40 protein-coding genes and 1 pseudogene (2 of these 41 only partly in view) are annotated in these 57,671 nt (G+C 53.9%); 7 read left to right on the top strand and 34 right to left on the bottom strand.

Features of this window, described 5'->3' with window-relative positions; translation table 11 throughout:
• The 10 genes from Poly41_RS14675 to Poly41_RS14630 all read right to left on the bottom strand — a co-directional run.
• Positions 1-694, bottom strand: partial view of a transglutaminase domain-containing protein gene (locus tag Poly41_RS14675; RefSeq protein ID WP_197231346.1) — the 5' portion only. It extends 338 nt beyond the left edge of the window; the window shows 694 of its 1,032 coding nt (coding positions 1-694); it begins with the start codon at positions 692-694; the stop codon falls past the left edge of the window.
• An 87-nt stretch (positions 695-781) separates the two neighbouring features.
• On the bottom strand, positions 782-1,264 hold the full coding sequence (locus Poly41_RS14670) for a hypothetical protein (RefSeq protein WP_146527057.1): 483 nt from the start codon (positions 1,262-1,264) through the stop codon (positions 782-784).
• A 35-nt stretch (positions 1,265-1,299) separates the two neighbouring features.
• Complete coding sequence (locus Poly41_RS14665) at positions 1,300-5,265, bottom strand: protein kinase domain-containing protein (protein WP_146527055.1); 3,966 nt, start codon at positions 5,263-5,265, stop codon at positions 1,300-1,302.
• A complete protein-coding gene (locus tag Poly41_RS14660; protein ID WP_146527053.1) occupies positions 5,262-5,861 on the bottom strand; it encodes an RNA polymerase sigma factor in 600 nt (199 codons plus the stop codon). Before Poly41_RS14660 ends, Poly41_RS14665 begins: the two co-directional genes overlap by 4 nt.
• A 160-nt stretch (positions 5,862-6,021) precedes the next feature.
• Entirely contained in the window at positions 6,022-6,960 is a 939-nt protein-coding gene (locus Poly41_RS14655) for a hypothetical protein (protein WP_146527051.1), read from the bottom strand.
• 267 nt (positions 6,961-7,227) lie between these two features.
• The gene (locus tag Poly41_RS14650; protein WP_146527049.1) at positions 7,228-8,334 is read right to left on the bottom strand and encodes a hypothetical protein; all 1,107 of its coding nucleotides are present in this window, start codon (positions 8,332-8,334) and stop codon (positions 7,228-7,230) included.
• Between the two features lie 17 nt (positions 8,335-8,351).
• Positions 8,352-12,710, bottom strand: coding sequence for a protein kinase domain-containing protein (locus Poly41_RS34105; RefSeq protein ID WP_197231345.1), 4,359 nt, complete (start codon positions 12,708-12,710; stop codon positions 8,352-8,354).
• Positions 12,707-13,312 carry an RNA polymerase sigma factor gene (locus tag Poly41_RS14640; protein ID WP_146527047.1) on the bottom strand — a complete coding sequence of 202 codons (606 nt, stop codon included), beginning with the start codon at positions 13,310-13,312 and terminating at the stop codon, positions 12,707-12,709. The genes Poly41_RS34105 and Poly41_RS14640 overlap by 4 nt, the downstream gene beginning before the upstream one ends.
• 258 nt (positions 13,313-13,570) lie before the next feature.
• The gene (locus tag Poly41_RS14635) at positions 13,571-14,638 is read right to left on the bottom strand and encodes a hypothetical protein (RefSeq protein WP_146527045.1); all 1,068 of its coding nucleotides are present in this window, start codon (positions 14,636-14,638) and stop codon (positions 13,571-13,573) included.
• Positions 14,639-14,830: 192 nt separating this feature from the next.
• On the bottom strand, positions 14,831-15,430 hold the full coding sequence (locus tag Poly41_RS14630) for an RNA polymerase sigma factor (RefSeq protein ID WP_146527043.1): 600 nt from the start codon (positions 15,428-15,430) through the stop codon (positions 14,831-14,833).
• Between the two features lie 303 nt (positions 15,431-15,733).
• Here Poly41_RS14630 and Poly41_RS14625 point away from each other — a divergent pair, with 303 nt between their 5' ends.
• Together Poly41_RS14625 and Poly41_RS14620 are read left to right on the top strand one after the other, a co-directional pair.
• Positions 15,734-17,641, top strand: a complete 1,908-nt coding sequence (locus Poly41_RS14625) for a serine/threonine-protein kinase (protein WP_197231344.1) — start codon at positions 15,734-15,736, stop codon at positions 17,639-17,641.
• 18 nt (positions 17,642-17,659) lie between these two features.
• Positions 17,660-18,457 (top strand): RNA polymerase sigma factor, encoded by a 798-nt coding sequence (locus Poly41_RS14620; RefSeq protein WP_146527039.1) that lies wholly within the window; start codon positions 17,660-17,662, stop codon positions 18,455-18,457.
• A 37-nt stretch (positions 18,458-18,494) separates the two neighbouring features.
• Here Poly41_RS14620 and Poly41_RS35705 read toward each other — a convergent pair.
• From Poly41_RS35705 to Poly41_RS14605, 3 genes and pseudogenes are all read right to left on the bottom strand, one after another.
• Positions 18,495-18,608, bottom strand: a pseudogene (locus Poly41_RS35705) (hypothetical protein); the annotation flags it as partial.
• A 306-nt stretch (positions 18,609-18,914) separates the two neighbouring features.
• The gene (locus Poly41_RS14610) at positions 18,915-20,312 is read right to left on the bottom strand and encodes a LolA family protein (RefSeq protein WP_146527035.1); all 1,398 of its coding nucleotides are present in this window, start codon (positions 20,310-20,312) and stop codon (positions 18,915-18,917) included.
• Entirely contained in the window at positions 20,299-20,874 is a 576-nt protein-coding gene (locus tag Poly41_RS14605) for an RNA polymerase sigma factor (RefSeq protein ID WP_197231343.1), read from the bottom strand. Before Poly41_RS14605 ends, Poly41_RS14610 begins: the two co-directional genes overlap by 14 nt.
• Before the next feature lie 326 nt (positions 20,875-21,200).
• Here Poly41_RS14605 and Poly41_RS14600 point away from each other — a divergent pair, with 326 nt between their 5' ends.
• Complete coding sequence (locus tag Poly41_RS14600) at positions 21,201-23,156, top strand: ankyrin repeat domain-containing protein (RefSeq protein ID WP_146527031.1); 1,956 nt, start codon at positions 21,201-21,203, stop codon at positions 23,154-23,156.
• Between the two features lie 118 nt (positions 23,157-23,274).
• On the opposite strand, the gene Poly41_RS14595 is transcribed toward Poly41_RS14600, so the two are convergent.
• The 10 genes from Poly41_RS14595 to Poly41_RS14555 all read right to left on the bottom strand — a co-directional run bounded on the left by Poly41_RS14595 (position 23,275) and on the right by Poly41_RS14555 (position 38,952).
• Positions 23,275-24,999 carry an RNA polymerase sigma factor gene (locus Poly41_RS14595; RefSeq protein ID WP_197231342.1) on the bottom strand — a complete coding sequence of 575 codons (1,725 nt, stop codon included), beginning with the start codon at positions 24,997-24,999 and terminating at the stop codon, positions 23,275-23,277.
• Positions 24,996-26,531: a hypothetical protein gene (locus Poly41_RS34100; protein WP_197231341.1), complete on the bottom strand. Its 1,536-nt coding sequence runs from the start codon at positions 26,529-26,531 to the stop codon at positions 24,996-24,998. Before Poly41_RS34100 ends, Poly41_RS14595 begins: the two co-directional genes overlap by 4 nt.
• A gap of 235 nt (positions 26,532-26,766) precedes the next feature.
• Positions 26,767-28,227, bottom strand: coding sequence for a serine hydrolase (locus Poly41_RS14590; protein ID WP_197231340.1), 1,461 nt, complete (start codon positions 28,225-28,227; stop codon positions 26,767-26,769).
• 210 nt (positions 28,228-28,437) lie between these two features.
• Positions 28,438-30,876: a serine hydrolase domain-containing protein gene (locus tag Poly41_RS14585; RefSeq protein WP_146527025.1), complete on the bottom strand. Its 2,439-nt coding sequence runs from the start codon at positions 30,874-30,876 to the stop codon at positions 28,438-28,440.
• Entirely contained in the window at positions 30,866-31,429 is a 564-nt protein-coding gene (locus tag Poly41_RS14580; protein ID WP_231615658.1) for an RNA polymerase sigma factor, read from the bottom strand. Before Poly41_RS14580 ends, Poly41_RS14585 begins: the two co-directional genes overlap by 11 nt.
• 96 nt (positions 31,430-31,525) lie before the next feature.
• Positions 31,526-34,849 (bottom strand): protein kinase domain-containing protein, encoded by a 3,324-nt coding sequence (locus Poly41_RS14575; protein ID WP_146527174.1) that lies wholly within the window; start codon positions 34,847-34,849, stop codon positions 31,526-31,528.
• Positions 34,846-35,466, bottom strand: a complete 621-nt coding sequence (locus tag Poly41_RS14570; protein WP_197231339.1) for an RNA polymerase sigma factor — start codon at positions 35,464-35,466, stop codon at positions 34,846-34,848. Before Poly41_RS14570 ends, Poly41_RS14575 begins: the two co-directional genes overlap by 4 nt.
• Before the next feature lie 151 nt (positions 35,467-35,617).
• Positions 35,618-37,675, bottom strand: a complete 2,058-nt coding sequence (locus tag Poly41_RS14565) for a hypothetical protein (protein WP_146527021.1) — start codon at positions 37,673-37,675, stop codon at positions 35,618-35,620.
• Complete coding sequence (locus Poly41_RS14560) at positions 37,662-38,555, bottom strand: ABC transporter ATP-binding protein (RefSeq protein ID WP_146527019.1); 894 nt, start codon at positions 38,553-38,555, stop codon at positions 37,662-37,664. The genes Poly41_RS14565 and Poly41_RS14560 overlap by 14 nt, the downstream gene beginning before the upstream one ends.
• Complete coding sequence (locus Poly41_RS14555; protein WP_146527018.1) at positions 38,548-38,952, bottom strand: GntR family transcriptional regulator; 405 nt, start codon at positions 38,950-38,952, stop codon at positions 38,548-38,550. The genes Poly41_RS14560 and Poly41_RS14555 overlap by 8 nt, the downstream gene beginning before the upstream one ends.
• Positions 38,953-39,329: 377 nt before the next feature.
• Between Poly41_RS14555 and Poly41_RS14550 the strand changes: the two genes are divergently transcribed.
• From Poly41_RS14550 to Poly41_RS14535, 4 genes are all read left to right on the top strand, one after another.
• Positions 39,330-39,905, top strand: coding sequence for a hypothetical protein (locus Poly41_RS14550; RefSeq protein WP_146527016.1), 576 nt, complete (start codon positions 39,330-39,332; stop codon positions 39,903-39,905).
• 110 nt (positions 39,906-40,015) lie between these two features.
• A complete protein-coding gene (locus tag Poly41_RS14545) occupies positions 40,016-40,456 on the top strand; it encodes a hypothetical protein (RefSeq protein ID WP_146527014.1) in 441 nt (146 codons plus the stop codon).
• Positions 40,457-40,569: 113 nt separating this feature from the next.
• Positions 40,570-41,199 carry a hypothetical protein gene (locus Poly41_RS14540; protein ID WP_146527012.1) on the top strand — a complete coding sequence of 210 codons (630 nt, stop codon included), beginning with the start codon at positions 40,570-40,572 and terminating at the stop codon, positions 41,197-41,199.
• Positions 41,199-42,233 carry a hypothetical protein gene (locus Poly41_RS14535; protein WP_146527011.1) on the top strand — a complete coding sequence of 345 codons (1,035 nt, stop codon included), beginning with the start codon at positions 41,199-41,201 and terminating at the stop codon, positions 42,231-42,233. Before Poly41_RS14540 ends, Poly41_RS14535 begins: the two co-directional genes overlap by 1 nt.
• A gap of 132 nt (positions 42,234-42,365) precedes the next feature.
• On the opposite strand, the gene Poly41_RS34920 is transcribed toward Poly41_RS14535, so the two are convergent.
• The 11 genes from Poly41_RS34920 to Poly41_RS14480 form a co-directional block, all read right to left on the bottom strand.
• Positions 42,366-44,492: a formylglycine-generating enzyme family protein gene (locus Poly41_RS34920; protein ID WP_146527009.1), complete on the bottom strand. Its 2,127-nt coding sequence runs from the start codon at positions 44,490-44,492 to the stop codon at positions 42,366-42,368.
• Between the two features lie 57 nt (positions 44,493-44,549).
• Positions 44,550-45,143: a hypothetical protein gene (locus tag Poly41_RS14525; RefSeq protein WP_146527007.1), complete on the bottom strand. Its 594-nt coding sequence runs from the start codon at positions 45,141-45,143 to the stop codon at positions 44,550-44,552.
• A gap of 56 nt (positions 45,144-45,199) precedes the next feature.
• Positions 45,200-45,460 carry a hypothetical protein gene (locus Poly41_RS14520; RefSeq protein ID WP_146527005.1) on the bottom strand — a complete coding sequence of 87 codons (261 nt, stop codon included), beginning with the start codon at positions 45,458-45,460 and terminating at the stop codon, positions 45,200-45,202.
• A gap of 235 nt (positions 45,461-45,695) precedes the next feature.
• Positions 45,696-46,382 (bottom strand): hypothetical protein, encoded by a 687-nt coding sequence (locus tag Poly41_RS14515; protein WP_146527003.1) that lies wholly within the window; start codon positions 46,380-46,382, stop codon positions 45,696-45,698.
• A complete protein-coding gene (locus tag Poly41_RS14510; RefSeq protein ID WP_146527001.1) occupies positions 46,379-52,237 on the bottom strand; it encodes a protein kinase domain-containing protein in 5,859 nt (1,952 codons plus the stop codon). Before Poly41_RS14510 ends, Poly41_RS14515 begins: the two co-directional genes overlap by 4 nt.
• A 25-nt stretch (positions 52,238-52,262) precedes the next feature.
• Positions 52,263-52,865, bottom strand: a complete 603-nt coding sequence (locus Poly41_RS14505) for an RNA polymerase sigma factor (RefSeq protein ID WP_146526999.1) — start codon at positions 52,863-52,865, stop codon at positions 52,263-52,265.
• 233 nt (positions 52,866-53,098) lie between these two features.
• The gene (locus Poly41_RS14500) at positions 53,099-54,592 is read right to left on the bottom strand and encodes an alpha/beta hydrolase family protein (RefSeq protein WP_146526997.1); all 1,494 of its coding nucleotides are present in this window, start codon (positions 54,590-54,592) and stop codon (positions 53,099-53,101) included.
• 297 nt (positions 54,593-54,889) lie between these two features.
• A complete protein-coding gene (locus Poly41_RS14495) occupies positions 54,890-56,677 on the bottom strand; it encodes a transglutaminase-like domain-containing protein (protein ID WP_146526995.1) in 1,788 nt (595 codons plus the stop codon).
• A complete protein-coding gene (locus Poly41_RS14490) occupies positions 56,592-57,032 on the bottom strand; it encodes a PadR family transcriptional regulator (protein WP_146526993.1) in 441 nt (146 codons plus the stop codon). Before Poly41_RS14490 ends, Poly41_RS14495 begins: the two co-directional genes overlap by 86 nt.
• A gap of 229 nt (positions 57,033-57,261) precedes the next feature.
• Positions 57,262-57,597, bottom strand: coding sequence for an MmcQ/YjbR family DNA-binding protein (locus Poly41_RS14485; protein ID WP_146526991.1), 336 nt, complete (start codon positions 57,595-57,597; stop codon positions 57,262-57,264).
• Between the two features lie 6 nt (positions 57,598-57,603).
• A protein-coding gene (locus Poly41_RS14480; protein WP_146526989.1) for a phosrestin crosses the window boundary here: on the bottom strand, positions 57,604-57,671 show its end. The gene runs 322 nt beyond the window's last position; 68 of the gene's 390 nt are visible here — the last part of the coding sequence; its start codon lies beyond the right edge, outside the window — the gene reads right to left on this strand; its stop codon occupies positions 57,604-57,606.

The raw sequence follows: 57,671 nt of genomic DNA, 5'->3' as shown, positions 1-57,671 counted from the left end.
CAAAAGCCACGTCCTTGATATCAACCGGTAACATTGAGTCATCGAGTTGCGAAAAGTACGAGTTCGTCTGTTCCTTCCATTGCTCCCATTGCAGCGACATGACCATCTGCTGCGGATCGTTGCCTTTGTGGTAGGCAAAACGATCTCCAGGAAGAATGCGCGACTCGGGTGAGTAATGCATGTAGATCTGCTTTGCTCCTGGATCGAGCAATACCCACTGATTGTCCAGATAGACTTCCAGGAATACATGTCCCGACCATGACTTGAATGACCGTCCCTTCTTTAGATCCCAAATCCATGGAACGTCCATCGTCTTGACCCAGACGGTGGGTACGCCCGCAGCTTGCAAAAGGACGCCACACACGATCGCTTGGTCAGCACACCCACCATAGCAACCTTGCTCGACGACGGTGTCGTAGTTCCGCCACTCGTAGGCCTTCGTCCCGTCATAGCTCAAGTTTGCGTCCATCCACTCCAAGACGTTTTTGATCGTCGCCCGCGAATCGTTGCCCTTGAGCGCAGATGCTTGCTCCGCGATGGCGTGAGCGCTGCCCAGCGTATCGGAGATCGCCGTGTAAGCATCCGGATTGGAGTAGTCAATGGAGTTAACAGTTGGTTCTGACGCGACAAGAACCGCTAAATGAAGCTCAAGAGCCAGCGTTATCGTTGCAATCAATCGAAGGAACGATGTCATGGTATTTCCTGTGATAATTGTACTTGTTTTCAATAACCGGCAGCGGCAGCACATTCGGTTGAAGGTTACGTTTAGTAGTTTGCAGAATTACTTTTCTTCGGGGTTGTCGGTTTTTTCTGTTGCAAATTCACCAAGAATCACCTGCATCTTGACTGTCCCGCCGAGAGTTTGAAATCCATTCTTCTCGTAAAGTCCGGCGTGGAGGTGAAGACTTGACGTTTGGGCAGCTGACTCAGCAATTTGAAAAGAGTAACGCACGCCATCGCCGTCGGGTCTCCCGTACAGATTGACAGAAGCGATCTTCTCCTTCGCCGTGGCGATTGTCAGGTTCGCGCTGATGGCAGCCCCGTCTTTGTAAAGTTGACCGGCATTTGTAATTGCACTGGCATTTGCGAACACGTCGACTTCGATCATTCCGTCCGCCGTTTGCGTCTGGATGACCAACCCATCGGGGCACTGCTTTGACGAGCGAATTTCCAAATGCTTCGTATCAGCTTTCGCTTCCGAATAGGCGGCGAGCGTCAGCACAATTACAGCGGTAACGGTAGCGGGACTTACGAACTTCTTCATGACACACCTCTACGGAAAGGGTTGAGTGGTTGCGGCTAACGAAACGTTTTGGGAATAGGAGGGTCCGCGCCGCCAACAGATGCAGTGCCTGTATCGGGAGCTGTCGTAGACTTTCTTGGAACCGTTACAACTGGATAGAACCGTGACACATCAACGTAAATACTTCCGAGTGGTGTTGCGGCGTCTGTTTCGTATAACGCGGCTTTGTAGATGACGATGTGCAGGCGTCCCTTGCCGAACGGCTCTACGTGTCGCGCCTGCGACGTGAAGTCGACGAGTTTGTTTGTGACCACGCGGACATCATCAAGCACTTGCCTAACATTGTGCCCTCGCTGCCGCTGTTGCTCCGCCCATGCCGAAAATACTTCACTCTTCGTTGACGTGTTGAGGTGGACGAGCGGCTGATCGATTGAAATCGTCATAGATTCGATCGCGTTCCGGATCGTATGTTTGTTGGCGGACAGCTTCCATGGGTCGGCTGGGGCAGTTCGTTCGCCCAGACGCTTCGCCAAACGTCTCGCTTGCAGTGGTGTTAGAATCTTGGATAATTCCGCATCGAATTGCCGATCAATCCAATATCGAATCCAACACGATTTTCGAGCCGGGTCCTCCAGCGGATCAGCATCGAGTGTCGTTCGTAGCGGCGACGCAGCCTGACCGGCGAAGTGCTGTGCTAACTGTGCAAGTATCTGCTCACGTATCGCGATGGTCCTTTCGATTTGCGTCTGCTGACCGTCGGTGAGTTTCAACGTTTGTGTGATGGCTGGATCCTTGCAGAGCAGCACATTCGGCCCCATCTGTTGTAGCCTGAGTTGGACTGCTCTCTCGATTTGTTCTTGAGTCATTTGCTCCTGCATTTGACCCAGGAGTTGATCCCAAGACGGTGGCTTAGCGATGCGTGTTTCCGCCTCGGCTTCCGCATCGAAATAGAGCCCCGCGATCCAACCGTTGAATGGTTTAATCTGCGCGGCGGACTGGAATTCCTCATTGGTCAGTAGCCACGCCTCGTAATGTTCCTCGGACCAAGTACTAGGACGCGGCAAATGAGGAAATGGAATTTCGCAGAGTGAAAAACGATCAACAGCTTCGGCGTCACTTGCCGCGAGGACTCCTGAAACTTGCTCGGTTTTTGATCCTGTGGAATTCTCTGCAGAGAAAGGATCTTCACGATTAGGAGTCGTTTGCGAATTTGATTCCTTTTGCATTGAATGATTCGTGTCAACTACGGGTCGTGTCTTCTCGCTTCCCTTGTGTTCAAAATTGCGACTATTGCCCAACTGCGAACGTTGTTGAATAAGATTTTGCAGAGCCGCCTCATATTTTGCCAATGCCAGAGGGGATACTTCGCCTTCCGCGACGAGCTTCCCAAGCCGAATCAGATTTCGGTTGGCCTGGGCTATCGCTTCGTCGAGATCAAATTCTGCTGACTCCGCTTCGTCTGCTTCTGGCATGTGTTCTTGTCCAGCTTCGCTATAGGGCGTTCCGGTGCTGGGCGGAGCCAACAACCTCGTTCGCACATAGATGACGGAATCACCTACTTTGACCGGCAGCCCATCATGTTCGCTGACGATTCGGGTGACGGATTGATCGGCAGAAGCGGTCACGACTTCCAACCTTCCAAGTTCATACGGCGTCCCCGATTCCAGGCGGTCGCCCGGATACACACCGTCGTCAGTACCCAGCGACACCACAACGGTATGTTTGTTACGGCTTAGGACCTTTCCTTTGGCGAGTGCGTCCTTTTGCATCGCGCGAATGTTCCACTTCAATCTCGCGACAACTTGTTGGCCGTCTCGAAGCAACCGAACGGACACCGGTGCACCAAAGTCCGTGCGTTGCCATGCTAGACCGATTGATTCGATGGACTCGACCGGCATTGAGTCAATTTCAACAAGGATGTCGCCAACCCGCAGCATCGCATCCTCTGCCGGTCCATTTTCACGCAAATGAGTTACACGAAGTCCGCCGTTCCATTGCGAAGCAGGCAGTTCCTCCTTGTGTACAGGCACGAACACTGCACCGGCAACATTCCAGAGGATTGTTTCCTCACGAACTTCCCTAGCGTTGATGACAACATCAGCGCTGTGCACCGGGGTTTTTGCGAACCGACCATCGAGCTTGGCCCCATCAACGGAGGTCGATTCCGCGTTGCTTCCCCGGGCACCATTGCGTTTGACGTAGGATTCTAGGAACTGTTCCGCCTGGTCCGGCCAATAGATTCCGAAATGTTTAATGCGCCAAGTACCGCGTTCTCGGCTGAGTCCGGCTATCACTTTCACCGGATCGCGAGCAAGCGGAATACTCATCGAACGAGCTACGAGAATCATTTCGTCAACAGCGTTGAGATTGAAATATGTGTCAGTGAACTCAGGTAGTGTGGAGAATAGCTTCTGAGACGCCTTGTTCGATAGAAATTCGTCGCAATTCGGCTGATGCTTGTCAGCGAGGTACTTTTTTGCTTCGTCATTTGGTTTTGATAGCGCCGCCGCAACAAATTGAACCGCGACTCTCCTGGCTTCTGTTATTTCGATGTCCACATCCGAAGCAGAACGACTCGAACCTGTGCCATCTTGTTGCCTGAAAACTCGAACAGTTTCTGTTTCACTTCGTTTCAGTACAACAACGCCATTCTCAACCGCTAACAACTTTAACTCGCCATCAACTTCGACAACGTACTTTCCTGCAGCGATTCGAGTCGACTTACCTGATCGCGATACGGTCAGCTTCTGCACGATCTTATCGCCTTGCATGATGCGGATTGGGACATCATCCGCGTCGCACTCAATCGTCAGCGTGCCTTTGTTTAATTCCAGCACGATCAACACACCGGCGAAGATCAGCGAAAAGGCGAAGGCAGCGGCGGCGATGTATTTTCCCATCGGTGGGCGTGGAGTCGAACGCTCACAAGTCAGCCTGCGATGGTTTTCGGGGCGAAGAGCTTCGATCACTTCTTCTGCGGTTTGATATCGATCGTTGGCCGACTTGGACAGCAATTGCATAGCGATCGATTCGAGCCACTCGGGCACTTCAGCGTTGATTTCTCGGATAGGACGTGGCTCATCATTGACGATGCGGTGCAGCACTCCCATCGTTGTTTCGGCGCGGAAAGGGCTGCGACCGGTCAACATGTAGTAGATCAAGCTGCCGAGGCTGAACAAGTCACTACGGTGGTCGATCGAATCGCCATGCGCTTGTTCAGGCGACATGTATTGCGGCGTGCCTGCGATTACACCGCTGCGCGTCATGCTGGCGTCGTCAATCGCACGGGCCAATCCGAAGTCAGTGATTTGAACTCGCTCGACACCGTTTTCGAGCAGCACGTTCGCTGGCTTGATGTCGCGATGAACGAGTCCCTGGGCATGCGCGGCGGCCAAGCCTTCGGCGACCTGCGAAGCGATCCGAATGACTTCGATGATTTCCAGTGGTCCGCTTTGCTCGACTCGTTTCTGTAGATTCTGCCCCTCGACGACTGGCATCACCAGATAAGGTAACCCGTTGTGTTCATCCACCGTTTGAATTGGCACGACATGCGGATGGACAACGGCGGCGGCACTCTTTGCCTCGCGTGAAAAACGTTTGCGGGCTGCGGCACTGCTGGCGAGTTCCGGAGAGAGAACTTTCACCGCTGAGTGGCGATTCAGCGACGTGTCATAGCCTCGCATCACGATCCCCATGCCGCCGCGCCCGAGCAGTTCCATGATTTCATAGCGAGCAAACCGACCGAGCGAACCTGGATGGTCGGAGGGTTCGAGGAAACTTGTCGTGGCATGAGCTTCCAGCTTGTGATTCGTGCCGTTCTCAGGCTGGAGTCCTAAGCTACTCTTTCGCAACACTTCCCCAACCTCATCCCAGGATAGGCCCCCTTCCATCATGTCTTCGAGGCGATCCTGGCACTCAGCGCAGGACTCCACATGGGCGACAATTTCGTCCTGGCTGTCGCCGAGCCGATTACTGAGCAAACTTCCGAGCGTTTGTTCGTCGTAATGAAATCTTGCGATCATGTGTCATTGTCCTGTTTTGAATCGTGAATATGTTGTCGGAACCTTGCCAGCACGCGGCAGCGGGCAACGCGGATGCTGCCGGCTGACTTACTCAGACGATTAGCCGCTTCGTCAATCGAAAGCTGCTCGACCGACGTCAGCCAAAACGCCATCCACGTCGACTCACTGAACTCCGCTTGCAGCTTCTCAGCCGCTTGCTGAAACTCAAATCGGCGAACTTCCAACTGAAACAGCGTCGCCGTCTCGCCCTCGGGCGAAGGTTGCTGCAACAACATTTGCTGCACATCACTGTCGCCGCTACCGATCGGCCCTTTGGATCGGGTCAAGTGATTGACGACCAAGTTGCGAGTAATCTGACACAGCCAACGGCGAAACGAGCCCGTGCCAGTGGACTGGAACGAACCAACTCGCCGCCCGACGGCGGAAAGCACGTCTTGAGCCAGATCATCGGCATCGGCATGTTGCAGTCCTCGGGCTTGGGCCACTCGCACGATGATCGGCCGATAGATCGTAGCGAACTCCGTCCAGGCTTCCTGAGAAGCCGGATCGCTCAAGCTGACCAGCAGCGACGCTCGTGTTTCCGGATCGTGCAACACATCTCTCCTACCTACAAATCACACCCAAGGAGCTATTGTTACAAGAAAAGCGGGCCTGATTGCGTTCGAGTAGCACTTGCATAACGTTCTGTTCCTCGATTTTTGGGACTTCTGACGCCAAACTTGAACTTTCGTGGAAGCGTTTTCCGTATCTGTTGTTCTACATATCCGGAAACTTGTCTTCATCATCCGCGAGCGCCCATTCGCCCTGTGCGTTGGGTTTCAATCTGACTGTGTTGCCGGTGCAAAGGTCCGTCACTTTGAATTCACTACCAGATGTGTCGATCAATGTCCGTATACACAACGCAGGGGATTTATCGAAACCTTCAACGATCAATTGCCCATTGCCGTCGACTTGAAATGCGGCCAAGGCATACGACGCTTTGGGGAAATAGAGTCGAAGCACGCCATCCTGTTGGCAGAACGCCCGATCAAAAGTTGCATCACCGTCGAGCTTAAGGGCGTTGTCCTCCTGCCAGGCAGTTTTGCGTGATTCCGCAATTTGAACTGGAAATCGCGCATCCACAGCGACCCGGCCTGTTTGCAGAGAAACGTATTCCGACCAACTAGATGTCCTCCTTCTGTATTTGGCTGAGTTCTCCCCGCCGGGCGGAATCTCCTCCCAAGATGGTCGATGCCTTGAGCGCTGCTCGTGAGCCAGTTCTTGCAAAGTAAACTGAGCGAATGCTTGAAAGCGACCAGACTTGATGCGCTGGGCGAATGGATATGCCTTGACTGATGTCTTGACATTCTCCTCAGCGTCGACGTCGAAGAGTCCGACCGAAAAGGGATTGGCTAGGACACACTGTTCACCCGGTGCAAGAACTGTCCGGCGCAGTAGCTTCGGTACATGGTAGTACCACTCGGACCAAGATTGGTCTTCCACCCGAATGACTTTCTGGTCATTCTCAACGAGAAATGGCTGGACATGCGAGTTCCACTCTTCAAACCGAATGTGGTCATGACGCGTCACGTTCCTTACGACTACTGCGCCCGTAACCAACACTGAATGTTCATCACAGACAATGACATCGGACTGGACCAGAGCCGCGCGCAGTCCGTTGACTTCCGGCCCCCAGGCGGCTTCGGGGATCTGCAAAGCCTGAGCAACGCTGGGTGGCCGCAAGAATTCGCTGCGACTATCTACAGCGGCGTCACGACGTCCGAAATCACTTTTGTGCTGTGCTCGACTCGGAGAAATCGGGATGAACATGAGTCCCGCGACGACTGCCAGTCGAACGATTCGAGAAAGCGGTAACGATGAGCGTAAGGGAGCAAGCATTTCAAGTCTCGCAATTCAAGTGAGTGAGCGGAAAGCGAGTTAGTGACCATTCTATTTCCATTGGCAGTGAAGCGACCGAAATCTTTACTGTTTGTCTGCCACCAGCGCGGCAATTTTTTCTTCAAGTGAACGACCGGTTTCCAGCGTGGTGACTCGCAGTTCTCCACGCGAGTATCGAAACCTGTTGCGGTCTGTAGGCGATTGGACCGCGAAAACGTCGATCGCTTGATATGGAAACCAGACGTTGGGTGCGATTTCTCGATAATCACTGAAGCGAGTTAATTCGACGCCATGGGCCATATCGTCGAAGTAAAGCAATCCGAAGATGCCAGACAATCGCTGTCGAGTTGCTTGATCGGTGTCCTTCGCAAACTCGCGAAATGCTTCAAGGGACTCAAACTTCCGGCCGCATAACTTTTCAACTTCTGCTGTCTCGTGGAACGGCGCGGGCTCGATGCCTTCCAAGACATAATTCAGCATTTGTACCAACCGTCCCGAATCCCTGCCAAACCACAGCTTGCAACGTCGCGGTTTGGACAGGACGACCCAACACTCGGTGCCATCGATCGCCTCCTCTCCGACGACCTGATACTCGGCAAACTCAATGGGAACGCGCGCGAACTTGATGTTCCCTTCGCTTTTGCCCCAAGGGAGTTCCAGACTAGCCGAGCGTAAATGGAAAAAGGCGCGCGCATCCACTTTCTTCCAAACGGTTGGCAGATCTAGATTTGCGAGCTGAGGGTCATCGTTGTTGGTTTGTTGTCGTTTCCAAATTGATTCGTCATGGTTGAAGTATTGGTTGACGATTCGCGTTTTTCCGTCAGCACCGTCCAGACCCGGTTTGTCGTATCCGAATAGAAATCGCTCTCCGTCCCACGCCGTGGTCTTTGTGGATGATGTTGTATCGAGCTTCAAACGTTGAGTCATTGCCTTTTCAAAATTGGCATCAGACCTGTCTGCCTCTTCGCTCATTCCATCAAGCCAAGCGGAGGTGTACGTGGCCTCAAGGTAAAATCGTGGCAGACTGGCTACCTGTCGGGCTTGCTGCTCATGTCGCTTTGCCACTTCAATCGCTTTGTCCTGTTCGCTTTGTGTCAGCGCCACCTGCGCAATGGCAAGCTGGCAGTAGGCCAGCGACATAGCAAACGCCAAGCCAACGGGTAGGCGTTGCGAGTTTTGAATTCGAGTCATCAATGGGACTTCCTTCATTAAGTGTTGGGAACAACTGGTTCATTCCACGTCGAACGACTGGGGTCGACGGTCAATTCGGTATGCTCGATGACAACGGCTCCGGCCACACCGTCCTTAAAACCGAATGTCTCGTGGATTGCTGCAAGCGGGACGAATTTGCCATTCGCAAGGCGTTGGAAGTCGGTCACCTGAATCCGAGAGAGTTTCCGGTTTAGGATGGAAGCCGAAATGGAATGTGGCAAATAGTCGTGAGCTGGATCGAACTCATAAACGAATTGATATTTGGGATACATGGTGCCTGACTGCGGGCTGACGGTCAGCCGAATCAGTCCATCAGCGTCGGAAAGGGTGACGTCGTTGCGCTGCTGTAGAAGCTCAAGCAAAGTCCCGCCCACGTAGAGTTCTGAGAATAGCGAGTGATAACGTCCCTCATAGGAGATCAGCGGCTTCTGGTCAGGGGCAAGATCGCGAGAGGACTCGTGGCCGCTGCCCACTTCCAGTAGTCGCACACGATCGCCATCGTATGCGCTGACATGCTTGATCCCCGAATCACTAGCCGGATCGCCGTGGAGCAATTCGACTCGTTGTCGGCCGTCGGCCTCCCAGATTTGACGGCTGTATCGGTGGTCGATTCTCGGCGACTCACCCTTGGCGTAGTCTACCAGTCGGGTCCTTCTTCCCCGAATCTCCGGTTCGTCGATTGGGACTTGTTTGTAGAGGAATGTTTTTTCTTCGTGAACCAAGACATTAGAGGAACGAATTCCTTCAACCGCTTTCATGTACCGGCTGATGGCGTCATGGGCCGAGAGAACTCCCGAGACTTGTTTGCCTCTGAATACCTTTCCACCATCGATCGAAAAAGGATCATCATTCTGGGGAGTCGCTTGCGAGTTCAATTGGTCGCGTACTTCGGCTTTGACCACCTCAAACGGCAGGCCACGGGAAGTCAATGGAAATCGGTCTTGCCCGCTGTAGACTTCAAGCGTCACGGAAACAACGTATTTTCCTGGAGTCAGTCGATACCGACGAGGAAATGATTCTTTCGATTGGTCGTTATCGACGATTGCAAACGAGGCGATCTCATCCAGCCGCAATTTGCGTGCGGGCGACGGCGTAGCAGTACCCGCCAAGTCATTATTGAGCAGCCGAATTTCTCCTGGATTCAGTTCGCGAAAGTTGGCGGAAAGCGGGACCGGAACCACGTATTGCTCCGAGTCCTCACTGCCATCGTGAGTGATGACGCTGCCGTTATGCGACGAAAATTGGAACACTGCCTTGCAGGCATCCGTCGGTTCAAACCCAGTACGTATCGCCTTGTCACTTGCGTTCTGCAGATAAATCTGAAGTCGACCAACATCTCCAGGCGTGAACCGCTGAGCCTGGCCATGTTCTGAGTCTTCAAAGCGAATTCCCAATTGCAGTCCCTGAACCGCTCTTGTCCACACGATGTCGTCCTCGTTGGCCAGTCCTGTGGAGTTGCTCTGAACTGAAGGTTTCGACTTGCCAGCTCCCTCTCCTTTGTCCGCTTCGCCGGTCGCCGATTCCAGCATAACGTCTACGGTTGATGGAATGGATTGAACGATGGCCGAGGTCTTACTGCCATCGGGATGCTCGACGTACAACATGTTGGATATGCCGGTTTCGTACGAAAACTTATCGACTTTCTCCAGGTCCGCGATTTCAAATCGTCCATCCTTATCGGTGACGGCATCGTTGACGCCGGGCATCTGATTCGGTCCCAGGCGAACTTTTGCGCCAGCAACGGGACGAGACACGGAATCGGTGACTCGTCCCTTGAGTGAGGCGGATGGCCGCATTTCGATTTGTCTCGGATCCAACCCTCCTTGCCAGAAGAATATCCTTGACGCTCTGCCAGTCGACGTGATTGCGATCCAACTGCGTGTCAAGTCGACCTCGGCATCATCCGGGATTTCGCTGTCAAACCGAAAGTGCCCATCTTTGTCCGTAGTCGTCATCTCCAGCAGACTCAGAGATGATTGCTTCCCGTGCATATTAAGAATGAAGAACCGTGCGACTGCGCCCGCGATAGGAGTTTCGTCCTCTGCACGAATACAGATGCCGCCGTAGTCAATCGTTCTCGTCGTAGGGCTAGTATCATCGTCACTATTGTGCTTGCCGTCGTTTGTATCGACGTCAACGCGTTTGATCGTTGGCGTCCCGTTTGCTGGGATGCGCATCCGGTATTTTCCCGAGGAAGAAGCCGTATGAGTGGACTTGCCTTCCTTCGTTACTGTCATCTGCTGCGTAACGGTCCCTTGAGCGACACGAACGGGTACGTTCTCTGTTACGGTCTCAATCACTACCGTGACTTCGTCCGGATCTAAATATTGGACCAAGACGATTGGTAGCGGGCCGGTAGCATGATGGGCAATTGAGTCGTCGAGAATCTTGCTTTCCAAATCAGCCAACGTCATGCCAGCGACATCGACTTCGCCGATCATGGGCAAGAGCACTTTTCCGTTTTCCGCGACTTTCGCTGGCGTATGCATAGTTGCTTCGGGACGAATACTTCTGCGAATTGAAATTCCGACGAGATCCCCTGGCTGAAGCTTCTTGCGGTTAACTGCTTCGTTGCTGCTTTGCACGACGCGCGCCTGCACGATGAGTGGAGCCTCGAAGTATTCGTTCTGTAGCGCCGCGAAAATGGTACGTTCAACTTCCGCCGTGGTTGAGGCTTCAACCTGCCCAAACTCAGCCAATCGAACTTTGCCGTCGGCGCCCACTCTGGCTAGCAAAACCACGTTCTTATCAGGTATGGGTTCGGCTTCGACTCTCCATCGAACCGATACTTCGATAATGTCGCCGGGATTGATTTGCGCCGTTTCCGTCGACTGTTGACCTGTTTTCACGAATCTTACGATCTCCGATGTGCCGCGTTTGAGCGTTACCGCTCCGCCTTCAACAACGACTCCGTCGAATCCGTTGTCCACGTCCACCACGTATCGGCCGGCTGCGATGCGAACAGATTCTCCGTTCTTCGAGACCGTAAGCCTCTCAACGATATTATCACCTTGTGTGATCCTAATCGGAACGTCAGCTACTTCGGACTCGATCGTCAGCGTGCCTTTGTTCAATTCCAATACGATCAACACGCCAGCGAAGAATAGCGAGAAAGCGAAGGCTGCGGCGGCGATGAATTTTATGAACGGTGGACGGCGGTTTCGTTGAGGCGCTATGGCGGCTAGAGACTCGGGCAGCGGAGTCGTGGTCGGTTGCTGCACATGGGCCAGGCATTGTTCGAGCAACTCGGCGACTTCTTCCGCATTTTCGTATCGCTCGTCCGCCTTCTTCGACATTAACTTGCCAATGATCGAGCACAGCCAATCAGGGACGTCGGCATTGATTTCGCGGATGGGACGGGGTTCCTCGTCGGTGATTAGCCGCAGAATCGCGTAGCTGCTCTCAGCCCGGAATGGCGGGTGGCCTGTACACATCGCGTAGAGTACGCACCCCAAGCCAAACAAGTCGGAGCGTGCATCGACGGATTTACCACGTGCTTGTTCCGGTGACATGTATTGCGGTGTGCCGGCAATCGTTCCCGTTCGCGTGATGCTGGCGTCGTCGACGGCGCGAGCCAAACCGAAATCGGTCAACATGACTCGTTCCACGGTGCCATCAAGCAACATGTTGGAGGGTTTTACGTCGCGATGCACCAAGCCTTGTGCGTGAGCAGCAGCCAGGCCGCGCGCTGTTTGCATGCCGATGCGTAGAATCTCTTTCACATCCAGCGGTCCATCGACATCGATCCGCCGTTGGAGGTTATTTCCAGACGAGTACTGCATCACCAGATACGGGATGTTCTGCCACTTCGAGACAGCGTAGATCGGTAGCACATGATCATCGATCACCGCTGCTGCTGCTTGGCCCTCACGTTCAAATCGCTTTCGCGCCGCACCCGAGGCGGCTAGGTGAGGCAATAGCATCTTGATGGCGACATAACGATTGAGCGGGGCATCGAACGCCTTGAAGACGATTCCCATGCCGCCTCGGCCGAGGACGCCCAGCACTTCGTACGGGCCCAGCCGTCCCATCATCCGCGGATCATCAGTCGGCCCCAGCAGTTTCAACAACTCGTCGGTGGTTTCGTGTTCGCCAGTCGAATCGTTAGTGGCACGGCGCGAACTGTTCGGTGTGTCACCGGAGGGCTCGCGCCCTTCCGCTAGGTCGGCATTCTGCAGCGACTGCTCAGCGTCGTTCCACCAGTCTTGGTCACCAATTTGACTTGCCACGGCAACGCGACAGCTTTCGCAGGAAGAAAAATGCTCCTCCCAAAGTTCGCTTTGCGAGGTCGTGACCGTTCCGGAAAGAAACGCCTCGATATCGGGTGCCTGCAAGCATTGTGTTACGGATTTCATGATTCCAGACTCCAGAAATCGGATACTTCGTTAACTTTGTCTTTGATACGTTGCATGACTCGGAAGCGAGCGGCATAGACCGCGCCAGCGCTACGGCCCATTGACTCGGCGACCTCAGCAACACTGCGACCACAGATGGTCGTTTCGTGAAACATTGTCCAAGTCGATTCACTGAACTCCGTTTGAACCTGCTTGGCCGCCCAGCGAAAAGCCTCCATGCGACTCTCATTCAGAATTGCCGTAGTGACGCCTTCACCGTCCGGTATTTCCAGCAGCAGGTCCTCAGCGCTGGAGCCTCCCGTCGCTCGATCCGGCTTCCCGCGAGTGATCGCATTCAGGATTGCGTTGCGTGCCACTCGATTGAGCCAGTTGCGAAACTGCGGACCCTCCTCTTGCGGTTCCCAGTTCTCGACCGCCTTAGCGACCGCGAGGAACACTTTCTGGCACAGATCCAGTGCATCCGCGTGCTGCAATCCTCGCCGTCTGGCCAAGCGATAGACGACCGGTTCGTAGATCGCCATGAACTGCGACCATGCGACCGCATCCTGCGAATTACGAATTCGCAGAATCAGACTTTCGCTCGTTTCCGGCCACTGGCTCATCGACACTCGCACCACATGTAAAAACCAAACAGACTCGTGTGTTCATTGTCGTCCAAGCTACAACCAACAACTTGCTCTACAAGGTTTCACACGCACGATCCCCGAATCTTATAGAAAAAGTTTTAAGAATTTCTTCGGCTCACCATTCGTCGGCCGAGCCAACGCCCATGCGGGGTGACAGTCGCAATCGCCAATCACCGACTCGACAAGTTCGGCGGACGTCTATTGCAATCAACATTCCGTCTCTTGCATCGCGGCTTATAGAACTGGCGCAAATCGTTGAACGCCGTCAGCCTGCGGTACCTGGTCAGTCTCAACCACCGAGAGATCAGCACGAATGACGCGAATTTCTCGCTTGCCTTCGAGCACTTGATACCAAAAGACGGGCTTCGTGGCATCTTGCCGAGTTGCACCTTTGCCCGCATACGCTGCGTTCGATTCGACCGGTAGCGTCAGCGGGAACATAAATCCTCGCGTGAGCAGACTGACGACGCGGCTTATCTCTTTGGATATATCATCGCCTGAATTGGAATTCGCCTGGAGCTTACCAAGCACCGTCAGTGCAACTTCCATGTTGATAGAATCCGGAAACGATCCGTCGTTCAGATCGGTGAATTGTCGGAGTGCAGCGATCAAGTCTTCCTCCTTAGGCTTAGATTGATCCACGATATTTTTGGTAACGGTGTATTCGGCGGGCGGAACCAGGCTGAACAATGAATCGTCCAATTCGACGTCGAATTCAAACTCGGTCATGGTTACTTCAGCATTCGGAAGCGAGGTCATGTTGGTAACGATAGAATGTGGCAGGCCCGTTTTGGAATCGCCCCAAATATCCATTCGCATCGCAGTTGACGTAATGCGAAAGCCGATCAGACGCTGTTCCGCTAGTTCTCGCTCTCCTAACGATACGCGTGTGCCTCGCTCGTTCTGTTTAAGGTTTAGAATCTGCTCGCGTACGGATTGCAGGAAGCCTCCGCTGCCGGCTAGGTTTGGATCGCGGTTGACGGCCTCTAGTAGGATGGCCTTCTTCTGTTGTGGGATCAGCGTAAGGATGTTGCCCGTGGCATCGTCGTGAATATTGATCGAACCCATTTCGACGCTTTCTTGACGCCCCACGTTGCCACGAAACATTGCCTTAATTGTGAACGCTGGCTTGTCCTTCGTGTTGACGACCATCTTGCAACGCATTGTTTTCGCATTCATGAGTGGTTTCAAAAAGTCTTCAACCGCCCAACTTGACTTGGCCGGAAAGAACGACATCACACCGAGTAGAAAGAGAACAGCAACACCAACGGGAACACCTAGTCTGGGAATCGGACGAGTCATGACCCACCTCCAAAGGGATTCTAAGTACAGGAAAACCGAAGTAGATGGTCGCAGCACTGACCGCGACCTGTCGTAAACAGCGAGCGTCTGCTTGCGCAGCTTCTCGCGGTGACCGGAGTCGAGCGACTGGTCACGGTAGGATCTCTTCACGAGACGCTCAGTTTCTTCTTTCCACTTTTCCATGGCCTTTGTTCATCGAACCTTTGTTTCGTCGAGTTCAGGTGAATCGGACACAAGCAGCTGACGCAACCTCTCGATCGCTCTGCTGTAGGCAACACGCGCGGTCGCTTGTCGTATCTTCAAAATTTCAGCGATATCCTCGTAAGGCAACTCGTCAAACAACCGCAGGGTGACAACCATCTTTTGCCGTTGGTTGAGCTGCCGGATCGCTTGGTACACGGTCGTCCAGTCGGGCTGTTCAGTTGACGTTTCATCGTTGTGCGACCCCTGTGTCGATATTCGGTTTGTCAACAATGCGTCGTCCCAAAGTTCTTGTCGTCGTTTGTTGCGTCGGATGATGGCGTTGGTTTCCGTCGTCGCGATGCGGTACACCCAGCGGCGGAAATCTTGCTCGGTCGTCCCCCGAAACGCGTGCATGTGTTTCGCAACGTACAGAAACACTTCTCCGCAAACGTCCTCCGCGATGCTCCTGTCGAACAGTCGCTTCAGGCAGAACCCAAGGATTCTGTCATAGTAGGCTTCGTATATTTCACCAAACGCATCGCGATCCGTTCGCGCAGCAACGACCAGTTCGTCGTTGGCTGTAAGCGGAGATTCGTCTTGTTCGGTCATAGTTGCATGGCTGAGTTTCAAATCGTCGGCACATTCAATAGTGCGCGAGTCAGGGAAATGTTTCGGCGCCCACCACCTTTTTCCATGTTTTTCGCCGAAGATCGCGTTATGTCGGCACCTAGATTCCTCAAGTATTCCCTAACGAACGATACTCTTCGGCAATACGAGACTGAGTCATTGATGATGAATGAGACGAAAAATACTTCTCCAGTCAACGCTCCGCGATGTCCACAATGTGGGTCGGTGATCCCTGTTGAGACACTCGGGGGCCTCTGTCCACGTTGCTTGCTTTTTCAGGCGGCCATGGACACTGGGGATGGCGAAGAGTCATTGTCACGTCCAGTGGCTCCGGACATCGAAGCGGTTCAAGCTGCGTTTCCACAACTGGAAGTCATCGAACTAATCGGTCAAGGCGGGATGGGGGCTGTTTACAAGGCACGGCAGAAGTCGCTTGATCGGTCTGTCGCCATCAAACTGCTGACGCGGCAATCGGTAGGTCAGAACGATTTTGAAGCTCGCTTCACTCGCGAAGCACGGGCGTTGGCAGAGTTGAATCACCCGAACATCGTCACGATTCATGATTTTGGACAGGCCGGTGGATTTTTCTTTCTGCTGATGGAGTACGTCGATGGAGTGAATCTTCGACAGGCGATGGATGCAGGAAGAATGTCACCGGCACAGGCGTTGTCGATCGTGCCACCAGTCTGCGAAGCATTAACGTTTGCCCACAACCGGGGCATCGTGCATCGCGATATCAAACCCGAGAATCTGCTGTTGGACCGTGAAGGCCATGTGAAGATCGCCGATTTCGGGATCGCGCGGATCGTTCGGCTACCAGATGATGAATCGGCTCCAAGTTTTGACGCTGGCGATGGACAACCGCGTTCCGACGTGCAGCTTACTGGCAATGTCATTTTGGGAACGCCCAACTACATGGCACCAGAGCAGACCCAGCATCCAGAGGCTGTCGATCAGCGCGCGGATGTCTATTCGCTGGGCGTCGTGTTGTACGAAATGCTTACAGGAGAATTGCCTCGCGGAAACTTTGAAATGCCGTCTCGCAAGATTCAAGTCGATGTGCGGTTAGACGAGATCGTGTTGAGAGCGCTGGACCGCAATCCTGAATTGCGATGGCCAACGACGGCGGCGCTCAAGGCACAATTGGAAACGCTCTCAGTCGACGAGCATCGCGTTTCGGTTCATGCCCGCTCACCAGAGTCTTCGGCTCATTGGGGTTTTACGTTCGCGGCAACTAGCGTGATTCTATTCAATTCGGCTGCCATCTTTCTGATCGTGTTCCTCTTGCTACTTGGGATCGGCGGAAGATTTCTAGCCGCAGGCATAGTGTTGTGTATTCCGATGTCGTTGGTTGCAGCATTCCTTGCATTGATGTGGAACGAGTCGCTCGCGGAGCGTGCGTTGGGTGCGGCACGCCAATATCGACCGTTACGATGGATCGCATGGACTGGGGCGTTGCTTGCCGTGCCTATCGGTGGATTCGGTATCTTCATGCTTCAGGCGGTACTTGACGATCCGAGCTGGCATCCCATTCTCAGTGAAGCGATCGTTGCGTTCACGGCATGGTTCGGCACGATCTTATTACCCGTTTCTGCGTGGTGGCTGTTCCGAAAAGTGAGCCAAGATGGAGTTGGGATTTCTGTGTCGACGAGCGTATCAGCTCGAAGCCCAAGGGTAACAGCCATGTGTACAATCGCACTCGTACTCGCGATCACGCTACCGATTCTCGGGTTTTGGCTTCACCAGGCAAAGCAATCACGTCAACTTCACGAACAGAGCCGAGAATTAACTCGCTTGACCGCTCAGCTAAATGTTGCACGGGCATCGCAGGCGATTTTGAAACAGTCGCCCTCAGCCGACGGTGACAAAGAATTGGCAGAAGTGGAAGCGAGAATTGACTCAATAACTCAAGAGCTTGATATCCAGCGGGCGTTACCCGCGTTTGGAAGTTTGGGAACAGCACTGGCGTTCTCGGTCACTGGTATCCTGCTGGGCGTCTTTGGTGCTGTGATTTTGATTCTAAACTACGTTGAAAGCAGAACATGGAGAGTGGTTCTGACTGTGTTTGTTAGCTTGTGTATCATTGCCATCGGAACGATCATGCTGGCGTTAGTTACGTATTTTCAAATGGAAATTGGCCCAAGTTCTGCGGACATAGCGGAATCGGTCGCAATTCAATACGAGAATCGGTGAAGCGATAGCCAGTAAACCATGACGCAAACGTCCGAATTTGGAAACCACGAGCAACCCCGATTCGCGACCACTCAGTGGACGCGAATTGTTGCCGCACGCGGCGATTCGCCTGAAGCGCGCGAGGCACTTGGAGAGCTATGCACGGCTTACTATCGGCCCGTCGAGGCGTTCATTCGGAAATCATGCCGATCACCCCAGGATGCTCGTGACTTAACGCACGACTTCTTCGCACGCATTCTCGACGGCAACGGCTTCGAGCAAGCCGAACCAAGCCGAGGGCGGTTTCGATCTTATTTGCTCGGTTGCGTTAAGCATTTCCTCAGCGATGCCAATGACCGTCGGATGGCGGCCAAGCGTGGTGCGGGAAAGCCCCCGCAGTCGATTCACGCATCGGCGTCGGACGAAAATGAACTGCGTGAACAGTCTTTGATCGATCCGAACGGTTTTCCACCCGATGCCTACTTTGATCGCCAGTGGGCGGTTGAGGTACTTGACCGTGTACTGTCGGCGCTTGAGAGGCAACATCAACAGGCCGGTAAGACATCAGAGTTTGAATTGCTGAAACCCTGCCTGACCGGCGATACAGCGATGCCGACATCGGCTGAGTTTGGCAAACAACTCGGCCTCAATGCCGAAGCCGCCGCAATGGCCGTGCATCGCTTGCGAAAACGATTTCGAGCGGCCGTCAAAGCGGAAATATCGGAAACGGTGGCGGACGAAGTCGAAGTACGATCGGAATTGAACTACCTGATTCAAGCACTATCACTCGCAAGCGAATCCGACCATCACTTGGCCGACGGGAGAGCGACTTGGTAATCGCATTGCGAGCGATTGTCGTCAGCCAAGCCCTGAACGGTGCACGACCCTCGGTCGCCTCCCAACCGTCAATGGAACGAGCGACCGAAAGAAAGACCTGCTGAAGGACGTCCTGCGCGTCAGCGATCTGTAAACCGCGTCGTCGGGCCATGCGAAAGATCACGGGCTGATAAATGGCCAGAAATTCAGCCCACGAAGCCGCATCGCTCGGGTCGCTGACTCGGGCAATCAGGCTGTGGCTGGTTTCCGGAAATTCTGGCACGATGATCTCTCCTACTAAGTATCATCCCGCCGGATGCGATTTCTTACAGCCCAACGCGATGTTCGTTCATTTTTCTGCGATTGTTGCGAGGATTGACCCAGCGACCGACGCCAGGAGTGTGATTGTGGGGGCATTCGCAATTGCCCACTCACAAGCGACACCCGCCACCCCATCTCTGGTGGGCTCAACTTGCGCTCACTTCTCGTCGGGTTCTCGCCATTCAAATCGCAAGCTTCTCTCGCTTCCTTGATCGAGGCTGAGCGAAGAAACTGTGCGCTGTTCAGACATCACAAACATGAGCCCGAAGTCCTCGTAATACAGCATGGACTTCGAGTAGCCTTTGCTGGGTTCGCCGTAAGTCGCGATGACTTCTTGTTCCGAAGAACCGAGACCGAGGCCGTTAGCCAACGTTCCTGGCAACTCAACTCCTTCCTGAAGTGGTACCTTCTTATGGAACAACAATCCAACCAACCCATCCCTGACCTCGAAGTTCAATCGAAGTCCGAGATTGAAATAGGAAAGGGCGTGAAACTCGGTCAAAATAACAAGGCGAGAGTCCTTAGACGGACGTGGTTTGTCGTCCACTTGAGATGTATTTTCGTCAATTTGGATGCTGGGTTTCGAGATATCCTCTCTGTCGGGACGACCGAGCAACTGCATTGCTTCCAACTGAGTCATTCCGAATTTTAGTACCCCGATACCTTCCAGCGGAACGATTTGAGGCGTCGTTGGAAATACTTCCGAAAGGCTTGTTGGAGGCTTTCCGGTCTCGGTCAGCCGAAAATTCGGTGGCGGATTTAGGCTGAAGAGGGCGTCTTCCAGCGGTATTCCAAAACGTATATCAGTAAACGTTGTAACGACCTTTACTTTCTCATCAACGCCATTATTCGGCCATGGCCCATTCACGTTCTCAATCGTCCGCTCAGCATGTACGGGTAACAACGTCTCAGGCGACACCCATACTCGCAAAACGGATTCGGGCTCATCAACGCGAAAGCCTAGACAAGTCTCCCCATCAATGATTTTCGTTGCGATGCTCTGAGCATTTTCGGCCAAATGCATGGATCGCAACATCGCTAGAAGGTTGTGTTCCTCTTGGCTGTCATACACGTGGGCTAGCGTAGCCGTATTGTTCTTCAAATCCGTCGTCAGGCGTTTGCCAATGGCTCTGTTGGTTATCAACAAAGAACCATCGGGCATTTCAACTCGAATCCGTCCGCCTTCCGTGTTAATCATCACTCGCATTTCGGACTTGCTAATCTCCGTTTCTTTTTCATCTTGTTTGAAAACAGACTGTTGATACCGAAGTGAAGCAGTTTGAAACTCAGCAATCCTTTTCTGCATTTGTGCAAAAGCGACGACGTCCGTTCGAAAGACGAACATCAAGGCCGTGACGGCAGCCACCGCGGCCAACGACATAGCAATACTCGCGAACGTTCGCGTTTGCGTACGTCTAACCGATGGCAGCGTGACCACCTCCGTTGATTCGATCTCTTGAATCCTTGCGACAATAGAAGAAGCCACACTCGGCTCTCGGCGCAAGTCTTCCCCCAGTTGGTTAAGTTCGTGTTCCAACACCCTACTTTCGCTCATGAACTTGCTCCTCGGATTGTGTAAACCAACTTCGTAGCCTTTCGTACGCTCGCGAGAGTTGCTTGGTAACGGTGCCCAGTGGTCGTCCTGTGACATCAGCGATTTCCTGGCTGGAGTGGCCATCGAAATAACGCATTGCGATCACCAGCCGCTCGTTTTCCGGTAGCCGTTCGATCAGTTCGAGCAACTGTCGTTGGCGTGAGGAAATCGCCAATGGTACTTCAGCGACTTCGTCAATCGATGGCCCCTGGTCGGGTCGGTTGTTGACCCTGGTCGCGAGTTTCTGCGATGTGCGTCGGGCAATCTGCATCAACCATGCTCCGAACTTCTCCGTTTCTCTCAGCCCAGCGAGACTTTGATAAGCGGCAACAAATGTTTCTTGGATCGCATCATCGCATGCGTGCGAGTCATGCAGAAACGCCCAGGCAATGCTGCGCGCTGACCGCTCGTAACGCAGGATTAGCTGCTCAAATGCAGGCACATCGCCGCACTGCGCTTTCCCAGCTAATTCTGCATCGGATTCGTTCAACTTGAGCCTCAACTGCTTGCTAGATTCATTCAAGCCCAACTGATTCGTAGAGCCGTTCTGTAAAGCAAGTGCAGACTCAACACCGAATTGCGACAAGGTTTTGCAAATTCTATCGAAAAACTAGAATCTGGGTTCGACGCGATCATGAGTCAGGCTTTGCAGTCGTAGTAGTTCGCGGCGCTAGTTGAATTCTCCGTCACGGCTCGTATACTCGCTGTAGCGTTCAGGACGCTACTGTGTCCGCGGAAAGGGCTGAGCCCACCTGGTTTCACCATACGTTAACTGTTGGCGTACTTCCTTCAGGTTCGCGACGCGGGCACCGAGCTGTGCAGCAGATTACTGCTGAAAAGGACGTCGTCATGACCAAACCACTGCCTGCCCCCACGCGCAGCCTTCCCGCCAAACCCAATCTTCTACAGCTTCGCAAGCAAGCGAAGCAACTGCTCAAATCCTACAAAGCCGGGCAGACGGCAGCGATTCAAGAGGTCCAACGATTCGAGGAGACGCCGAATCGAGAGACGCTCTCACTGGCCGACGCCCAGCGAATATTTGCTCGTGCCTACGGTTTCTCCAGTTGGGCGAGACTGAAACAGCATGTCGATGGTTTGAACGTGCAAGCGTTCTGTGAGGCCGTTCAAGCGGGCGACATCGGGCGCGTCCGAGAGTTGGCGAAGGCACGCCCCGAACTCGTGGGCATCGAAAGGGGTGGCAGCTTTGGAGAACAAATTGCTCTGCATCTTGCTGTCCTCAATCGAAACACAGAAATGACTCGTCTGCTGATGCAGTTGGGATCCGATGCACACAAAGGGATTTGGCCCCATCGAGAGGCGACTTCCGCGTTCGCCATCGCAAAGAGTCGCGACTGGAATGACATTGTCGAGATCATCGAGCAGCAAGAACGCAATCGCCGTACAAAGTTGAGCGGTTCCGGTGCAACGATTGGTCCGCAAACCGATGCGATCTTCAAGGCGATTCACCAGGATATCAACGACGAAGCGATTCGCATCCTGGAAAGTGACCTGTCGCTGGTTCATGCCTGTGACGACGGCGGGGCAACGCCGCTGCACATTGCTGCCTCCATGCACAACCCCCTTTTGGTTCGGTGGTTAATCGAACACGGAGCCGACGTGAATGCAATGGCCGAACGCGACGTTCCACCCCACCTACACGCGATCCGTGACAGTTCGGGGAAGACGCCACTTGACTATGCGGCTGTTTTGGCTGGGTGGTCGTCACATGGACGCGATTTCTGTTTTCTTGAACGGTCGCGGGTTGCTCCAGAGCGTTTTAATGAAACATGCACTCTGCTGCGATCGGCTGGTGCGAGTCTCACGCCGCGCACTGCGGTCGCTACGGGAGATCTATCTTCCGTCTTGCGAATGCATCGCGAGAATCAACTCATCAATGACGTTCATTTTTTTCGAGGCGGTTTGCTCAGTATCGCCGTTCGAGTCAACAATCTCGAAATGGTGTCGCAATTGTTGGCGTTGGGCATTGACCCTGATGAATCAGGTGTGTCGACGGACGACGGGAGCCGGAGTTGGGGTGCGCCACTTTGGTTCGCAACCATGTGCGGCCGGCACGGAGTTGCCGAAACTCTGCTGAACCATGGAGCCGACGTGAATGCGGTCTTGTACGCTTGCGGCGATGCCATGTCGATTGCACAAACGACAGCAGACGAGCGGCTCAAGGTGATCCTGAACGACCATGGAGCCCGGATTACTGTCGAGCATGTGGCAAGCTGTGCCGATATTGGATTAGCGCAGGCGATTCTCGATGGAACGACGCCGGCTTGCAGCCTCAACTCTGATTCCGCCACGCCCGTGGAGCTGGCCGAACAGATGCTTCTAGCAGCCGGTGATAACTCCCCGGAGATTGTGCGGCTATGTCTTCAGCACATCCATCGCCCCAAAGACGACGCCTGGTGGACCTATGCCATGGTGCGAGCGACCAATCCCCAAAGCCTCGATCACATTCTGCGGCACGGCGTCAATCCGAGTGTCGTTGGAGAGAACGGATTCACGTTATTGCACCACATCGCCACAACCACCACTGGAGAATCCGATCGTCTCAAACTAGCCACCATTCTACTTGAGCACGGGGCCTCGCTTGAGCAGCGCGATCTGCTGCTCAAATCGACTCCACTTGGTTGGGCCTGTCGCTGGGGCCGCCGCGAACTCGTTGAACTGTATTTAAGCCGTGGCTTAGACCCTTCCGACCCCGGGACCGAACCCTGGGCCAAGCCTTTGGCGTGGGCCACCCGGCAAGGTCACGACGAAATCGTCGCACAGCTTATGGCGTTGTGCGCCAGCTGACGAGCTGTTGTCATGAGAACAGGCCTCATTACCGTCAGTTCTTGTATGGCCTCGATGGAAAGTTCGTAGACGGGGCGGTCACTTTCAAAAGCTTTGCTGGCGACAGAATCTCGGAAGTCTATTCAACCCCTTTTGGTGAACATCCACGGCGAAAGCTGATTAATAGGCCGCCAAGTATGAAGGCAGCTAACGCCAGATTCAGCGACAACGGATACCCAGCCGCTATCATAATCGTCTGCTTAAAAAATTGTTCCGTGATACGCATCCCCGCGGAGTTGGCAATGAACTCGGTGGCGGCATCCGTATTCGCTTCAGGCGCGATCGGCAGTGCACCTTCCGCGTAACCGGCGGCAATCGCTAGCGGCCCCTTTGCAGCGATGATACCGATGCAGAGTGGCCCCACTGCGAAAACCCCGATAGCGATCACGCCAGAGGATATCCCGCCGAAGGTCAGTACTCCGGCGGCTACCAACGCGACAGCAAGCACGCCAAATGATACGATTCCAACACTGACGACTCCGAACGATACAAATCCAACAGAGAACGTGCCGATGGCTACAGGAGCAAAGGCGATATTCCCCACCGCCAGAACGCGTCCGTAAGCTCGTTGGCCGATTGCAATCCATGCTCGGGCTGTCCCATCGCTGGCCACCTTCGCTTTGTCGGATGCGTCGCCGGGATCACAGAATGCGATTTGTATCAGCGGACTTCCCATGAGAATGACTCGGCTCGTCCAACGGCGTCCTTCCCAACCAGAGGTGAGACTGCGAAGTCTTAGGTGCTGACTAAGCTGAGCCGTCTTGGCATTGCGTTCAATTTTCTCGAGCGCTGTGTACTGACGGATTCCCCACGCAATCCATAAACCATCAAGCACCATGAACCCGATCATCCATGCTGCAATGGCAAGACCGTAGCCTGCGGCACCAAATGCCTGTTGCGGATTCCAACCCGACCACATCATTGCGAATGGCAGACTGAAGATAGTAATGCCAATCAAAAAAAGTATCGTCTGACGGACAATAAATCGGCGCTGACTTGGATATTCAGCGGTTAACCAACCGAGATAAGTACCCAACAAGCCGCCGAAGAACCCGAGCAGCGAACCGCTGGCCGCTCCCGCAAAACCCGGCCCCATTTTGCTCATCGCGACCGTTGAAACCTTTGCCGTCGCCGCTACTGCGCCGGTTGATATTGTTGATGCCGCAGCCGTCTTGCCCAAGCTCGCGACGGTACTCATAACGGCGATTGTAAATGAAGCCGTCGGAATACTAACGCGTAGTTTGCGCTGAAGAGCTTCGATCACTTCGTTTCGCAACATCTCTCGTCCGCGGGCCAGACGCTGCTTGACTGCGTCGGTCGATAGCTCCAATGCCTGAGCCACTGCGGCGACCGATTGCTCTTGGCGATAATACAATACCAGCGGTTCTCGGTATTGCAGCGGCAAACGAGAAAGTGTTTGCCATACAAAATCAGATTCTTCTTCCAACATGGCTTGATACTCGGGGGCGTCTTCAATTCTGGTGACTACTTCCGGCAACGGCTGTCCAGTGAGTTCGCTGCGAACGCGAATCGAATTGATGGCTTGGTTGCGAGCGATTCGGCAAACCCACGATTTGAACTTTGCAGGTTCTTTGAGCGAATTCAGGGTCTTCCAGGCAGCAACGAATGTGTCTTGCCCTATGTCTTCACTGGTTGCCACGTCGCCGACGACCGCGTAGGCAACAGAGCATACGAGTGTCTGATATCGGCGAACCAGTGATTCAAATGCTTGCGTATCACCGGCAAGGCACTGTTGGACGAGCTTCTCATCGTCAATATGAGTTAAAATGGAATCGTTGATCACTCGGTCACTTCCGTTCGAAGCGGTTGTGGCTGTACTTCCGAAGTTGACGGTGACGTTTCGATGACGAACGTTCCGGCTAAGCCTCGCTCCATCAAACGTTGAAGGTCTTCCATTCCGGGGTGCGCGAACACGGCTTTCATGTGTAGCATCCGTTTCCCTTCGTGCTGTTCCACAGCCGCCACGAGAGAATGCGGTACATCGCCGAGCGAGTTCTTTGTCAGCCGCACTTGTTGCATATTCTGGTCGTCGACTTCGATGATGGTTTCTAAACGAAACGCCGAGTCGCGATCGTTCCAGTAGTTGAGTGGTTCGCTGGCGTAGAAATGGAAGGTCGGGACTTCGATCCGAACTTCCGCAGTCAACTTACCCTGCTCGCGCTGAACTTTCGTAACCGTCGGATTTGTATCAGGCAATTCCGCAAAGGGTTGCCAAGCTGGGTCGCCAATTAACACGCCACCTGTGGAACTGGCCATCACAATTTGGCGAGGCGTTTGATTGCGATCAAGCTTTGCACCATCGACGTGTTCTTTGAACTGCACACGATCCGAGCCAGACATCAGATGAGCCAGGACAACGCTGTTGCAGTGCTGACGAAAATGCTCGCCCATCGTCTCGCCGGACGAAGCGATCAATGTGGCATCTCCAATCATGGTCGGACCTGACGGACGCGGACCGAGATACGCGAAATAGCCAGCCGCACCCGAGTCAATCATCTGTAGACAGAAGCTCGTTTCCGGCGAGACCTCGCGTTTCCGCAGTTTGGCTGTTGCCCAGTCGTCTTCGTACCAAGTTTTCGTAACCCCGGTGTAGCAAGCGATGTTCAAGGCTACGCTCCCGTGGAAGTCTCGTCCCTGAATATCGGCAGCCTTCGGACCGCCCACTAGTCCATCGGGATATCCATGTGAAGCAAGCAGCAGTATTGGCGAGCGAGCGAGCTGAGGTATCGACTTCTTGATAAACTCCTCGTCGCGCGTCTCGTCGGTATCTCCATGAGACGTATAGAACGTGGCTGGAATTATCGCGCCACGCAGAGGCAGCGCACCTTTCTGTTGCATGGATGCAGGGGACTGATCGGAGCCGACGCCAAACTGCGAGATCGACGGCAGGCCACGCCTCGCATCGGCGGCGTGAACCAATTTCACCGCTGCGTCCGCGTCACGCCCTGTGATAAAGCCGTATGCAAAATCAACGAACGGATCATCATCGACCTCGGTGGACAACTTCAATATTCGATTCGCCAGATTAATATCCAACACGTCCGGCTTAACAACAAATGCAACGTAATCAGGATTTCGTGTGCGAAGTTCGTCAAGCAATCCCAACAACTCCGCCGCGACGTGCAGATGATCAGCTTGGTGCCGCTTTACGAGCGTCTCGCTCGCTCGGTCAAAAGGATCACCTTCGTCAAACAAGGAAACCACCAGATATCGCTTTGGTAGCTGATTCTTGGCGTTAGCAGTCGGCAGGCCTCCTTGACGGCAGCCAATCACAAAGATCAGCCCGATCACCGGAAAAAAGAGACTTATTCTCATTTGGCACTCCGACGTTGACAGGTTCTAGAACAGTTTAGCAGCCCAAAAACTTACTGCTTCACTGAACTGTCACATCTCAATGGTGGTCGGTGACAAAAAGCCAAAGGATTCCAGAACCGCCGATACAAGCCCGAATCGCGAGCGAGAGAGCTCTCTTCTCCTACTCACTCGCTTGGGCGTCCAATGCAGTCTAAACTGATCGTACTTGCTGCGGCACAGCCAGTCTGCTGCCGAATCATTCGCGGACTCTCTTTGCTTGTTGTGCGATTCCATTTTGGTGAAGCGTTAATGCGTAGGCAGGACTCTTGGAGCGAAGATGAAACTCCAGCTTTGCATCGATTCCGCGATACGACCACTGCGTTGGTGAGTCAGCGAATACTTCATTTGTTGGCTGGTTCGTGACAGTAACGAACAAGCGACCGTTTTCGTTGCGCACGTCAAAGACAAAGTTGGGATTAAGTTGGTAATGTCCTACCAGACGCTCGGGTGTGACTTCGCCCGGATCGGTTGCAGGCAATGCTGCACGCTTCGTGCTTTTGGCGGAAGCGTGTTCCAACATCAGATAACTCATCATCTCGTCGCAAGCGATATATGCTTTTTGCTGCCCCGAGTTCGTGCAAACGATGGCTGCGAAGTCGGATTCGGGCAAGATCCAGATCAATGCCCAGGAATTCGTGTTGGACCCGGCGTGGTTGAGCGCGGGACCGAGCGCAGTATCCATGCAAATCCATCCGCACGCGTACTTTGCGCCGGGGAGGGTATAGTCGACTTGCGGCTTGTGTAGATGGTCCAATGCGCTTTGTGATCGCAGTACCGGCGCGGGTTTTGCCGCTAAATGCCACCGTGCGTACTTCGCGTAGTCTTCGATGGACAAATGCACCGTACCAGCGGCTGCATAGACCGTTGGGTTTTCAGCACCCGCCGTTCTTGGATCAATGGGCTCGCCGCTCTGCGCGTGTCCCCACAAGAGAGGTGACCGCAATTGCTTTGCCGACCCCATAGATCGAAAGTCTGCCGAGTGCATTTCCAGTGGATCGAAAACATGCTTCTTCATCAGCGACTCATACGACTCTTGTGCGCGGGTTTCCAACATCGCTGAGGCGATCGCGTAACCGAGATTCGAGTAGGCGAATTTTCCTTGAGGTTGCGAAGGTGCCTTGGAAAGCACCAGCTTGAGCATACGTCGGCGCTCCAATACAGGCGATTGCTTTTCCTCGAAGAAGCTAGCCCACGCCTGACCTGAAAATTCTGAAATATCACCGGGCAGTCCACTTTGATGCGTCAACAACTGATCCAGTGTCACCGTGCTTAGCTTTGGATGAATGTCATCGTCAGTGGCTTGGGGCCAAACTTCGCCAATGCTCGTTGACCAATCGATTTTTCCTGAATCCACCATAACGGCTGCCAACGTCGCCGTCATCGACTTGGTGTTAGAGCCAATCGGAAACCGATCTGATAATTCAACCTTGTCGGAAGTTCCTTTCTTGCGGATGCCAAAGCAATCCGATGTCACCAATGCATTCGAGTTGACCACAGCAGCAGTCATTGCCGGCACATCATGCTTGCGGCAAATTTCCGCGAGCTTGGCGGCAACGTCATTTGTCTGCGCTTGCGCAGCAGAGGTGGAACAACGAATTGTCGCTACAAACAATGCGAGAAGCACGAACAAACGAGCAATGGGTGCGAAGTATCGCATGAGAAAGCTCCTAGTTGGAAATGAAGTTGTCGTGCAAGACTGGCAGCCTTTGCTACTACTATTGGTAACTTCGGCGGCGCGAACATTACAAACGAATGTGAAAAATTTTGGATTCCCCATGCTGGGCTTGGACGACGCTCAAAGATGTCGCTGACAATTTGCGAACGGCAACATTGCATGAACTGCTTCGCTCGCAAATGAGTTACTCAATCAGCGATCCCGCAAGTATTTTTGTGCAAGTTTGCGATTCTGTTCAGTCATCCGAATCGGTAACTGCTCGACCTGCCCACTTGTGGATTCGAGACCCAAAGTCAATTCCCACTTTGGCTCGTGACCCATCGTTGACAAGACCTCAACCAAGTCTTCGGCAAATCGTTTGTGTGCAATCTCGCCGTACTCTTGGTTTGCAAAATCCATGATACGATCGATCGGTATGCCATCGATTGAAACGAGCGGAGTCCAACGGTCATGCACACGAACGATGGGCCGGCCGTTTTCCCAGCGGACGCCGGTATAGGGTGCCACCTTCGCATAGCCATCCTTTGTCACCAGTTTCCTTTGCGAAAGGGAAATGGACCGCTCCAACAACTTGCGGCCGATCGGATCGACAATCGGTCCACCGCAATTGGTTACCACTGCAACGCCGACTCCGTCTTCCGGCGAGAACCCGATCCACGCACTACAATTGCTGCGACTGCCATTTTTTTCCAGGATACGACCTACGCCATCGATCGATTTTACCGACCATCCGAGCGCAGTCCCCGATGGCGATCCACTGGGCAGCTTCGTTTCCGTATGAAGTTGGCCGAGCATCTCGTTGCTGAACACGCCCGGTTTCATCTGAGCTATCAGAAACTTTCCCAGGTCTTCGGTGGTCGTGACCAAGCCACCGGAACCTGCCAATCGTTCTTGGAGAGAATGCGTTTGCACCGCACCGCCGCGACTTTTTCTAGCATAGCCGGTGGCTGGGTGAAGCTTGGCGTCGCCTTCGATTGCGGTGTTGTTCAGTTGCAGCGGATCGCAAAGCATCTCTTGCAACAATCGATCGATCGGCTTATTTGCGGCCCTCTCGAGTACATGCCCAAGCAATCCGAATCCCAGGTTGGAATACTCCTTGCCATCGCCGGGATTGGAAATCAATTCGACGCTGGCCAAATGATCATAGAGCCGCTGGGGTTCCAATTCGTACCGACCTTCGCCCGATTGAACCTGGCCTGGAACGCCGCTCGGTAAGCCCGAGGTGTGCGACGCAAGCTGCCGCAGAGTGATGGTTGCTCCAAGCTCAGGCGTGGTGCTTATCCGAACGTCGTTTGGAAGATAGCTTGCCGCCGCCTGGTCCAGATCGATCACTCCCTGTTCATGCAACATCACCGCTAGTGATGCCGTGAACACCTTGGTCACCGATGCGACATGATATTGAGTTCGCGCTGTCGCTGGCCGTCGTATCTCAATATCCTCAAATCCGACTGCACCCTGGTAGACAATCTCACCGTCACGAACGACGACAGCGCTGAGGCTGGGATAAGACGAATCCGTCAGGCTTTGCAACCAAGTGTCGATGTGCTTGATGTCATCGTCGACAAATGCACTGATGTCATCCAAGCCAGGCCCCCGTCGCGACATCAACTCCCTGAAGCATGAAAAGATTGCGGCGAAGGCTAAAGTCGAAATCACCGTGATCATGACGATCGTGACAATCGCCGGTGTGTTGAGGCGGACGCTGCCTTTGCCCGAGAACGGATGCTCCTTGTGACGTCGGTAAGAAAGATACCAGAGGCCGAAAAAAGCAATCTCGAATGGAATCACAGCCGCGACTACGGACTGGAAAAACACAGGCCCCATGTCAGTGAGCGGAAATCGGAATCCAAGGGACGCTCCGACCAGCGTGGGGACGAGGATGATGGCCACTTCACGCCACGACGGTATGATCCGATTCCAGTTCTCGGCCCAACGGGCCCAGTTGGGACTCAACCCAGCGTTTCCATCGGTTCCCGACAAAGCGGAAACAATATCGATCATCTCGCTGGAGTCTTCAGCAGGGCTTTCGCCTTCCAAATACGTGATGAGTTTCTGGAGATCGATTCGTCGCGGCTCGAGTTGATCTCGAACGGCCCGTTGATTCAGTCGATAGACCCAGCCGTAAAGAAGAAACAGAAAGATTCCTTCAAATCCAGCGACAAAAATGAATCCAAGCCAACTCTCGCTACTATCCCATGCAACATTTGTAAAAAACGCCATGATCGAAATTGAAGGCGGCAGCAGGTACCACCAAAACACATTCCGTAGCAACCAGATCTGATGCTCGACCTGAGCCCGTGATTCCTTCACATAGAACAACAGTGGTTCGCCTGGATCACTTGGCCGTTGAGGGTGACGACGACGATCTACCAACATGAAGCCGGCAATCCATAGCAGCGCGGGCACGGTCAAATACCACGTCCAGGGCAGTGACATGCCGATGCCCATCACGAACCAGATAGGGATCATCACCAGCGACGTTCCAACCTCTCGAACGTCGCGCCAGAAGATCAACGACCGAAAAGTATCGTGCGACTGCTGGACTTCCTTCGACAGCAAGTCCGCGTCGAACGTTACTTGCACTTGCGATGCTTCGGCCTTCCACGCTTGTTGGTATTTGTCAAGACTCATCGGATTCCCCCAATTTATGGGACTCACTGTTCATCAGCGCGCTGAGAGCCTTTTTCGCCCGATTCAACTTCACTCCCACGTTGTTCTCCGAAATGCCCAACACTTCGGCCATCTCTCGGTAGCTCAGGTCGTCCAAGTACAGCAACACGAGCGCGGCGTCGGTATTCGGTAACTGAGCAATGGCCGCGTAGAGTTGCTCGACGGTCTCGCATTGTTGCACCTGTTCGGCACTGCTGGACTCGTCAGTCGTCACCGTTTGCACTTCCATCAGCGGTTGTTGCCTGGTTCGTCGCGGCCTGTCCTTGCGATGCCAATTCATTGCCGTGTGCAGAGCCACACGATAGAACCACGTCGCCGCACTTGCCTTCCCTTGAAATCGCGATAGCGACTGCCACGCTTGAAGCAAGATTTCCTGAGCGAGGTCCTGCGATTCCTCACTGGTGAGCGTGTAGGCGCGAGCGACCTTCATGACTGAGGAGCCATGTTCCTCAAGCCAGTTCGTAAATATCGACTTTTGATCTTCGTCAAGCACCCAATGATCTCTGTCAGACAACGAAAAAACGTCACTCCAGTAGTATTGGTACCTCGCCCGAGTGAATCCTTACAGAATATCTTCAAAATTCCGTCAGTCGCCGTCTTAGCGGAACGACTAATCCTTCCCGCTCGACTCTTCGCGAAGACGTTTGCGATCCATTAAGCGTCTGATCACCTCCGTTTTGTTGGGACTGCCGCCTGCCGTTTCACCAAACCACGGAAAAATACGGATTACTTCACCCGAGCGGTGATCCAGCAAATCAAAATCCATGTTGAACGTTGCCCACCCCTTGCTCTTGGCATTCATCTCAAGTGCCGCGCGCAGTTGGTTGTTCGGGCCGTTGTAGTTCACAAAGGGTTTGTTCGGATCGTCACCGTAAATCTGATTACCCTCCCATGAGAGCAGGATGTCGCCAACCTCGATGCCCACATAATCTGCGGGGCTGTACGGTGCTACTTTAATGACTTGCAGTCCGCTGGAGTAGTACGCGGGAACTTGGCTCTTATCGGCGGGCCCGAGCGACACGCCAATTTGAAAGGGATCGATGAACTCAGGGTCGGGAGTCGATTGCTCAGGGCGCCGGTATCCAGGCACGGACGTCCCCCAATGTTGATAGTAATGCAATTCAGATATCGGAAGAACTTTGGGAGGCGTGAGCGAAGGGATGCTGAAAAAAAGGCGATCAGAGATGTCAAGCGGTGCGTCCGCAGCACCGTCGCCAGGATTCGGCACCGCGATCCGCACGTAGTGATTCGCTTTAGGCCGCGTGATTGCCTTCAGGTTGACGCCGGGCTTCAATGCTTCGTCACTGTCAAAGCAGATTTGCATTCGATGCCCTCGCACAACCACCGGTTCGTTGCCAATCAACGTGTGGACCGAACCATCAGGCCACTTGGGCTGCACAAAGCTTACGCGTTCGAGGCGAATCCCTGAGACTTTTCCGAATTGAAAGGTAGCAGGCAATGTAGCCGGGACTTTTTTGCTGGTAGTGCTCCGGTACAGGAACTCGATATCCACAACCTGTCCATGTTGATAGGTTCGCTGAGCAGGCACCAGTCGAACACCCGCCTGCAATCCATTGCGGTCAGGTTTTCCCCAGTGTGTCGCCGCAGGCTTGTTGGAATCGGTTTCAATGAATTGCCGCCGAACGGTGAGCAGGTACGGTGATTCTGAGTTGCCGATGCTCGGCACAAGCATGCGGATCAGCGAAGTTGTGAACCACTGGTCGATGTCGTTTTTAATCGAATGAATCAACTCAAATCGAACGTCCGCGGGCAACCGATGCGTTGCGGCAGTGGCCTGCAGACGTTGAAAAGTTGAGTCATACATGCCCCCTTCATCGCGGGTGGATAGCGACAGCGAGATAGCTGCGAGGACTTCATCGATTGTCAGAGGAGGCAGTTCAAGGCCGTGAATAAGGGCTCGATGGGAAGTGCTCTCAAAGTCGTCGTGATTCTGCCAGGTTGCATTGAAGGATTCAATCACAGACGCAAGCGGAATCGTTTCAATGCCACCCTCCCGTGTTACGCTTACGGTTCTCATCGATTCTGGCGGACTGATCGCTGTTTGACGAATGGAAATGGGCCTGGAGAGTCCATCCGTCTCCAGATTCACTTCCCAGGTATGAGTGCTTCCATTCTCATGTCGACGACGCTTGAGCCCGCCGGTGAGTTGCCAACCTGCGGGCATAAGTCGTTCTCGGGTGTCGAGCATCATCCGCGATGCTTCCGCGAGTTCGTCCGATAGTTCGCCGTTTCCCAATCTCCACAGCAGACACGCTATGATCTCATCTTGTGTGAGAGGCTGCTGCGGCCTGCCTCTTCCGTCTTTTGAATACATGTTGTTGAATTCAATGACTGCAGCTGACAAACTTTGCCGTGGCGTTAATTGTTCCGCAGCATGATCGTTGCTTTCTGCGTAAGTGACTTTCGCGATGTTGGTCGCGCCTCGTTTGACGATCACAGTTCCATCGGCAATGTCGTAAGTCAATTGCGGTCCGTCGATTTCGAGCGTGTACTGTCCCGCATGTAAGCGTGTTGTTGCTCCGTCGCGACTCACCAACAGCCGCTTCACGATGTCTTCGTTGTGCTTGATCCTGATGGGAACATTGTCGGCGTCCGATTCGATCGTCAGCGTGCCTTTGTTGAGCTCCAACACGATCAACACACCCGCGAAGATCAGCGAGAAGGCGCAGGCTGCGGCGGCGATGAACTTCTTCAACGGCGGGCGATTGCCTTGTTTGGCTGACAGCGTGGCAACGGATTCCGGAAGCGGAAATGTTGTTGGTTGCTGGACGTGAGCGAGGCAGTCTTCGAGTAGCTCGGCAACAGCTTCCGCGGATTGTGGCCGCTGGTCCGGTGATTTGGCGTGGAGCCGATTCACCACGCATTCAAACCATTCGGGAACTTTTGGTTCGATCTCGCGCATGCATCGCGCCGGTTCGTTGACGATACGTTTCAGGACATCGAAGCTACCCTCTCCTCGAAATGGCGGGCGTCCGGTGGCCATCACGTAGAGCACGCTGCCGAGACTGAACAGATCGCTACGCGCGTCGAGCGGTTTCGCCTCCGCCTGTTCCGGTGACATATACTGCGGTGTTCCCGCGATCACACCGGTGCGAGTGACTGAGGCGTCGTCGGCTGCACGAGCAAGGCCAAAGTCCGTGATCGTGACACGTTCAACGCCGTGCTCCAACAGGATGTTGGCCGGTTTGATGTCGCGATGTACGAGCCCCTGGGCATGAGCCGCTGCAAGTCCGGCCGCGATCTGCACTCCGACACGTAGTGTTTGTTCGATACTCAGCGGGCCTTCGCGGTCAATGCGTTTCTGTAACGAAACACCACCCACGTACGGCATTGTCAGGAATGGCAGTCCATGCCATTCGTCGACACGATGAATCGCGATCACATTGTCGTGCCGCACGGCCGCGGCTGCTTGAGCTTCGCGAGCGAATCGCTTTCGAGCCGATCCATTCGTCGCCAAACGCGGAGCCAAGATCTTGATTGCCACGTACCGATTGAGTGATCGCTCAAACCCCTTCAGGACGATTCCCATACCGCCATGGCCGATGATGCCCACGATTTCATATCCGGCAAACCGCCCAAGCATCGCCGGATCATCAGTCGGATCAAGCCAGCCGGAGATTTCCCGCGACAGTAGATCTTTCGTTGGCGAATCGACGTGATCGTCAGCGTCTGACGGAAACAGTGAACTGGCTGACGCCAAACTCGATAACCCGTCGAACTCGTCCAGCGAAAGCAACGACTGAGCTTCATCCCACGACGTTTCGGGTACCGCCGCAAGCTGAATTCGCTCGGCACAAGTTCTGCAACCGGACAGGTGAGCTTCCACGTCCGCGGCTTCATCTTGGGAAAGAGTACCACGCAGCAGCGCATCCAGCTTTGCAATATCGCATCGATTGAGTGGTTGGCCGTTCATAAACAATCCTCCGCATTAAATAGGTCACTGTCGCGAGCAAGTTCCTGCAGCTTCCGCATGATCCGACTGCGCGCCGCGTAAACACTTCCGACTGAGATTTGAAGTTGTTCCGCCGCGTCGGGAACCGAGACCTCACCAAGCGTGGTCAGCCAGAAGGCTCGCCATGTCGGTTGAGTAAATTCGTGTCGCACCTGCTCTGCCGCCCACCGCAAACGACTGCGATGATGTTCCTGACGAATGATGCGATCGATTTCATCATCAGATGCTTCGGGCGACAGCAACTGCTTTGGGAGTCCGCCTTTGCCAATCACCCCGTTGGCTTCGCTGAGTTTCCGACTGCGAAGCATGCTGATCAGAGCATTTCGAGCAATCCGATTGAGCCATCCTCGAAAGCCACCCTGGTGCGGGTCTTTTTCCCAATCCGGGATCGCGCCAGCAACTGAGATCATCACGCGTTGAGCCAGATCCTCGGCGTCGCTGTCCTGCAACCCAGCGCGGCGACCGATGCGGTACACCATTGGGCGGTAGATTGCGACAAACCGATCCCACGCCGCCCGATCGTCCGTATCTCGCACGCTCAGCAGCAGGCTATCGCTGGTTTCCGGTGATCGTGTCATAACTGCCATTATCCCTCTTACAAAGGATTACGCAGCCCGCGCCCGAAATTTGACACGACTGGAAGAAATTTTGTGACCTTTTAGGGACCACTCTGCTACGCTCCATCAAGATGCAGACAATCGCCGGCGTGATATTCAAACTCAATCGGTATCAATGGAATCGTGCCCATTCGATTCGGGCAAAGTACCGTCTTGCGAAATAGATTGCTGCGACTGAAATCAACGCGAAAGCGCAACCGGAAAGCACGACCGTGATCCCCGATAGTAGTGGCGATGCCATGCGGTCAATCACGGCGACCTGCATCACCATCATGGAACACGGCATGTAGCAGACAAAGGCTAGGATCGCGATTCCAATGACGCTACGAATCGCCACGATCCAAAGAATGACCGCGTAAACGGCCAGTGTGATGCTGGCAACCGCGACGACGCCGTGCAAGAAACGCAGCCCGATTCCTTCCCAGTGCCAAGGGCCAAAGAGGCTGGTGGCAACAATGCAGGCCAATAGCAAGGGCGCCAAAGCAACGAGATCTGCAGTGATGCCTCGCATCAGTCGATTGACATGCCCCATTCGATCTGGCGGCCGCGTCGTTGTGGCGGCAAAGTACGGCATTTCCTTCCACCACTTCACTCCCGTCAGGTACACACATAAGAAAAATGCACCGAGGCAAGTCATCGCCGCGGTTCGCCCAAGGTCTTCGTAGCCGAGCGCTCGTAGCGGTATCGCCAACAGCGTCACGGCCAGTGCTGCTTTGGCAACAATCGGCAACTTCATGCCCACTGCCATTTGAGGGTTGCCAGACAATGCCGATGAAGAAGTGTCAGCCTGTGCGGCACTAAGTGCCTGAAGATCGTGGAACGACAAGACAGCGGGCAGGCCGAGTTCGATTCGCGTTGCCAGTCGCGATTCGAGATTGCAGTAGGCGAGCCAGCCCAGCCGCGCCGCGATCACAAGACACAACAACGGAATCACGACCTGGTCTGACATCAGATAGTTTTCCACCCACATGGGACGAGAGAAGCTCGATGCAAGGAGAAGAAACGGAAATAAACTGACGGGTAACGCTACCAGTAGATTCACAAACCAAGTCTTCGCAGTGACGTTGCCTTTGCGAAGGACTCGGGTTCCAGACCAAACATTCAGGCTAGCAACGCAGAGCATCAACGACGATGCCGTCAATGCATTCGCACCGAGACTGACCAGCCCGGCAGTCGCCAAACTAATCAGCGTTGTGATCAACAGGCAGGCAACAAGATAGTGAGGCGCACGATACAGCGGAACCAAATAGGACGATGGCAGTGAAAGTTGGCCAGCGAGATGCATCGTCGGGAATCCTGCAATCGCGACGGCGAGCAGTGCAAAGAACAGAACCACGTGCCGGGCGGGACGATACTTCGAGGGTTCGACGTCAATCCCTGCGACTAGCGATCGCATGTCAGCCAACGCATCGGCATCGTCCCAGGAAACACCGTAGTTGATTCGCTGTAACGTCTTGGATTGCCGCAATTTGCCCACGCTGTCTTGAAGCCCTCGATAGGAACGCAAATCGGGCAACGAGAGAGTTCGCAAGTGCGGAAGCCTGGCAAACTCGTCCAGACCATGCTTATGCAACAGCATCGGGTATCCGATTCCAAGCGTGTGCAAGTTCGGTAACTCTGCCAACGGCCTCAGCGATTCGACACGATTGACCACACCCAGTTGAAGCACTTCAAGTTCGGAGAGGTTGCTCAGCGGCTGAAAGTCCAGCGATTCATAACCAAGGTCTGCAAAAATCGACAATCGCTTCAACGTCTTGAACTTGGCAATGCGATTGATGGTCGCTTGATCAACCGCATGACCTGCCTTCATCGCCACAACATTTTTCAGGTTTTCTACGGGTTCGAGAGCGGCATGGATCAACGCCTGTTCTTCTGGACCGATATGAAGCATCTCGCTACGAGGATGCGGAAACACCTTGCGCGTGGCGAGTCCGAAGAGTTGTCCATAGTCGAGCTCAACAGGTCTTGCGGGATCACCCGCGAGCACGCTTTCCAGTTGCTCAAAGGAACTGATCACCTTGCCCGAAAGAACTTCGTTGTCGACGCTCCGAACCTTGTCATCGATCAAGTTGTAAAGCACGACCGAACAAAGGACCGCAGCCACGGCAAATAGCCACGACAAAGGTCGCTTTAAGTAGGTTATGAAAACCCAATAGCTACGCGTCCACATGATGCAGCTCCAGGAAAATTTCTTCCAAGTTCAGTTCTTCGACTTCGACGGATGCGTCATAACGAGCGCAAACAGCATCGATGTCAGCTTTCTCCGTTCCCGCCACTGCTGCCACCGCCATCGAACCATCAACCTGAACATGCAGTGCCCCAGGAATCGAAAGGGTTGTCGGGAAATCCTGATTCGATCGGAATCGCAGACGCCGAATGCGTTCCTTCGTTACGTCCAGTTCGTCGAACCACTGTATCTTGCCTTCATGCAGAAACGCGACGTGCGAGGCAACCCGTTCGACATCCGATGTGATATGCGTCGAAAAGACGATCGTCCGACTTTCATTGCGTGCGATTTCGAGCAGCGATTTCAGAAAAGCACGTCGTGCCAGCGGATCGAGGCTGCTGACCGGTTCGTCGAGAATCAGCAAATCGGGTTCGTTGCCCAAAGCTGTTAGAATAGCAACCTTTTGCTGCTCGCCGGGCGAGAGTTTTCCGAAGGGTTTTGACAACGGGACAATCCATTGCTTCGCAAGTTCGGCACACAGCGCATCATTCCAGTGCGGGTACATCGCTCCCACGTATTTCAACAGGTCTGCTCCGTTCATCCACGGGTAGAACTGTGGTCGTTGATCGACGTAACCGATGCGTGCCTTTGTATTGGCAGACAAATCCCAGGCGTCCTCGTCGTCGATCGTCACGCGGCCGGAATCCGCTTTCAACAATCCCAGCAAGCATTGAATCAGCGTGGTCTTTCCAGAGCCATTGGTTCCCAGCAATCCCACCACGGTGCCAGACGGAATGCACCAATCAACATCCTGAAGGACCGGGTGCTTCGCAAACGACTTGCAGAGTTTTGATATTTCGATGCGGACGTCTGGCTTATTCATTGCGATTCTCTCGTAAGATGGATTCCACGACGGCGACGATTTGCCGATCGGTAAGTCTCAATTGCAATCCACGCAACACGGCCTGCTCGATCAGCGTCCGAAGTTCTGCTTGCCGATCCTTGACGGTCGCCGAATTTGGAACGGATTGTTCAGCGACCGCCATTCCCACGCCCCGCATGCGGATCAGGACGCCGTCAACCTCCAGTCGAGCGTAAGCTTTGCTGACCGTCATCATGTTGACTTCCAGCGACTCAGCCAGTTTTCGAATGCTTGGCAGCCCATCACCAGGCTTCAGCCGTCCACTGACCACGAGCGCGTTGACCTGGTCAATGATCTGCCGGTAAATCGGCACACCAGACGACGGTGAGACGGAAAATGAAAGTTCGCTCGACTGCATATGTGCATTACTCTAGCAATGCACCTGTCGCGTGTCAAGAGTTCCGCAAGCCCAAGAAACCAACAGCCTCGTCATCGACGGTCCTTGATTCGCCCTATCGCCGTCTCCTGTTTGACCGTCCGGATTGCTTTCGGTAGCGCGGGGAATGGACAGTGCGCAGGCGAACCAAGTCGAGCCGTTTGCCTTCGTTCGGGACCTCCTCGCGCAGCTCTCCGGCACACGGCCGGACGATCTGTCGGAATTGCCGCCCGATTCATGGCCTCGCTCACGCTGCCGCTGCTCGCATTGAACATTAAACTTTGCTACGGTCGAGTATTATGACTTGCGCGTCACGGTTACCATCGTTCTGAAACGGTTTTGTTCGAGGACCATGGCACGTGCTAGTCATAATCATCCATACGTGCGGATCTATTTCCCATTTGGAATCGTCTATTCATATGGCTGCCAGACTCGACAAAATCGCGATTCTTGCAATTCTTGGCATCGCTGTAGGATGTAGTCCCGGTGCGAAAGATTCCATGCGTCCTGCAACCAGCAATGGCGGAGAATCGCCCGAAATAACTTCTTCCATGCCGGTGGGTGAATCTGGTTCTGTGGTCGGCCCCGAAAACGCTGACTCAGCACTCGACGCATTTCAGGTACAAGCATTCAACTCGCTGCCAGAGGATTTGTCCTCAGACCGTCAGGCGTTCGCCGTGCGTGCTATCAAGGATCGAGAGCACTTGCATGCTCGCCGACTGACCTGTCAAGCATGTTTTCAGAGAATCGACGGCACCTTAAGGCAAGATGAACGGCAATCGCTGATCTTGTTCGGGACAATCGACGATCTGCGTGGACAAGCTGGTAACTGCTGGGAGATCATGTCTTTCGGCACCTTCGGAAATTCAATCGAAGGGTATATTGACGTCGATACTGGTCGACTTCTGGTATTGTGGATTGTCCCCGAAGGCTGATCGATGCATCACGGACGGCGAACCAAGCAACGTTTCCTGCGATCAATGTCAACTGCCGCCTAACGGCCTAACGGGGTTAGCAATCGTTCGGCGGCAAGGAGAAATGCCCAATGAGAATTCTATTTGCGTCCATCCTCACTTGTTCAGCGGTGGCGATGGTAAATGCCGATGTTTCCACTGTCCAATTCGACAAAACAACGCAGAGGGAGCGGGCCGGCGATCGCTTCGTGGTTTCCGTCGTCGAGAAATACGGGAATACGATAATCACCGTCTCCATCGCAAAGCGAATCGACGAGCGATTTGTAGGTGCGAACCTGCACGTCTACGATCAGCGTATTCAAAGGGATACCAAACGAAAGCAGATCGGTCGCATTCCAGTTGCGGCGACAGCCGGAAGTCATGGCGAGGATCAACAGGTCTCGCTTTACATGTCACGCGAGCTGGCGACAAAATGTCGATTGGGAATCTCCATAGGCGATGAATCACCGGACGCCAAACAGTCCAAAACCTACTACCTGATCGATGTTGGTTCATACTTTCCCGACCATTAACCCGTGACGGGTGCCGAACAACCGACGATGGCGATTGTTTCCCAAGGGTAGAATGGAATCGTTGCAGTCATGAGCCATGAATCCGTTTTCCACTCGCCGTCGAGTATGCCGACATGCCGGCCTTTCGTCACAAATACATTTTTCCGGTACTTCTCGGCATCGCTGTCGGATGTCAACCCGGTCCGACAGATTCCATGCGTGGTGGGACCAGCAATGGTGGAGAATCGTCTGAATCGATTTCAGCATCGGATTCCTCGGCTGAGGATCCGTTCTACGCTCACTCGCATCCCTGGGTATCCCGGTCAACCGCCGCAGACGCAGACAACGTGGTGATTGAACAGAGACAACTGCCGCTTGCTCAGGAGCCGCACAACGTACAGATCACTCGCTTTGTCGAGCATCTCGCGTCGAAAGGGTTTCAGCTACAGTATGATGTCGAACGGCGGGAATGGCGCACGACGGAACCGATCGCGGGGGAGTACCTCATTCGATTTAACATTGGTGCTTTTCCGCCGGATAGTACGCTGCAAGAGATGCAACTGTCCCTATTAGCGATCAATCTCGCGTTTGGTCTGAATCCCGATGCCCACCTTGCGATGTCGGATCCGGGGCTCGCCCGATTGGCACCCAGCGTCAATGATCGTCGTGACCTTCTGGACGCACTGGACAGTAAGAAGTTTCAGCACGCTCGGGATACACTGAAACGCGAGTTCCTCAAGTACCGTCTTTCGTCAGGAAAATAATGGCACGAACTCTTGTCATTTCCGTGACTGTCGTCGCATGGTTCACACTGTGTGGTTGCACCGATTCGACACGCATCGCAGAACGTGACGCATCAAAATCCGAAATCACGACGCCGAGCAGTGAATTTCAATCCACCTCTTCTGTGTCCGGAAACGCTTTTGGCGGTGCGTCTGCCGATCCTCTTTGGGAGCTTCTGGCGGCTGATGCAGTGGCGCAGATCACGGTAGAGACAGTCGTCGGCAAAGGGCCGTTCACCAATGCCAATCCGCCCAAACTGCAAATCACCGTAGGCGAGATTGTTCGTGGCGAATTCGCTGAACGTCGGATTGAAGCATTCTGGTTGCCACCACCCCACTACATCGACACCGGCGGGGAAGACAATCCGGACTTGATCGCGTGGAAGCAAACCGCCTTCCCACCACCAAAGCTTGGGACTCAGTGGATCGCGACTTGCTATGGCCCCGATTCGTCACAACGTCCCGACGAGGTTCCGAGCATTGGCCACCGATTTCCCTATACCGCCGAGGAGCTAGCATGGACCAGGAATTACATTGAACAGCAGATTGCCGCGCGAAATCAGCGTGAACAGGAAAAACAACGGGAGCGAGAGCAAATCCGCAAAGCAGACCTGGAAGTCGAGAAGAAGGCCATCGTCAAGCAACTCTATGATGACGCATCCGATATTGTCATTGCAAAGCGGGTTTCGGCAGGCGTTGACTACATGAGCTTCATGATTGAACGCCGTATTAAGGACTCGCGAGACGTGCCGAAGGACAAAGAGAATTTTCTTGAAGTAGCCAGCTCCAAGAACGATGAGGCAATGATTACCGCGCGATTGACTCTCGAATACGCCACCGATCTTGATCGCATGCTCCTCTTTCTGCGAGTTATCCCATCCACACGCGATCACCCGCCCAGGTATCTTGACAACGTTGATCGGCGACTGTTTGCATTCGTCGACCCCGACAACGGCGTCCTCGCAGCTACGGACGAACGCCTGAACGAATTGAAGTCCATCGAAAACAGCAAGTGATGGGAGATGAGAATACGCTTACCTGCTTCCTCCGATATTAGACTGGCGTCCATGACCATTCCATTTACCGTTGTCACCGCGCCTGCTGCCGTCCCTATGGCAAACACAACCGAATGACTGAACGATTGACCGCTATTGCTCAATGTGCGACCCCTTTTCTGCATTGGCCGGAATACGTACCACACGAAACCCGATGATTCGGCTACTGTCGTCCGGTCGCCAACTCGCGCGGGCTCCGGCCAGACAACCCGGAAAACTTTCCGAACAGTCTGCGAAACAATCGTCGCCCCGAACGATTCGGCTCTCACCGGATTCAGGTCCCGTTGGGTCGGCTATGAATTGCAACGGAGGCGGCCCGTGCCAGTCGGAGCACCACTCGGCGACATTGCCCAACATATCGTAGAGCCCCCACGCGTTCGGTTTCTTCTTGCCGACGTGGCGGTGCCCTGAGCCGCCTTCGCCGCCTTCTTCAGTGGTCTGAAAGGTCCAGGCAATGTCCTTGAGATCGCCGTAACGCGTTGTGGTGGTTCCGGCTCGACACGAGTATTCCCACTCGGCTTCGGTTGGCAATCGATAGTTATTCGCCACATCCATGTTCGATAGCCGCGCGCAAAACTCCGTTGCTTCGAACCACGTAATCTGCTCAACCGGGTGTTGTGAGATGTCGTCCGACTGCAAACTGACATTCCAAAATGCCGGACGTTGTCCCATCACTTTCTCATACTGCAATTGCGTGACTTCCGTTTCCTGCATCCAAAACCCGGTTGAGATAAGCACGTCTTGCTGTGGTACGAAACGTTCGCCATACTCCCTTCGTGCATCTTCGGACGCACCCATTTTGAATTCACCAGCCGGGCACCAACGGTATGCAAACTTTGCGTCCGCGACAACCATCTCGACACGCTCTCCATCCAGCCGCACGCTGTAGTCGTCAAGAACTTTGGCCGTTCCTGCAGAGGCGACCGTCACCTTCAACGGACTCACTGAAACCCAGCGTTCCAGTGTGTGAGAAATATCATTTTGCTCGGAAGTCGATTCCTGACCAGGATTTACTTTGTTCGACACCCTTTCTGCGTTCTTCGCGTCTTGCAGTTCGAGTTCACCTTCTTGATTTGGCACGAAATGCGTTAGTAAATTGCCGGAACACAGGTCAATCAGTTTCACCTGCTGCTCGGATATATCCAGCAGATTGCGTAAGCATGTAGAACGTAGCTTGAGCACACCCTCGGTAATGAACACGCCATCGTGCGCGGGAACAAAAGCCACCAGCGCGTGCGGTACTTGCTGATCGTACAGTCGTAAAACTCCATCGCGTTTAAAGAAGGTAAGTCCGTTCCGACTCCCGATTCGCAGATTATCGGCGACATCGGCAGGCACTTTCCGCGACTCGTTGATCTTCGTTGCGTCGCTACCATCGAACGCAGTGAGCTGAACTCGGCCCGTTTGCAGTGATCCATACCACTCACCCGGCACACTTCGCGGTACGACTTGTCCATTCTCGTAGAAGTCAGGTAGAGCAATCTCGATTTTGCTATGTTCAACAAGATCGTTCCAATAGCTTTCGGATTGAAGTCCGGGAGTAAAGTCAACCGCGACGGAGTATCTGCCCGGCGGTACAGTTGCACGCTCAAAAACAGTGTGAATGCTATTTCCCCATCGAGTATTTCTATCCGGACTGTAGACCGCCAATTCACACTCTCGATCAAGCACGCATTGTTCGCCCGGCGCGAGGATCGTTCGCCGCACGATGCTGCAAGCCTGATAGAAGCGATGTCCGATTGCAGTCGATAGAAAAGGCCCCGTTTCAATCGCGATCCTTTTGTCGTCGACGCTGTACAGCTTCGGAATGGCTGTTGATGCCGTCTCTGAAAACCAAACCGGCTCTTCACTAACGTTTTTGACAACGAGTGCGCCATTGACGAACATCGAGTCATCGGATCGTCCGACGATGTCGCTCATCAAGAATGCAGCTTTCAGTCCGTCAACATTAGGCCCCCAGGCACCTTCTTCCACAATCAATGACTGGGCGATGGCAGGCGGATGAAGGTATCGAATGTCTCCGACGACTTCCTCTGTGATTGCTGTTTCTTCACTGCTCTCTTGAATGACTAGTTCGGGCATAGACGAGGCTTCGGTCTGCGGTGGATCCGCTGCAGACTGCGCCAGCGACCAATAAGGCAACGCGATGATGGCAAGGATGGCCATTGCCAATGCGCCTTTCCAGGACAGCTTGCCGGAGACATTGGGTGACAAAATCATTTTCAATCTCCGTTCAAAGGAAGCTTTAGTGTATCAGATGGGTTCTCTTCTTCGGGGTCATGGCGTCCGAGTTGTAAACTCTGAATTCAGGACCGCAGCGGCAGAGGACTCTTGTGTATTCTGGTCAGATTGTTCGTTGCGCCGATGTATTCGCTTTGATGAATGTTGGATCAGTTGGATCACGGTTTGGTCGTCGTTCCTTCCGCGTGTAATCGAGACGGTGATGAAACCAAGTTGCGGGTGGTCGGTCACGAGTACTTGAGCGGTGGCAACATCCTCGCGAATGTAGTGCAGCACGGTAATGCTTGGTTCCTCACGGTAAAAATTGGTGTGCGAGAAGTGTGCCGGAATATGGACATCGGTTCCCGGGTATTCACGCCCCAGGATGCTCCAATTCGGCGGCCTGAGTCCGCTCTTGCGGACATAGAATGCGACAACTTCGTGGAACGGTTTCTCCGTGAGATATTGGCCCAGCCCGCTCTCAACTGACTGAACGGGTTTCTTGTCAGCCGATGTACGTGTAATCGGCGTCGTTGACTGTTCTTTCAATTTCGCACCTGGAAACACCCATCCATCAAATGGAATCGTGTCGTCGGCTAAGACCGCCGCCGAAACCGTAAAGGCAAAAGTCAAGATTAAGAGTATTCGCATGGGTGTTTCCATTTTGGTTGTGGGCATCAGTCTTTTTTGTTTTCCATTCGTTCACGCTAATAAACGTTGCCAGTCACGCCGAAGTTACTAACGGCGATCGTGCCGCGAACGGATTGCAGCCCGATTTGTTTGATGGTTTGCAGGTCGATGCCGAGATCGAGCACTTGCTGTTTATTCAGTTCCACGGAGCTATTCTCGCTGCGCCGTCTTGCCGTAAGGATCGTCCACTCGCGAGAACCGTCATCGTTGTCGATCGACTGCTCTTTGCCCGCATGAACCAGCTTTGTTTGCGTTCCTGAGTTCGAGAAGTCGAACAAAGAATCGCCGGCCGAAAGGCGACACGTTCAGTCTTCCCACAACGTAACCTTAGATTGACGACATAGTCCGCGCCGTCAGGAGGCAAGACGCTTGTGAACATTGTGTCATTGTAGACTGTTGAAAGTAGGACTCGTTCATCTGCATCGAGCTGCCAAATCGCAGCCTTCGCAGTGTGCGAGTAGGCTCTGCCATGGCACATCTGTGGAGCGACGATCCAGTTGCCAGAGCCGTCCACTATTGTTTGGACTCATTGGCAACGTGATCAGCCCCACCGTCCGTCAACTCCGGCGACATCAGTACGGATTCCGAGACACGATCAAGGAGTTCGAGATGCTCACAATCAATAAAGTAATACTTAGGGGAAATCACGTCCTTGTGTCCGTCGAAGCGAGACACACTTGCCGGCTGTAGCCGAAGCGTGCCGGTGACCCTCACCAGTTTACCGATGCAATCTGTGCTCTTAAAGTTGGCACTTTTAACGAAGATGATGCCACCTTCGTAAATCACTCGTTGCGTCGGCATGTGCGACGGCTTCATCGGTGGCATTCCCAATGCCAGCCCCTCGACAGTCACAGTTGTGTCAAGCACCTGGTTTCGCCATTTCCAGGCTCGGGGCTGACCAAGTCCGTCCATTTTCGGCCCAACCACCATCGCAGGGTTTGAGTTCAGTTCATTGGACGAATTGTTTTCTTCGGGCGGAAGTTCGACTGCGCCAATTCGTTTCGCCGGTGATTGCGTGCCCTGAGTGCCATCGTTGGTTTGGGCGGACTCAAAGTCTTGAGCCACGCCTATCGAAAGACTCAGCAGGAGGCAGGAGATGAGAATGCCTGATGTTTTTACTACGTTCATACCGTGTAGCATCCATTCGAACGACCGAACACAGGCCGAGGTCACATCGTTCATCAGTTGTCCTTTTTTCATTTTGAACGGTCCAAGGGCACGAGATTTGTTTCAAAGCTAAAGCCGGGGATATTTGTTGGTTCAGACGCATGAGATTCCATTTTGTGACGCAACTGACCACTTAGCTTGGCCTCGCGAAAGCTCTTCGCCATTGCGTCTTTCGCTTGTTCCCATGCCTTTCGTTCCTCCGCAGATTTCAGGCGGGATATCAACGTCGCGTTGCGAATCTTGAACCACGCATACGAATCATCATCGCCAAATTGAATCGCCCAAACCGTAAACAAGTGCCCTTCCGTTTCAGATTGCGTGTTGAACTGGATTATGTGACCTGGCCGCAACATCTGTGAGTCAATGACCTGCTGAAAGTCTTTCCGGGTCGCTTCGTTGCATTCCTTTCTCGCCACCAACAGCCGCAATGCTCCGACCACTTCCTCTGCCGTAAGTTCGGGCTGATCGCGCCCGACTTCATGTGTTCTTGCCACCTCGTTGAACTTGCCGACTGCGTCCGTGAGTGAAACCGGCTTGAGAACTTGCAGCGTGCCGAATCTGCCATCGACCCGCACTTCCCATGAATCAGTTGACAGTGGTTTGGTTTCTCGTCCCTTGTTATGGTCGTCGTTGCGTTGCAGTTCCCAAAAGACAAGCCCCCTGCCGGGTAGGAGCGGCGGGCGTGGTTGAGGCTGGCCGACTTCCATTGGTCGATCGTGGTGACAGATACGGAGTGTGTTGTTGGCGAGCCTGAACGATCCGAGCATCGGCTGAGTTCGATCCGTCTGGGTTTCTTCGGGATCGTATTCCCAAAGGTCGATCTTGTCGCCAGAAATGCGGTACATGTACTGTTGCTCGCCCTCTTCGTCTCCCAGCTTGAAACGCATCATCAACATGTTCGCGCCAAAGGTTACTGAGCCCTCGTCGAACGGAACGTCTTTGCCAGACTCCGTCAATTGCTTGATATCCCAAGTTCCAGTGAGGACTTTCGCTATCTCTTCATCATGCGTCTGCAATGGATCGGGCAACGGCGCTCGCCATGGAGTTGGGTTACTTGGGATCACAATCGGTGCGAGTTGCACGGGGTTCCCGGCTTTCGCTGCGGCAACCATGCCTTTCACCTGAGCAACACCCAGATCCCATCGCTCCTGCAATTGTTTCTTCTTCGTCTTGAACAGAGTATGCTCGGCAGTCCCTTCTTCGGCTGACGCCAAACGCTCGTCAATCTGCTGCATCTCCCGGTCAAACAGTTCTTTGCCGGGTTTCAGGAAATCCTCAAGCGTGTCGAATTCCATCGGCGGAACAGCCACAGCAGAGTTTTTCGATTCATCGGAAGTCGTGGAACCTGCTCCGGGACCCAATACGGAAAATTCGACCTTGCCAGTCTCGATTGATCCTTCGGCTCCATCCGCGTAGTTTCCAACAGCAAACTGCAATGTGTACTTTTGGCCGGGCTGTACAACCACGAACAGCGTACGACGATCGAATGAGTCCTGCTGAGTTTGCTCTGTCACCAGCGCGATCGGTCGTCCGCGAAGAGTCTGCGGCTGATCATTCCAGCCAGCGCCTCTCCAGCCACCAATGATCTTTTCCGCCTCGCGATCGATTAAGGTCATCGAAACGCCAGCAGCATCGTGAACCTGGACTTTGTCATAAGAAAGGAAGTTGGGAAGCGAACCGGCTAGCTGTTCACTGAAGATGTTGCGATAGGCGATTTCAATTTCAAGCTGTTGACCGATTTTGTATTTCTGTAGTGGCGGACTGATACGAACGCCAGCCTGCAACCCATTCTCCGCTGGCTTGCCCCAATGAATCTCACCAGTATTGCCATGCTTCACGGAAATAAACTGCTTGCGAATCTCAAACGCATACGTCCAGCCTTCACGACCCTTTTCGTTTTGCGGCATCTTCACGCGAATAGAACAGATCGTGTACGTCGACCCTCCTTGGACCCCAAATGTAGGGATCAAATCTAGTTCCGTTCCTTCAGGAAGAGTCCGTGTGTGAGCGATGTTTTGAAGGCTCTCGAACAGTGAATCACTGACGTCCGCTCCATCGCGTTTCGTTTGCTCATAAAGAATGGCTGCGACGACTTCGTCCTCCGTCAAAGGCAACTGCCGTTGTCCGTTAATTTCGCGATGCCGCGCGTTGAAACGTTTGACGGCAGTCGCCAGTCGTGTTCCTTCGTGGTACACAGACATATCGGGCTTCGGGAACCCTTTGGAGGGCTGAACGAATCGCTCGCGAATAGCCAGCATCTCGTTGGTTTCTTCATCATGAACCGAGATTCGGTAGCACTCTACCGGTGGCTCGCATGCCAACAATTCCTGCACGCCCCCGCGAAACGTGAGATTGAATGGAAGTCGATGTTCCTGAGCGATCGTTCCTAGAGCGGTCTTCATTCCCGGTGACAAATCCACGTCTCGTTCCACATACCAAGACGCCCAGGCGATCAATTCCTCTGGCGTCAACGGTGAATCTGCCAGGTTGGGGTAGAGAGCTTTCGTGCTCTCGTTGTAGCTGGCAATCTCGGTTTCCATTCGATTGGCCGGTGCGGCTTCGGAGCGACTCAGGGTATCCGACACCTCTTCTTCGTCTTCTCCGATTTCATGCCCACTGAGTTTTTTTGGAATCACCGGAATTGTGGCCGCGCCAGCCTCAACCGGTTCGGATGCGTGTTGCTCGTCGATGGCTTGATTCGCCAGGGCAATCGTGCGGCGAACGTGCGATACAATGACCTGCGCTTGCTCGCGACCGGTTAGACCGGAAATGACCAGGGTTGCGCCGATCGGTGTCACAACGCGAGGTTCGCTCACGCTGGACCCGTCAATCAAAATCACCAGATGCGGCGAGTGTTCAGGCGTGGACTGCTCACACATACGTGCGGTCTCGGCCAGCAATCTCTTCCCCGCAACATCCGAGAGTGTCATCTTTACTTGGAAGCTGGATTTGTTGGCAGGATCATCCCTCAATTCAATCGCCTGGATGTCGTCTTCACAGATGATCGGCGGTTCATCAGTCATCCAACTTAAAAGCGTTCCGCCCGGTCGTTGGGCAGTCGTGGAAAGTCCTTCTCCCTGCAACACGGAGCCCGATGCAGCCACCGCTTCTCGGATCTGAAATCGTTTAACGAGATGCGGTACAACTTGATTGCCATCATCGATTGTTAGCAAGTTACGAATGGTGCGTTCATCGTTGTAGGTAGCGATTTGCTTGACAGTGCCATCGGCAAACGCAGCGAACCATCCTCCGTCATTGCGTCCGAGCTGTGGTAGCGGCTTGTCGGCGGAATAATCGATGTCGGTTGGTTGTGTCCATGGGATGTCTCTTCGAGCTTCGACAATAGCGATCGTGTTGGAAGTGCCGTCCAGAATGTAACGAAACTCAGAACCACGTTGGTTCCAGAAAAATGTCGTTCCTGCGGGAACCTCCGCTTCAATTATGCTGTTGCGTTCGTTCTCTGCGTCGCCCCCAAAGCCGTAAGAGTCGATTTCGTGGCCTCGCCGTTTTGCCTCTTCCAGTTCCACTGCCCGTTTCGACACATCATTGGACGTTACCGCATAGTAGGCTGAATAGACCGAATTGGGATCGTCAACTTCACTGTTGACGATTCCTCGAAACACATCCGGAATCTGCGACAGTAGCGGTTTGTTGTGTTCGCTGTCCCACGGTTCGTCAAAGCGATACTGGTCGTACAGAGCCTGCTCACCGAGCCACGGCAGAATTTCAACACGCCAGCTATGCGGCGGTCCACCGTTGCCATCCTTGCCCAAAACCGATGCCGGCGGGAAGTGGCCTTTGTCCTCATGGTACTGATGCAGCGCGGCCATCAACTGCGAAAGGTTGTTGACGGTTGTGGCGTGAGCTGGCGAAGCGAATTGATTGTTGACGTCGCCGTGCTCTGCGCTTGTCTCTTCATCCAACGGCGGCACAACATCAAGAGACTTGGAAATCCAACGCCCTTTGGGCAGGTAAAGACCGACATTTCCTCGCTCCGCAAGGTACGGGAAATCCGGCAAGCCGACGCTGGCAACGATCCAGGATTGCCCTTTGCCACGGCAATAGTGATACCCGTAGCCACCGAGTGAGCTGCGATAAATGCCGAGATCTGTCTTCGCGGCCGTTGTCGCAGTCGCAAACGGATCTTTGGGAAGACTCTTCAGATAGCGAGGGACGAGATCCTCCAGAGACATTGGTACGGCGTCGTTGTGCTCAGATGCAAATCTGTGGAGTGCTCCCCACAACAAGTTGAAATCGTTGTGGACGGTATCGAGTTTCCCACGATCATCGGCTGACAAATCTTTGTATTGCGGCGAGGTTCGGAAGTTGTACGGACCGTTCAACGGCGAATGTGATTTCTCGGCGACGTCGTTATCGCCGTTTTCTATTGACTTCACTTCACGGATGATCCTGATCGTTTCCGTCCGTCTTCGCTTCAGCGAAACGATGTTGTCCTTCAGCGAGATTCCTTCAAATTCACCATCGAATTCGATTTTGTATATTCCCGCCGCTATGCGAACAGACCCGCCTGACTTCGTGACTGTCAGCTTCTCAACAATTTCGTCCCCCTGCATAATGCGGATCGGCACGTCATCCGCCTCGGACTCGATCGTCAGCGTCCCTTTGTTCAACTCCAGCACGATCAACACGCCAGCGAAGATCAGTGAAAAAGCAAAGGCTGCCGCAGCGATGACTTTTCCGACCGGCGGACGACGGCTTTGTCGTGGGGCCAATGCGGCAATGGACTCGGGCAGAGGAGTCGTTGTCGGTTGCTGAACGTGGGCCAAACAGTCCTCCAGCAGCTCAGCCACGTCTGCCGCCGAGTCAAAACGGTCAGCCCGCGATTTGGCGAGCAGCTTCATCACGATTTGTTCGAGCCATGACGGAACGTCGGGGTTGGTTTCGCGAATCGGGCGAGGTTCCGTGTCGGTGATGCGACGGAGAACCGCGTAGCTGGTTTCGGCGCGGAAGGGTGGATGGCCGGTACACAAGGCGTACAGTACGCAGCCGAGTCCGAAGAGATCGCTGCGCCCGTCGATGGCTTCGCCGCGCACTTGTTCGGGCGACATATAGTGAGGCGTGCCAGGATGGAAGCCGCTGCGAGTCAAGCAAGCATCGTCTTCGGCGCGTGCCAGACCGAAGTCGGTCAGCAGCGCTCGCTCGACGCCTTCATCCAGGAGGATGTTCGACGGTTTGACATCGCGATGGATCAAACCCTGAGCGTGCGCGGCAGCCAGCCCTTTCGCGGTCTGCATGCCGATCCGCAGGACTTCGCAAACTTCGAGTGGCCCTTCGCGATCGAGCCGCTGTTGCAGCGAACCGCCCGCGATGTACTTCATCACCAGAAACGGATGTTCGCTTTCGGTTTCGACGTTGTGGATCGGCACGACATGATCATCCACCACCGCCGCTGCCGCGCGAGCTTCCCGAGCGAACCGCTTGCGTGCGGCACCGTTGCCAGCCAAGTACGGAGCCAGCAATTTCACCGCCACTGGCCGATTGAGTTCCGTGTCGTAAGCTTTGAAAACCACACCCATCCCACCGCTGCCGATCAGGCGTTCCACATCGTAGCGACCAATGCGGCCCAGCATCTCGGGGTGACTGGCCGCCGAAAGCAGCGACTTCGCCATTGTCTCCGTCCAGGCAGACGGACGTTTCCAGCGTTCCCTGGCGTCGAGTGACTCGGCGTAAATCTCAGAAGTCACGTCGCCTGGTGAAAGCCATTGCGACACTGCGTCCCATTGCTCAGCATCGGCGGCCAGCTCTGACAACCGGCTCTGGCAATACTCACAGGACTCAACGTGCAGAGCCACATCACTGTCGTGCTCGTCAACGTCGTCACAAGTATTCAGTAGAGCGGCGAGCGCTGCATCATCACACTTTATCATTGGATTTTTTCCTCATTGGGATTTCTCATTTCACATCCCCTGTCAACTCGACGACCGTCTGCTGCAATCGTTTCATCACGCGACAGCGTGCGATATACACCGCGCCGGCTCGAAGCCCCAAGTGATCCCCAACCGTTTCGACCGATTCCTGCAGGACACTCGTACGGTAGAACGCCTGCCAGGTCGTTTCGCTCACTTGTCGCCGCACGACCTCGGAAGCCCGCAGGAAAACTTCCCGGCAATACTCCAGATCGAATTGACTCGACATATCGGCGGCCGCTTCGACTTCATCCAGTTGCCGCGCCACAGCATCGCCACCCTCGGCCCACGCTCGATGTTTTCGCCGCGTGAGAAAATCAATGGCGGTATTGCGGGCAATTCGGAACAGCCACTTGCGAAACGGCCCCCGATCGTCACGCTGGAGCCACTGCGTCACAGACTGAGCCACTGCCGCCAGAACCTCCTGCACAACGTTATCCGCATCAGCCGCCTGCAAGCCTTGCCGCCGAGCCGAGCGATACACGACCGGAGCATAAATCTCTGCGAATTCATCCCACGCCACCACGTCCGCAGCATCCTGCAACCGCAGAATCAAGCTGGCACGGGTCTCTGGTGGGCTGACGGTCATGGATCGCGATTCCTGGTGAAAAATGAGTCGCTCTACATAGATGACTCAGCACAAATCATATTCTTTCTCGCCAAACGGTGTTTTTCAGACATTTCCTCCTCTCAGAACTGCTTTGACTAGCCCTGAATCAAGCGAACGCTTGATTCAGGGCTTGGTTGCTCTCGTTTCCGGACAAACGACTTGCGAACATTCGCGGCAAATAATTGGTCACTCTTGCTGCCGTTTTCCTGGTGTCAAAAGTGAAAGCCGATTAGGTTCCAATACAGCATGTAAGGAACGAACAGCATCAGGCAAAGCAAGTCGAGCGACCACCAGAACTTGCTTGTTGTGGTCCAGTCGAAATCACGACGAGTCGTGGCAAACCCGATCACAACGGCGATGGTCGCAAACGTCGACACGGTTCCCAGGATTGGAAGAAACCTCAGGACGGTCGGGCAACTCGGGCGTATTTGGTCAATCACCAACAATATCGTAATGGTGAGCGCGATCATGATCAGGAAGTTCAGCAAGGAGAGCATCCGCTTAAGTCGGTCTGGCCATCCTAATCCTGGTAACGTTGGTTTTGATCGTCGACTCAAGCGGCGGTACAAAATGATGATCGTGTTGATCAGAAAAACGGTAAAGAAGAGAACCCAAAGCGCAATCTGAACCGTCGCGTTACCGTACCAGCGAAGGCCTTCATAGCTTGCATACCTGGAAAGAATTCCTGCTTCAGGGGCGACGCCTACCTGCTTCTTTGCGTCGATCTGCGATGGGTCATTGAGCGTGGCGCGAGCCCAGTCCGTCATGGTTTTCAATGCTCCGGGTGCATAGCCACGCCACTTACTTTGCAGCTCGCCAGTTTCGGAGAGTCCTAGATCGTGATTCGCATTCGGCAGGATGATCATGGTCCATCGGTCATTGTTCGCATGAGCCAAAGAATTCCTCATGCCGGCAACGCTTTCACCTACCGGAATGATTTGATCTAGTTCGCCCCACATTGCCAAAACCGGCTGTGTGACGTGGCTCCATGCGGGATGGAGGTATTGATCGGGCGGCGGATAGGATCGCGGTACAAACGACGAGAGACTTAGTCCACCTTGCATGGTTTCGTTCAAATCCCTGGTCACAAAATGCCCTTTTGCGGCAAGATCACGCAATGTGTCCGACAGCCCATGTTTGCGAAACAGATTGTCGCAGTAGTAGAAGAAGCTGCCGTCGGCAACGGATGCCCCTGCGGTGATGACGAATTTGATGTCTTGCGTCCTCGATGCTGCAGCAGCGCTGATGTAGGCACCTTGACTGAGGCCCCAAATCCCGATCTGGGATTGTGCTATCTCGGGACGTTGCTTGAGCAAGTCAACGGCGGCAAGGGCGTCATCCACCAGGTTCTTGTAGGGCTCATGACTCTCGTAGACGCCGCCGGATTCACCGGTGCCGCGTTTGTCGTAAATCAGTGCTGCGATGCCGTTGGATGCAAAATATTTACCAAGCTCTTGGTGCTGCTTCCGCGTATTGCGGCCTGCGCCGTGAACAAAGACAACGGCCGGGCAAGAAGAGACGCCCTCGGGCACGAGTAAACTTCCAGCAAGCCTGACGTCTCCATTGTGGAACTCGACGATGTGCTCCTGGAAACGGGATTCCTGAGTATCTTCTTCAGCACCTGCTGCCAATCCACTCGCGAGCAGAAACAACAAGAATGGTACCGTGAAAGGCAACTTAAGAATGTGATTGGACTTGTAATGCATCGTAGTGCCTGCGCCTTTCGGAGCCTTTCCTGAACCCAATAAGTCCTCGTCCCGATACAAGCCAAATCGCGACCACGTTTCAGCCGGATGCCTATCAACTAACACGTCTCGACAATGGACGCCAACATACGAAACTAGGTCACCGATTCTTTGCCGAAGAACTTTTCATGCTCGACCAACCGAAACCAAGCACTTGGCAGTGTCCTATTCGGCTGACGATTCAATGCGTACGGCTTTCGACAGAGTTGATTCAGCATCTCCCAACGCAATTCATAGTCGTATTCTATTCGATGACCATTATGGAAGGACTTCAATCTTCACCGCGGAAACGTACACGAATGGAATCGTGCCATCCTCGCTGATGACGAGCGGGATGTAATCGCTGCCGCAAAGTGTGCCAGTCGTTGGGTCCATCTGACGCCATGCGTTGTCAATCACAACCTCGGCCCATGCGTGCCCTGAGCTGCCATACAACCAACCTACGACTTGGCGCGATCGAATCCCGCTGGCTCGGCAAAGCGAAACAAAAAGATCCGAATAATCCCAACAATGACCAAACTTTTGCTCCAGCACCGCCAAAGTTCCGAATCGCGAACCTGTCTTCCCATCAAAGCGAATATTTTGTGAATTCGCAAACCACGCCATGATCGCGTCGACCTTTGCCTGCTCTCCCGATGCGCCGGCAGTAATCTGTTGGGCCAGTTTCTGAATTCTCAGGTCATCAACGGGCCAAAATGGATTAGCCGCAAGCAGAGATCCATCATGAATTCGATCCGTCTTCGTGACCGCAAGCCGTTCGCAGGTCACGTCGGCGAGGACATGCACGTAACGTACTCCCGCACGCGTGGGCATTGTGGCGAATTCGTAGCTAATCGCTTCCTCGGTGATCGCTTCCGTCGTCGAAATTGCTTGGGGGGCAAAGCTCCATTGGGTCTCTGTTGATCCCAAGCCGGTTCGCTTCAACGTTAGTTTGTTCGAGAACTCGAATTGCTTCGACAAGTCGTCGATTTGTGATTCAATTGCCGCTTTGTTCTCGCTGGCTTCCCAAGTCAAGAACAGATTGAAAAACCTGTTCCAAGCCATTGGTTCGACCGCGGCAAGGGGTGCTGCGTCGAACTGCACACGGTATCGTACCTTTTCGGGTTGAATCGGCAGTCGGTATCGGGCTTCAGCGGCGAAACGACCGGATTCTGGCGTTCGACACACGAACTCAAACACCGTGGTATCCCTGAGCACACAGTCGCGCGGATTCGAATGCAGCTTGGCCAACGCGTTTTGGATCACTGTGGCATCGTTCGCAGTACGGCATTGGATCTCATTGATCTGTAGCTTTCTGGTGCCATCGCGAATCACCGTGTTGGTCACACCAATGATATCTCCGCCAAACTTCTCGCCAATCGCCTTTGCCCTCTCCGTCGAGAATACAATATGGCTATCGACTTTCCACCCCGGCGGCATTTCTCCGAACGTACCATCGGCGGGCGGATCGGAAAAACCAAGGCCGATAAGAATCCGCGAGCCGACGTTCGCCGCGAAGACAAGCAAGAAAATCGATAGCAATAACGCTGCAAGAAATGTCCAGGGCCGATGTTTCTTCGATCGCAACTCCGCTGGCGACTTGCGAACGCCGAGTTCCTTCGTGAGGTTGGTGCGATCCAGATCGTGTTCGATCCGCAGCCAGCGCAACCATCGGCAATCGCGGCACCACCCCACGACGTATTTACGATGCGAGCGGGCACCGATGCGTGTGATCCCTGCTTTGGCTGCCGGCGCGCTGCGACCGCAGCGCGTGCAGCAAATCCGCCAGCCCGGCGCATATCCGGGTAGCTTCAACAACAATGGCTTCGATAAGTCCTCGTATTGCTGAGCGACAGAGTCGGGTTCTCCGTAAGTCGATGCAAAGTGTCGGTATGCGTCGTCATCGGAACAGTCTGGCTTGCACTGCAAAAGCTCGCGGTAGTCTCGCTCTAAGTGCTCGCGCGCATCGCTCAACGCATCTTCAGCGGCGATGCCGCTCTTTTGTTTCAGGCACTGCTCCAGTTGCTCGAGGTACTTCAGCATCGGCGTTGGCATCGCTTTCAACATCGCTCGTCTCCAACAGGGAATTCACAAATGATGTCGTCTTCATCCAAGCAGACTTCCATTCGTCGAACGCGCGTCTTCCGGCCGCAGTAAGTTGATAATACTTTCGCGGAGGCCCCGATTCCGATGCGACCATCCGACTGCGAAGCAACTGTTGCTTCTCGAGCGAACGCAGAACAGGATAGATCGCCGCCTGGTTCATAGGGAGCGCGCCTTGTGCCGCTGACTCAAGATATTTTGCGATCTCGTACCCGTACATCGGCTCACCGTTTCGTTGCAAAACGCTCAACAACACGAGCGACACCGCTCCAGAATTGAGTTCCTTTTGAAACTTGCGGCCTGAATCGTCCGGGGGCATAGTGTCGACCTACGTCAGCTAAACGTTGCTCCAATGCCACACATGCTAGCCACTAGTAACAACTTGTCAATAGATGGCTTCGGTATTCTACAATCTCGCCTGGCTTCCCCGACCCAATTCGGGCTGGGACTTCAATCGAATTCGTCGATTTTGAGTTTCGCAAACAAACTGCTCGACAGAGCAAATCGTTGACTTAGAGCCAGAAGCATCGACGCCAAGCGTCTAAATCTCATTCTTCACTCAAAAAAAGCCACGACGTCTTCAGCAGCGACTTCAGAGCTTTCGAGTTTATCTGATCTAGTCGCACGAGGATTACCGAAGCATTGGCATAGTGTTCCGTCACGTAATATGTGTCTGGCTCAGCAGATAGTAGTTGCTTGCGGTCAGCCGGCGACATCTTTACCAAAAGAGAATTCGGCTCGGCCGATTTGTGAACGGCTTGGCAGGCCAGCAATTTTCCATTCAGTTTCCAAGAAGGGGCGCCATGAACGGTACCTTCCACAACGTTTGGCAGCGTCATGGCTAGCTTGCGCACCAGATCGAATGGGAAATTGTTTGTCGGCATCGCGTTCTATTCCTCTTTATCGACGATAAACAAAGTGGCAGTACCATTGGGGACGCGGGCTTTGTGTTTTAAGG

Source organism: Novipirellula artificiosorum (assembly GCF_007860135.1).
GTDB lineage: Bacteria > Planctomycetota > Planctomycetia > Pirellulales > Pirellulaceae > Novipirellula_A > Novipirellula_A artificiosorum.
Note: the sequence above shows the minus strand (reverse complement) of the source record. Positions and strands in the feature narration are given on the sequence as shown.

Bases quoted from the DNA above. Each gene is read 5' to 3' on its own strand.
- Poly41_RS14670 (WP_146527057.1), bottom strand. From the start codon at position 1,264: ATGAAGAAGTTCGTAAGTCCCGCTACCGTTACCGCTGTAATTGTGCTG.
- Poly41_RS14665 (WP_146527055.1), bottom strand. From the start codon at position 5,265: ATGATCGCAAGATTTCATTACGACGAACAAACGCTCGGAAGTTTGCTC.
- Poly41_RS14650 (WP_146527049.1), bottom strand. From the start codon at position 8,334: ATGACTCGAATTCAAAACTCGCAACGCCTACCCGTTGGCTTGGCGTTT.
- Poly41_RS34105 (WP_197231345.1), bottom strand. From the start codon at position 12,710: ATGAAATCCGTAACACAATGCTTGCAGGCACCCGATATCGAGGCGTTT.
- Poly41_RS14640 (WP_146527047.1), bottom strand. From the start codon at position 13,312: ATGAGCCAGTGGCCGGAAACGAGCGAAAGTCTGATTCTGCGAATTCGT.
- Poly41_RS14635 (WP_146527045.1), bottom strand. From the start codon at position 14,638: ATGACTCGTCCGATTCCCAGACTAGGTGTTCCCGTTGGTGTTGCTGTT.
- Poly41_RS14630 (WP_146527043.1), bottom strand. From the start codon at position 15,430: ATGACCGAACAAGACGAATCTCCGCTTACAGCCAACGACGAACTGGTC.
- Poly41_RS14625 (WP_197231344.1), top strand. From the start codon at position 15,734: ATGGACACTGGGGATGGCGAAGAGTCATTGTCACGTCCAGTGGCTCCG.
- Poly41_RS14620 (WP_146527039.1), top strand. From the start codon at position 17,660: ATGACGCAAACGTCCGAATTTGGAAACCACGAGCAACCCCGATTCGCG.
- Poly41_RS14610 (WP_146527035.1), bottom strand. From the start codon at position 20,312: ATGAGCGAAAGTAGGGTGTTGGAACACGAACTTAACCAACTGGGGGAA.
- Poly41_RS14600 (WP_146527031.1), top strand. From the start codon at position 21,201: ATGACCAAACCACTGCCTGCCCCCACGCGCAGCCTTCCCGCCAAACCC.
- Poly41_RS34100 (WP_197231341.1), bottom strand. From the start codon at position 26,531: ATGAGAATAAGTCTCTTTTTTCCGGTGATCGGGCTGATCTTTGTGATT.
- Poly41_RS14590 (WP_197231340.1), bottom strand. From the start codon at position 28,227: ATGCGATACTTCGCACCCATTGCTCGTTTGTTCGTGCTTCTCGCATTG.
- Poly41_RS14585 (WP_146527025.1), bottom strand. From the start codon at position 30,876: ATGAGTCTTGACAAATACCAACAAGCGTGGAAGGCCGAAGCATCGCAA.
- Poly41_RS14575 (WP_146527174.1), bottom strand. From the start codon at position 34,849: ATGAACGGCCAACCACTCAATCGATGCGATATTGCAAAGCTGGATGCG.
- Poly41_RS14570 (WP_197231339.1), bottom strand. From the start codon at position 35,466: ATGACACGATCACCGGAAACCAGCGATAGCCTGCTGCTGAGCGTGCGA.
- Poly41_RS14565 (WP_146527021.1), bottom strand. From the start codon at position 37,675: ATGTGGACGCGTAGCTATTGGGTTTTCATAACCTACTTAAAGCGACCT.
- Poly41_RS14560 (WP_146527019.1), bottom strand. From the start codon at position 38,555: ATGAATAAGCCAGACGTCCGCATCGAAATATCAAAACTCTGCAAGTCG.
- Poly41_RS14555 (WP_146527018.1), bottom strand. From the start codon at position 38,952: ATGCAGTCGAGCGAACTTTCATTTTCCGTCTCACCGTCGTCTGGTGTG.
- Poly41_RS14545 (WP_146527014.1), top strand. From the start codon at position 40,016: ATGAGAATTCTATTTGCGTCCATCCTCACTTGTTCAGCGGTGGCGATG.
- Poly41_RS14540 (WP_146527012.1), top strand. From the start codon at position 40,570: ATGCCGGCCTTTCGTCACAAATACATTTTTCCGGTACTTCTCGGCATC.
- Poly41_RS14535 (WP_146527011.1), top strand. From the start codon at position 41,199: ATGGCACGAACTCTTGTCATTTCCGTGACTGTCGTCGCATGGTTCACA.
- Poly41_RS34920 (WP_146527009.1), bottom strand. From the start codon at position 44,492: ATGATTTTGTCACCCAATGTCTCCGGCAAGCTGTCCTGGAAAGGCGCA.
- Poly41_RS14525 (WP_146527007.1), bottom strand. From the start codon at position 45,143: ATGCGAATACTCTTAATCTTGACTTTTGCCTTTACGGTTTCGGCGGCG.
- Poly41_RS14515 (WP_146527003.1), bottom strand. From the start codon at position 46,382: ATGAAAAAAGGACAACTGATGAACGATGTGACCTCGGCCTGTGTTCGG.
- Poly41_RS14510 (WP_146527001.1), bottom strand. From the start codon at position 52,237: ATGATAAAGTGTGATGATGCAGCGCTCGCCGCTCTACTGAATACTTGT.
- Poly41_RS14505 (WP_146526999.1), bottom strand. From the start codon at position 52,865: ATGACCGTCAGCCCACCAGAGACCCGTGCCAGCTTGATTCTGCGGTTG.
- Poly41_RS14500 (WP_146526997.1), bottom strand. From the start codon at position 54,592: ATGCATTACAAGTCCAATCACATTCTTAAGTTGCCTTTCACGGTACCA.
- Poly41_RS14495 (WP_146526995.1), bottom strand. From the start codon at position 56,677: ATGTTGAAAGCGATGCCAACGCCGATGCTGAAGTACCTCGAGCAACTG.
- Poly41_RS14490 (WP_146526993.1), bottom strand. From the start codon at position 57,032: ATGCCCCCGGACGATTCAGGCCGCAAGTTTCAAAAGGAACTCAATTCT.
- Poly41_RS14485 (WP_146526991.1), bottom strand. From the start codon at position 57,597: ATGCCGACAAACAATTTCCCATTCGATCTGGTGCGCAAGCTAGCCATG.